This window comes from Streptomyces sp. NPDC039480 (genome assembly GCF_055597165.1).
This window is the reverse complement of record NZ_JBVITX010000002.1, coordinates 222620-276885: the sequence shown is the minus strand read 5'-3', so window position 1 is coordinate 276885 and position 54266 is coordinate 222620. Positions and strand designations below refer to the sequence as shown.

General features: G+C 70.3%; 64 protein-coding genes (2 of these 64 running past the window's edge). 11 read left to right on the top strand and 53 right to left on the bottom strand.

Translation table 11 applies throughout. The features are described 5' to 3' along the window. From ACZ56E_RS07290 to ACZ56E_RS07280, 3 genes are all read right to left on the bottom strand, one after another. Window positions 1–198, bottom strand: the start of a protein-coding gene (locus ACZ56E_RS07290) for a protein kinase (RefSeq protein WP_471212004.1). 2307 nt of this gene lie to the left of the window's left edge; the window shows 198 of its 2505 coding nt (coding positions 1–198); the start codon lies at window positions 196–198; its stop codon lies off the left edge, out of view. A 128-nt stretch (window positions 199–326) separates the two neighbouring features. Beyond that, entirely contained in the window at window positions 327–2426 is a 2100-nt protein-coding gene (locus tag ACZ56E_RS07285) for a serine/threonine-protein kinase (RefSeq protein ID WP_471212001.1), read from the bottom strand. A 364-nt stretch (window positions 2427–2790) separates the two neighbouring features. Next, entirely contained in the window at window positions 2791–4500 is a 1710-nt protein-coding gene (locus tag ACZ56E_RS07280; RefSeq protein WP_468604561.1) for a glycerol-3-phosphate dehydrogenase/oxidase, read from the bottom strand. Window positions 4501–4727: 227 nt separating this feature from the next. Between ACZ56E_RS07280 and ACZ56E_RS07275 the strand changes: the two genes are divergently transcribed. Beyond that, the gene (locus ACZ56E_RS07275; RefSeq protein WP_362993409.1) at window positions 4728–5981 is read left to right on the top strand and encodes a nucleotide sugar dehydrogenase; all 1254 of its coding nucleotides are present in this window, start codon (window positions 4728–4730) and stop codon (window positions 5979–5981) included. Window positions 5982–6033: 52 nt separating this feature from the next. On the opposite strand, the gene ACZ56E_RS07270 is transcribed toward ACZ56E_RS07275, so the two are convergent. The 4 genes from ACZ56E_RS07270 to ACZ56E_RS07255 form a co-directional block, all read right to left on the bottom strand. Then, window positions 6034–7158 carry a GuaB3 family IMP dehydrogenase-related protein gene (locus ACZ56E_RS07270; protein WP_362993411.1) on the bottom strand — a complete coding sequence of 375 codons (1125 nt, stop codon included), beginning with the start codon at window positions 7156–7158 and terminating at the stop codon, window positions 6034–6036. A 113-nt stretch (window positions 7159–7271) separates the two neighbouring features. After that, window positions 7272–8789: an IMP dehydrogenase gene (guaB, locus tag ACZ56E_RS07265; RefSeq protein ID WP_468604558.1), complete on the bottom strand. Its 1518-nt coding sequence runs from the start codon at window positions 8787–8789 to the stop codon at window positions 7272–7274. Window positions 8790–8928: 139 nt separating this feature from the next. Next, on the bottom strand, window positions 8929–9504 hold the full coding sequence (locus ACZ56E_RS07260) for a sigma-70 family RNA polymerase sigma factor (RefSeq protein ID WP_468604556.1): 576 nt from the start codon (window positions 9502–9504) through the stop codon (window positions 8929–8931). Between the two features lie 245 nt (window positions 9505–9749). After that, window positions 9750–10361 (bottom strand): response regulator transcription factor, encoded by a 612-nt coding sequence (locus tag ACZ56E_RS07255; protein ID WP_003948568.1) that lies wholly within the window; start codon window positions 10359–10361, stop codon window positions 9750–9752. A gap of 390 nt (window positions 10362–10751) precedes the next feature. Between ACZ56E_RS07255 and ACZ56E_RS07250 the strand changes: the two genes are divergently transcribed. Further along, a complete protein-coding gene (locus tag ACZ56E_RS07250; protein WP_471211998.1) occupies window positions 10752–11126 on the top strand; it encodes a WhiB family transcriptional regulator in 375 nt (124 codons plus the stop codon). 40 nt (window positions 11127–11166) lie between these two features. Here ACZ56E_RS07250 and ACZ56E_RS07245 read toward each other — a convergent pair whose 3' ends face one another. Further along, window positions 11167–12063, bottom strand: a complete 897-nt coding sequence (locus ACZ56E_RS07245; protein ID WP_468604552.1) for a LysR family transcriptional regulator — start codon at window positions 12061–12063, stop codon at window positions 11167–11169. Between the two features lie 81 nt (window positions 12064–12144). Between ACZ56E_RS07245 and ACZ56E_RS07240 the strand changes: the two genes are divergently transcribed. Continuing rightward, complete coding sequence (locus tag ACZ56E_RS07240) at window positions 12145–12825, top strand: MOSC domain-containing protein (protein ID WP_471211995.1); 681 nt, start codon at window positions 12145–12147, stop codon at window positions 12823–12825. Window positions 12826–12834: 9 nt separating this feature from the next. Next, complete coding sequence (locus ACZ56E_RS07235; RefSeq protein ID WP_471211992.1) at window positions 12835–13608, top strand: SDR family NAD(P)-dependent oxidoreductase; 774 nt, start codon at window positions 12835–12837, stop codon at window positions 13606–13608. A gap of 169 nt (window positions 13609–13777) precedes the next feature. On the opposite strand, the gene groL is transcribed toward ACZ56E_RS07235, so the two are convergent. The 3 genes from groL to ACZ56E_RS07220 all read right to left on the bottom strand — a co-directional run bounded on the left by groL (window position 13778) and on the right by ACZ56E_RS07220 (window position 17233). Next, entirely contained in the window at window positions 13778–15406 is a 1629-nt protein-coding gene (groL, locus tag ACZ56E_RS07230) for a chaperonin GroEL (protein WP_398300260.1), read from the bottom strand. 113 nt (window positions 15407–15519) lie between these two features. Then, window positions 15520–15828 (bottom strand): co-chaperone GroES, encoded by a 309-nt coding sequence (gene groES, locus ACZ56E_RS07225; RefSeq protein WP_006347174.1) that lies wholly within the window; start codon window positions 15826–15828, stop codon window positions 15520–15522. A 478-nt stretch (window positions 15829–16306) separates the two neighbouring features. After that, window positions 16307–17233, bottom strand: coding sequence for a polysaccharide deacetylase family protein (locus tag ACZ56E_RS07220; protein ID WP_471211988.1), 927 nt, complete (start codon window positions 17231–17233; stop codon window positions 16307–16309). Window positions 17234–17315: 82 nt separating this feature from the next. Between ACZ56E_RS07220 and ACZ56E_RS07215 the strand changes: the two genes are divergently transcribed. Then, complete coding sequence (locus ACZ56E_RS07215; RefSeq protein ID WP_471211985.1) at window positions 17316–18554, top strand: THUMP-like domain-containing protein; 1239 nt, start codon at window positions 17316–17318, stop codon at window positions 18552–18554. A gap of 26 nt (window positions 18555–18580) precedes the next feature. On the opposite strand, the gene ACZ56E_RS07210 is transcribed toward ACZ56E_RS07215, so the two are convergent. From ACZ56E_RS07210 to ACZ56E_RS07200, 3 genes are all read right to left on the bottom strand, one after another. After that, complete coding sequence (locus ACZ56E_RS07210) at window positions 18581–19852, bottom strand: RNA polymerase sigma factor (protein ID WP_471211982.1); 1272 nt, start codon at window positions 19850–19852, stop codon at window positions 18581–18583. Window positions 19853–19925: 73 nt separating this feature from the next. Next, window positions 19926–20279, bottom strand: a complete 354-nt coding sequence (locus ACZ56E_RS07205) for a YciI family protein (RefSeq protein ID WP_471211980.1) — start codon at window positions 20277–20279, stop codon at window positions 19926–19928. Between the two features lie 42 nt (window positions 20280–20321). After that, the gene (locus tag ACZ56E_RS07200) at window positions 20322–21842 is read right to left on the bottom strand and encodes an MFS transporter (RefSeq protein WP_471211978.1); all 1521 of its coding nucleotides are present in this window, start codon (window positions 21840–21842) and stop codon (window positions 20322–20324) included. Between the two features lie 382 nt (window positions 21843–22224). On the opposite strand from ACZ56E_RS07200, the gene ACZ56E_RS07195 reads away from it, so the two are divergent. Both ACZ56E_RS07195 and ACZ56E_RS07190 read left to right on the top strand, forming a co-directional pair. Next, window positions 22225–23775 (top strand): TetR/AcrR family transcriptional regulator, encoded by a 1551-nt coding sequence (locus ACZ56E_RS07195; protein WP_471211975.1) that lies wholly within the window; start codon window positions 22225–22227, stop codon window positions 23773–23775. Window positions 23776–23803: 28 nt separating this feature from the next. After that, a complete protein-coding gene (locus ACZ56E_RS07190; protein ID WP_471211973.1) occupies window positions 23804–24475 on the top strand; it encodes a class I SAM-dependent methyltransferase in 672 nt (223 codons plus the stop codon). Here the strand turns inward: ACZ56E_RS07190 and ACZ56E_RS07185 are convergent. Genes ACZ56E_RS07185 through tsaB form a run of 4 tightly spaced genes read right to left on the bottom strand, consistent with a single transcriptional unit; the run spans window position 24472 to window position 27008 of the window. Next, window positions 24472–24732, bottom strand: a complete 261-nt coding sequence (locus ACZ56E_RS07185) for a hypothetical protein (RefSeq protein ID WP_471211971.1) — start codon at window positions 24730–24732, stop codon at window positions 24472–24474. The two genes, ACZ56E_RS07190 and ACZ56E_RS07185, sit on opposite strands and share 4 nt — an antisense overlap. Beyond that, window positions 24729–25835 carry a tRNA (adenosine(37)-N6)-threonylcarbamoyltransferase complex transferase subunit TsaD gene (gene tsaD / locus ACZ56E_RS07180; RefSeq protein WP_471211970.1) on the bottom strand — a complete coding sequence of 369 codons (1107 nt, stop codon included), beginning with the start codon at window positions 25833–25835 and terminating at the stop codon, window positions 24729–24731. Before tsaD ends, ACZ56E_RS07185 begins: the two co-directional genes overlap by 4 nt. Then, the gene (gene rimI / locus ACZ56E_RS07175) at window positions 25828–26310 is read right to left on the bottom strand and encodes a ribosomal protein S18-alanine N-acetyltransferase (RefSeq protein ID WP_468605035.1); all 483 of its coding nucleotides are present in this window, start codon (window positions 26308–26310) and stop codon (window positions 25828–25830) included. The genes tsaD and rimI overlap by 8 nt, the downstream gene beginning before the upstream one ends. 41 nt (window positions 26311–26351) lie before the next feature. Continuing rightward, on the bottom strand, window positions 26352–27008 hold the full coding sequence (gene tsaB, locus ACZ56E_RS07170) for a tRNA (adenosine(37)-N6)-threonylcarbamoyltransferase complex dimerization subunit type 1 TsaB (protein WP_471211968.1): 657 nt from the start codon (window positions 27006–27008) through the stop codon (window positions 26352–26354). A 112-nt stretch (window positions 27009–27120) separates the two neighbouring features. Between tsaB and ACZ56E_RS07165 the strand changes: the two genes are divergently transcribed. After that, window positions 27121–27669: a hypothetical protein gene (locus ACZ56E_RS07165; RefSeq protein WP_471211965.1), complete on the top strand. Its 549-nt coding sequence runs from the start codon at window positions 27121–27123 to the stop codon at window positions 27667–27669. A 423-nt stretch (window positions 27670–28092) separates the two neighbouring features. Here the strand turns inward: ACZ56E_RS07165 and tsaE are convergent, their stop codons facing one another. The 5 genes from tsaE to ACZ56E_RS07140 all read right to left on the bottom strand — a co-directional run bounded on the left by tsaE (window position 28093) and on the right by ACZ56E_RS07140 (window position 33043). Continuing rightward, the gene (gene tsaE / locus ACZ56E_RS07160; RefSeq protein WP_468604525.1) at window positions 28093–28605 is read right to left on the bottom strand and encodes a tRNA (adenosine(37)-N6)-threonylcarbamoyltransferase complex ATPase subunit type 1 TsaE; all 513 of its coding nucleotides are present in this window, start codon (window positions 28603–28605) and stop codon (window positions 28093–28095) included. 116 nt (window positions 28606–28721) lie between these two features. Beyond that, window positions 28722–29930 carry an alpha/beta fold hydrolase gene (locus ACZ56E_RS07155; protein WP_468604523.1) on the bottom strand — a complete coding sequence of 403 codons (1209 nt, stop codon included), beginning with the start codon at window positions 29928–29930 and terminating at the stop codon, window positions 28722–28724. A 14-nt stretch (window positions 29931–29944) separates the two neighbouring features. Next, window positions 29945–31105, bottom strand: a complete 1161-nt coding sequence (gene alr / locus ACZ56E_RS07150; protein WP_471211962.1) for an alanine racemase — start codon at window positions 31103–31105, stop codon at window positions 29945–29947. Between the two features lie 96 nt (window positions 31106–31201). After that, entirely contained in the window at window positions 31202–32635 is a 1434-nt protein-coding gene (locus ACZ56E_RS07145; RefSeq protein ID WP_471211959.1) for an NAD(P)H-hydrate dehydratase, read from the bottom strand. A 39-nt stretch (window positions 32636–32674) separates the two neighbouring features. After that, on the bottom strand, window positions 32675–33043 hold the full coding sequence (locus tag ACZ56E_RS07140; RefSeq protein ID WP_398300225.1) for a holo-ACP synthase: 369 nt from the start codon (window positions 33041–33043) through the stop codon (window positions 32675–32677). A gap of 105 nt (window positions 33044–33148) precedes the next feature. Between ACZ56E_RS07140 and coaA the strand changes: the two genes are divergently transcribed. Then, window positions 33149–34147 (top strand): type I pantothenate kinase, encoded by a 999-nt coding sequence (coaA, locus tag ACZ56E_RS07135; protein ID WP_468604517.1) that lies wholly within the window; start codon window positions 33149–33151, stop codon window positions 34145–34147. 22 nt (window positions 34148–34169) lie between these two features. Next, window positions 34170–35117, top strand: coding sequence for a DUF389 domain-containing protein (locus tag ACZ56E_RS07130; protein ID WP_471211957.1), 948 nt, complete (start codon window positions 34170–34172; stop codon window positions 35115–35117). Here the strand turns inward: ACZ56E_RS07130 and glmM are convergent. The 4 genes from glmM to ACZ56E_RS07110 form a co-directional block, all read right to left on the bottom strand. Continuing rightward, entirely contained in the window at window positions 35114–36481 is a 1368-nt protein-coding gene (gene glmM, locus ACZ56E_RS07125) for a phosphoglucosamine mutase (RefSeq protein WP_468604513.1), read from the bottom strand. The genes ACZ56E_RS07130 and glmM overlap by 4 nt on opposite strands. Before the next feature lie 117 nt (window positions 36482–36598). Beyond that, complete coding sequence (rpsI, locus tag ACZ56E_RS07120; RefSeq protein WP_150185750.1) at window positions 36599–37120, bottom strand: 30S ribosomal protein S9; 522 nt, start codon at window positions 37118–37120, stop codon at window positions 36599–36601. Between the two features lie 42 nt (window positions 37121–37162). Continuing rightward, window positions 37163–37606, bottom strand: a complete 444-nt coding sequence (gene rplM, locus ACZ56E_RS07115) for a 50S ribosomal protein L13 (RefSeq protein ID WP_030782512.1) — start codon at window positions 37604–37606, stop codon at window positions 37163–37165. A gap of 244 nt (window positions 37607–37850) precedes the next feature. Continuing rightward, complete coding sequence (locus tag ACZ56E_RS07110) at window positions 37851–39077, bottom strand: glycosyltransferase family 87 protein (RefSeq protein ID WP_471211954.1); 1227 nt, start codon at window positions 39075–39077, stop codon at window positions 37851–37853. Window positions 39078–39151: 74 nt separating this feature from the next. Between ACZ56E_RS07110 and ACZ56E_RS07105 the strand changes: the two genes are divergently transcribed. Beyond that, window positions 39152–40018 (top strand): hypothetical protein, encoded by an 867-nt coding sequence (locus tag ACZ56E_RS07105; protein ID WP_471211952.1) that lies wholly within the window; start codon window positions 39152–39154, stop codon window positions 40016–40018. A gap of 15 nt (window positions 40019–40033) precedes the next feature. Here ACZ56E_RS07105 and truA read toward each other — a convergent pair whose 3' ends face one another. The 26 genes from truA to rpsS all read right to left on the bottom strand — a co-directional run. Further along, complete coding sequence (gene truA, locus ACZ56E_RS07100) at window positions 40034–40888, bottom strand: tRNA pseudouridine(38-40) synthase TruA (protein WP_471211950.1); 855 nt, start codon at window positions 40886–40888, stop codon at window positions 40034–40036. 92 nt (window positions 40889–40980) lie between these two features. Beyond that, window positions 40981–41469: a 50S ribosomal protein L17 gene (gene rplQ, locus ACZ56E_RS07095; RefSeq protein WP_398300211.1), complete on the bottom strand. Its 489-nt coding sequence runs from the start codon at window positions 41467–41469 to the stop codon at window positions 40981–40983. A gap of 84 nt (window positions 41470–41553) precedes the next feature. After that, a complete protein-coding gene (locus ACZ56E_RS07090; RefSeq protein WP_016645160.1) occupies window positions 41554–42576 on the bottom strand; it encodes a DNA-directed RNA polymerase subunit alpha in 1023 nt (340 codons plus the stop codon). A 118-nt stretch (window positions 42577–42694) separates the two neighbouring features. Further along, on the bottom strand, window positions 42695–43099 hold the full coding sequence (rpsK, locus tag ACZ56E_RS07085) for a 30S ribosomal protein S11 (protein WP_003948617.1): 405 nt from the start codon (window positions 43097–43099) through the stop codon (window positions 42695–42697). Between the two features lie 65 nt (window positions 43100–43164). After that, a complete protein-coding gene (rpsM, locus tag ACZ56E_RS07080) occupies window positions 43165–43545 on the bottom strand; it encodes a 30S ribosomal protein S13 (protein WP_030782528.1) in 381 nt (126 codons plus the stop codon). A 190-nt stretch (window positions 43546–43735) separates the two neighbouring features. Continuing rightward, window positions 43736–43849, bottom strand: coding sequence for a 50S ribosomal protein L36 (gene rpmJ / locus ACZ56E_RS07075; RefSeq protein ID WP_003948619.1), 114 nt, complete (start codon window positions 43847–43849; stop codon window positions 43736–43738). A 58-nt stretch (window positions 43850–43907) separates the two neighbouring features. Next, window positions 43908–44129, bottom strand: coding sequence for a translation initiation factor IF-1 (gene infA / locus ACZ56E_RS07070; protein WP_003948620.1), 222 nt, complete (start codon window positions 44127–44129; stop codon window positions 43908–43910). Between the two features lie 310 nt (window positions 44130–44439). Further along, a complete protein-coding gene (gene map / locus ACZ56E_RS07065) occupies window positions 44440–45276 on the bottom strand; it encodes a type I methionyl aminopeptidase (protein ID WP_468604503.1) in 837 nt (278 codons plus the stop codon). Between the two features lie 124 nt (window positions 45277–45400). Next, window positions 45401–46054, bottom strand: coding sequence for an adenylate kinase (locus ACZ56E_RS07060; protein ID WP_471211946.1), 654 nt, complete (start codon window positions 46052–46054; stop codon window positions 45401–45403). After that, window positions 46054–47367 carry a preprotein translocase subunit SecY gene (gene secY, locus ACZ56E_RS07055; RefSeq protein WP_468604501.1) on the bottom strand — a complete coding sequence of 438 codons (1314 nt, stop codon included), beginning with the start codon at window positions 47365–47367 and terminating at the stop codon, window positions 46054–46056. Before secY ends, ACZ56E_RS07060 begins: the two co-directional genes overlap by 1 nt. A gap of 224 nt (window positions 47368–47591) precedes the next feature. After that, window positions 47592–48047 (bottom strand): 50S ribosomal protein L15, encoded by a 456-nt coding sequence (gene rplO, locus ACZ56E_RS07050; RefSeq protein WP_062775150.1) that lies wholly within the window; start codon window positions 48045–48047, stop codon window positions 47592–47594. Between the two features lies 1 nt (window position 48048). Next, window positions 48049–48231 carry a 50S ribosomal protein L30 gene (gene rpmD / locus ACZ56E_RS07045; protein ID WP_005481207.1) on the bottom strand — a complete coding sequence of 61 codons (183 nt, stop codon included), beginning with the start codon at window positions 48229–48231 and terminating at the stop codon, window positions 48049–48051. Then, window positions 48231–48836, bottom strand: a complete 606-nt coding sequence (gene rpsE, locus ACZ56E_RS07040) for a 30S ribosomal protein S5 (RefSeq protein WP_055564834.1) — start codon at window positions 48834–48836, stop codon at window positions 48231–48233. Before rpsE ends, rpmD begins: the two co-directional genes overlap by 1 nt. A gap of 41 nt (window positions 48837–48877) precedes the next feature. Then, window positions 48878–49261, bottom strand: coding sequence for a 50S ribosomal protein L18 (gene rplR, locus ACZ56E_RS07035; RefSeq protein WP_398300201.1), 384 nt, complete (start codon window positions 49259–49261; stop codon window positions 48878–48880). 3 nt (window positions 49262–49264) lie between these two features. Then, complete coding sequence (rplF, locus tag ACZ56E_RS07030) at window positions 49265–49804, bottom strand: 50S ribosomal protein L6 (RefSeq protein WP_055527119.1); 540 nt, start codon at window positions 49802–49804, stop codon at window positions 49265–49267. A gap of 21 nt (window positions 49805–49825) precedes the next feature. Further along, window positions 49826–50224 (bottom strand): 30S ribosomal protein S8, encoded by a 399-nt coding sequence (rpsH, locus tag ACZ56E_RS07025; protein ID WP_018528360.1) that lies wholly within the window; start codon window positions 50222–50224, stop codon window positions 49826–49828. 221 nt (window positions 50225–50445) lie between these two features. Then, the gene (locus ACZ56E_RS07020) at window positions 50446–50631 is read right to left on the bottom strand and encodes a type Z 30S ribosomal protein S14 (protein WP_003956452.1); all 186 of its coding nucleotides are present in this window, start codon (window positions 50629–50631) and stop codon (window positions 50446–50448) included. 5 nt (window positions 50632–50636) lie between these two features. Beyond that, on the bottom strand, window positions 50637–51194 hold the full coding sequence (rplE, locus tag ACZ56E_RS07015) for a 50S ribosomal protein L5 (protein WP_362994433.1): 558 nt from the start codon (window positions 51192–51194) through the stop codon (window positions 50637–50639). After that, a complete protein-coding gene (gene rplX / locus ACZ56E_RS07010) occupies window positions 51194–51517 on the bottom strand; it encodes a 50S ribosomal protein L24 (RefSeq protein ID WP_016645174.1) in 324 nt (107 codons plus the stop codon). The genes rplE and rplX overlap by 1 nt, the downstream gene beginning before the upstream one ends. 2 nt (window positions 51518–51519) lie before the next feature. Further along, entirely contained in the window at window positions 51520–51888 is a 369-nt protein-coding gene (gene rplN, locus ACZ56E_RS07005; protein ID WP_003974257.1) for a 50S ribosomal protein L14, read from the bottom strand. A gap of 100 nt (window positions 51889–51988) precedes the next feature. After that, window positions 51989–52276: a 30S ribosomal protein S17 gene (gene rpsQ, locus ACZ56E_RS07000; protein ID WP_164321735.1), complete on the bottom strand. Its 288-nt coding sequence runs from the start codon at window positions 52274–52276 to the stop codon at window positions 51989–51991. Further along, a complete protein-coding gene (gene rpmC, locus ACZ56E_RS06995) occupies window positions 52276–52500 on the bottom strand; it encodes a 50S ribosomal protein L29 (RefSeq protein WP_006347226.1) in 225 nt (74 codons plus the stop codon). The genes rpsQ and rpmC overlap by 1 nt, the downstream gene beginning before the upstream one ends. Continuing rightward, the gene (gene rplP / locus ACZ56E_RS06990; RefSeq protein WP_055698227.1) at window positions 52500–52919 is read right to left on the bottom strand and encodes a 50S ribosomal protein L16; all 420 of its coding nucleotides are present in this window, start codon (window positions 52917–52919) and stop codon (window positions 52500–52502) included. Before rplP ends, rpmC begins: the two co-directional genes overlap by 1 nt. 5 nt (window positions 52920–52924) lie before the next feature. After that, window positions 52925–53758, bottom strand: coding sequence for a 30S ribosomal protein S3 (rpsC, locus tag ACZ56E_RS06985; RefSeq protein WP_055564829.1), 834 nt, complete (start codon window positions 53756–53758; stop codon window positions 52925–52927). Further along, window positions 53758–54105 carry a 50S ribosomal protein L22 gene (rplV, locus tag ACZ56E_RS06980; protein ID WP_004571827.1) on the bottom strand — a complete coding sequence of 116 codons (348 nt, stop codon included), beginning with the start codon at window positions 54103–54105 and terminating at the stop codon, window positions 53758–53760. The genes rpsC and rplV overlap by 1 nt, the downstream gene beginning before the upstream one ends. A gap of 41 nt (window positions 54106–54146) precedes the next feature. After that, window positions 54147–54266 carry the 3' portion of a 30S ribosomal protein S19 gene (gene rpsS, locus ACZ56E_RS06975; protein ID WP_125514475.1) on the bottom strand. The gene runs 162 nt beyond the window's last position, so only the last 120 of its 282 coding nucleotides appear in the window; its start codon lies beyond the right edge, outside the window; it ends in the stop codon at window positions 54147–54149.

Here is a 54266-nt window from a genome sequence, read left to right as displayed (position 1 = left end):
CACGAAGCCGTCGGGCAGGTCGGGCTCCTCGTCGAGCATCTCCGCGTCGACGATCTCGGGCAGCGGCACCTGCCTGACGAGCACTTCCTGCCCGCTGTACGTGTCGAAGGCGCGCGACTCGGCGAGTTCGTACTCGTCGGAAGGCGGCAGCGGCAGGCGGTAGCGGTCGGCGAGCACCCGACCCGCGTAGTCGTCCACGATGCCTTCCCCGTCCGCCCGGTGGTCAAATCCGTTCGTCTTGCGGCCCGTTGCGGCTGTGTACGGTCCGCAAGCACTCACGATACGTGCCGTGGGCGGACCGCAATGAGGGGATACGAGATCTCAGCTCAGGACTTCGGCTCGAACGTCCTTGTGAACGTCCGCCACGCGGTCCGCCGCTCGTCGCCGCCCCATTCGTCGGCCTTGGCGGTGTACATGATTCCGTAGCCGAGGCCGCTGTTGACGACGAAGCCGCGGTCGATGGACCGGTACTTGGTCCCGCCGTCCACGTAGGTGAATTCCCAGTCGGCGGTGTTCCAGCCGCGGAAGCCGACCTTCTCTATCCGGATCCGGTCGTACTGCGGCCGGACCATGAACTTCTCCTGGTTCGTCCAGTCCCTGACCGGGTTGTCCTTGGGTGCGGTGGTCCAGCCGACCAGCAGCTTCTGGCCGTTGGGCCCGCCGAACCGCGCGCCCGCCCGGCTCGTGGACTGGTACTTCCACCCCTTGGGGAGTCCGATCTTGAAGCCCTGGGCGTGCTTGTACGTCGACTCGGCGCCGTCCGCCGGCTTCTTGCCGTCGTCGTCGCCCTTGCTCGGGTCGGTGCCCTTGCCCTCGTCCGGGTCGGGGCTCTCTTCCTTGTCCTGGCCGTCGCCGGCCCCGGAGCCCTTGTCCGTTTCCTTGCCGGTGTCCTTGCCCGCGTCCTTGTCGGCATCGCCCTGGCCGTCGCCACCGGCGCTCGCGCCGCTGGACGCGGCCTTGTCGCCGCCCTTGCTGTCCTTGCCGGAGTCGCCCTCTCCCCCGCCGGACAGGGCGAAGGCGAGCACCGTACCGAGCACGGCGAGCAGGGCCACCACGGACACGATCACCAGCGTCCGGCGCGGCACCACATCGGTGAGCGACGCCTTGGGCGGCACCCGCGGCGGCACGCTCCGGCCGTTGGCAGGCGAACCGGCGGAGGCGGGCGCCGAGTAGGACGTGGCCGCCCCGGTGCCGCGCTCGGTGGCGCCCGGAGCGGTCGCGGCCGTCGTGGACGTCTTCCGCACCGACTGAAGGGCGCCCTTGAGCCGGTCGGCGACCTCCTCGGCCTTGCGCGCGGCTGTCCCCGTGGAACCACCGGCCCCGGCGGCCCCGGCACTCCCGGCAGCAGCGGGCGATCCGGCAGCGCCACCCGAAACACCGGCCGCGCCGACAGCACCGGCACCCGCGGCACCGGCGGCAGCCGCGGAACCCTTCGTGCTCCTCGCGGACTTCGTGAGCCGCGTGGACCTCGGCGTCTTAGGTGTCTTCGGCGCCCTCGGCGGCTCGTTCGGCGGCACGGGCGGCAGCGGCACCACCTTGGTCGCCTCCACCGGCTCCGGCACGGCCTTGGCCGCCGGCGCGTGGATGACGTCCATGAGGAGCGCCCGCGCGCCCGCGTCGTCGAGCCGCTGCTCCGGGTCCTTGGCGAGCAGGCCGTAAATGACCTTCTCCAACGGGCCCGCGTTCACCGGCTGTTCGACGTCCTCCGTCATCACCGCGGTGAGGGTCGCGATGGCCGACCCCTTGTCGTACGGGGGCACGCCCTCCACGGCCGCGTACAACAGGCCGCCCAGCGACCACAGGTCGGCCGCAGGACCCGGCTTGTGCCCGCGGGCGCGCTCCGGGGAGATGTAGGACGGAGCGCCGACGAGCATGCCGGTGGACGTGATCGACGGGTCGCCCTCGACCTGCGCGATGCCGAAGTCCGTCAGCACGACGCGCCCGTCCTCGGCGATCAGCACGTTCGACGGCTTCACGTCGCGGTGCAGGATGCCCTCGCGGTGCGCGGAGCGCAGCACGTCGAGGACGGCGAGGCCGACCTCGGCCGCCCGCCGCGGCGTGAGCGTGCCGTCCTCGCGGATCGCCTCCGCGAGCGACTTGCCCTCGACCAGTTCCATCACGATCCACGGCCGGTCGTCCTCGTCGACCACGTCGTAGACGGTCACGGCGCTGGTGTTGCGGATCCGCGCGATCGCCTTCGCCTCACGCAACGTACGCGTGATGAGCCGTCGCTTCTCCTCCTCGTCGATGCTGGAGGGGAAACGCAACTCCTTCACCGCGACCGTACGACCAAGGGTCTCGTCCTTGGCGCGCCAGACGGTGCCCATGCCGCCGCGGCCGAGCACCTCTCCCAGCCGGTACCGGCCGGCGAGGAGACGTTGGCTCTTGTCCCGACGGGCGTCACCCGTCTGCTCCGCGTCCGACATGCGTCCCCTCTGCTGCTACCGCTGCTACCCGAGCAACCCGCCCTGACAGAGCCTTCATTGTCCCTTACTCGGGGACCGGCCGGCGCCCAGGGTCCGACGACCCTTGTCCCGCCCCTCGTCCCGTCCCTCATGAGGGACAGCGCGCGAGGAGGTGTCGGCATGCCAACACAGCGTTGAATACCGGCCACACTCTTCCGCCACTGGCCATCCGAGGCAAGCCCCGGCTGTCCCGGTCACCCCGGGCGCACGCACCCTACGCCACCGGACCCCCGGGCGTGCACGGCGACGGTCGTCCTTCAACTCGCCATAAAACAGCTGGAAGTACCCACCTGGGAGAGAAGCAACCGCCGCCAGCCTCCAGCCCCTAGGAGAGCGGCACGATGTCCGGTGCCCCGAGCCGCGCCGCGTCCGCCGTCAGGTCGTCGGGCTGCCGCTGCGACTCACGCTCGGCCTCCACCCGCTTCTCGTAGTGCTGCACTTCCCGCTCGATCTGGTCCTTGTCCCAGCCGAGGACGGGGGCCATCAGCTCGGCGCACTCCCTGGCGCTGCGCGTGCCGCGGTCGAACGTCTCGATCGAGATGCGCGTCCGCCGCGTCAGGACGTCGTCGAGGTGGCGCGCGCCTTCGTGGGATGCGGCGTAGACCACCTCGGCGCGCAGGTAGTCGTCGGCGCCCGGCAGCGGTTTGCCCAGGTCCGGGTCCTTGGTGATGAGTTCGAGGACTTCCTCGGCCATCGAGCCGTACCGGTTCAACAGGTGCTCCACGCGCACCACATGAAGACCCGTCTGCGCGGCGATCCTCGCGCGAGCGTTCCACAGCGCCTTGTACCCCTCGGCGCCGACGAGGGGGATGTCCTCCGTGACGCAGTCGGCGACCCGCTGGTCGAGGCCGTGCACCGCCTCGTCGACGGCATCCTTGGCCATCACGCGGTACGTCGTGTACTTGCCGCCCGCGACGACCACCAGGCCCGGTGCCGGATGCGCGACCGTGTGCTCGCGGGACAGCTTGCTCGTGGCGTCCGACTCGCCGGCAAGCAGCGGGCGGAGCCCGGCGTACACCCCCTGGACGTCGTCCCGGGAGAGCGGCACGGCGAGCACCGAGTTCACATGCTCCAGGAGATAGTCGATGTCGGCGCTGGAGGCGGCCGGGTGTGCCTTGTCCAGGTCCCAGTCCGTGTCGGTCGTCCCGACGATCCAGTGCCGCCCCCACGGGATGACGAAGAGGACGCTCTTCTCGGTGCGCAGGATCAGCCCGGTCGAGGCGTTGATCCGGTCCTTGGGCACGACCAGGTGGATGCCCTTGGACGCCCTGACGTGGAACTGGCCGCGCTCGCCCACCATGGCCTGGGTGTCGTCCGTCCACACACCGGTCGCGTTGACGATCTGCTTGGCGCGGATCTCGTACTCCCCGCCGCCCTCGACGTCCTGCACGCGGGCGCCGACGACGCGCTCGCCCTCGCGCAGGAAGCCGGTGACCTTCGCGCGGTTGGCGACCTTCGCGCCGTACGCCGAAGCGGTGCGGACCAAGGTGGCCACGTAACGCGCGTCGTCCATCTGGGCGTCGTAGTACTGCATCGCGCCGACCAGCGCGTCCTTCTTCAGGCAGGGGGCGACGCGCAGGGCGTGGCGGCGCGTCAGGTGGCGGTGCATGGGGAGGCCGCGGCCGTGTCCGCGGGACATGGACATGGCGTCGTAGAGCGCGACGCCCGATCCGGCGTACACCCTCTCCCAGCCCTTGTGCTGCAAGGGGTAGAGGAACGGCACGGGCTTCACGAGGTGGGGGGCGAGGCGCTCCAGGAGCAGGCCGCGCTCCTTCAGGGCCTCGCGCACCAGCGCGAAGTCGAGCATCTCCAGATAGCGGAGCCCGCCGTGGATCAGCTTGCTCGACCGGCTCGACGTGCCGGAGGCCCAGTCCCGCGCCTCGACGAGGCCGGTGGACAGGCCGCGGGTCACCGCGTCGAGTGCCGTCCCCGCGCCGACCACGCCCGCGCCGACGACCAGGATGTCCAGCTCCCGTTCGGCCATTCCCGCAAGTGACTCGGCACGCTGCGCCGGCCCGAGTGTCGCTGTCCTCACCGCTGCCTCCCGTTGAGATCGGGTGTGGTCGGACTCACATCATGCCCAGATTTCTCCGTCGCCCGCTGAACACGAACCCAGCCTGTGGACAACACTCCGGAGCTCCACGCGGTGCAATACCGCAAATCGGTCATATTTACTCCTAGTCTGACATTGCGCTGCTCCGCTTTGTCCACAGGGCTTGCGCACTCGTCCCGGTCCGGCTATTGGGAGGACGGCCCACCGCCATGCCCGCAGATCTCGCTGTCATCGGCCTCGGCCACCTCGGCCTGCCCCTCGCCCAGGCCGCCGTTTCCGGCGGCATCGCCACCATCGGCTACGACCCGGTCCGCGCCGCCGACCTGGCCGGCGGCCGGCTGCCCTGCGACGGCGCCGAAGGCACCCTCACCGCCGCCGACGTCCGCCGGATGCTCTCGGGGGGCTTCCGGCCGACCGTCAACCCGGCCGAGCTCGGCCGGGTCCGCACCGCCGTCATCTGCGCGCCCACCCCACCGGCCGCGGACCGCTCACTGGACCTTGGCCAGGTGGCAGAGGCGGCCAGGGCGCTGGCCGCGCGCCTGCGGCCGCACACCACCGTGATCCTCGAATCCCCCGCCTACCCGGGGACCACCGAGGAATTCCTCCGCCCGATCCTCGAGTCGGGTTCCGGCCTGCGGGCGGGCCGCGACTTCCACCTCGCGTACTCCCCCGGCCGTCTCGACCCCGGCAACCGCACGCACGGCTACGCGGGCACCCCCAAGGTCATCGGCGGCCTCACCCCGGCCTGCACCGAATCGGCCGCCGCCTTCTACGGCCGGCTCACCGACAAGGTCGTCCGCGCCCGGGGCCCCCGCGAGGCGGAGACCGTCCACCTCCTGGAGACCAACTACCGGCACGTGAACATGGCCCTGGTCAACGAGATGGCGGTCCTCTGCCACGACCTCGGCATCGACCTGTGGGACGTCATCCGCTGCGCCGAGACCAAGCCCTTCGGCTTCCAGGCCTTCCGCCCCGGGCCCGGCGTCGGCGGCCACGGCGTCCCCCTGGACATCCCGAACCCCTCCCGCGGCGTCCGCCCCCTGCGCATGGTCGAGCTGGCCCAGCAGGTCAACGACCGCATGCCGCAGTACGTCATCCAGCGCTCGGCGACCCTGCTCAACGAACACGGCAAGTCGGCCCGCGGCGCCCGCGTCCTGCTCCTCGGCGTCACCTACAAGCCCGACCTCGCCGACCAGCAGGGCGCGCCCGCGCAGGAGGTGGCGACCCGCCTCATGGAGCTCGGCGCGGCGGTCAGCTACCACGACCCCTACGTGCCCAGCTGGAGCGTGCTCGGCCGCCCCGTCCCGCGCGCGGACTCCCTCTACGAAGCGGCCGCCGACGCCGACCTCACGATCCTGCTCCAGCACCACCGCACGTACGACCTGCAAGGTCTCGCGGTGAAGGCCCAGCTGCTCCTGGACACCAGGGGCGCCACTCCGGCGGGCGCCGCCCACCGGCTGTGACGACGAAAAGGGCCCCGGTACGAAGTACCGGGGCCCTTCCGAGAACGATCCGTCAGCGCTTGTGCTGCGAGTCCGCGACCGTCACCTCGACGCGCTGGAACTCCTTGAGCTCGCTGTAGCCCGTGGTCGCCATGGCGCGGCGCAGCGCTCCGAAGAAGTTCATCGAGCCGTCCGGGATGTGCGACGGTCCTGTGAGGATCTCCTCGGTGGTGCCGACCGTGCCCAGGTCGACCTTCTTGCCGCGCGGCACGTCCTCGTGGACGGCCTCCATGCCCCAGTGGTGGCCCTTGCCGGGCGCGTCCGTGGCGCGGGCCAGCGGGGAGCCCACCATCACGGAGTCGGCGCCGCACGCGATGGCCTTGGGCAGGTCGCCGGACCAGCCCACGCCGCCGTCGGCGATGACGTGCACGTACCGGCCGCCGGACTCGTCCATGTAGTCACGGCGGGCCGCGGCGACGTCCGCCACTGCGGTGGCCATCGGGACCTGGATGCCAAGGACGTTGCGCGTGGTGTGCGCGGCGCCGCCGCCGAAGCCGACCAGGACGCCCGCGGCGCCGGTGCGCATCAGGTGCAGGGCCGCGGTGTAGGTGGCGCAGCCGCCGACGATGACCGGGACGTCCAGCTCGTAGATGAACTGCTTCAGGTTCAGCGGCTCGGCGGCGCCGGAGACGTGCTCGGCGGAGACGGTGGTGCCGCGGATCACGAAGATGTCGACGCCGGCGTCCACGACGGCCTTGGAGAACTCGGCGGTGCGCTGCGGCGAGAGCGCGGCGGCGGTGACGACGCCCGCGTCGCGCACCTCCTTGATGCGCTGTCCGATCAGGTCGGCCTTGATCGGGGCCGCGTAGATCTCCTGGAGGCGGCGGGTCGCGGTCTCCGAGTCCAGCTCGGCGATCTCGTCGAGCAGCGGCTGCGGGTCCTCGTACCGCGTCCAGAGGCCTTCGAGGTTCAGGACGCCGAGGCCGCCCAGCTCACCGATGCGGATGGCGGTCTGCGGGGAGACCACCGAGTCCATGGGAGCGGCCAGGAAGGGCAGCTCGAAGCGGTAGGCGTCGATCTGCCACGCGATCGAGACCTCCTTCGGGTCGCGGGTGCGCCGGCTCGGTACGACGGCGATGTCGTCGAAGGCGTACGCGCGGCGGCCGCGCTTGCCGCGCCCGATCTCGATCTCAGTCACGTTGTGGGGCCTTTCCCTCTTGGTCTGCCTGTCCAGTATCCCCGACGCACACGGAAGGGGCGGTCCCGGTTGACCCGGGACCGCCCCTCACACGTGGGTGTGGAGCCGGCAGGCTACTTCGTACGGCTGTAGTTCGGCGCCTCGACCGTCATCTGGATGTCGTGCGGGTGGCTCTCCTTGAGGCCCGCGGACGTGATGCGGACGAAGCGGCCGTTGGCCTGCAGGTCGGGGACGGTGCGTCCGCCGACGTAGAACATCGACTGGCGCAGTCCGCCGACCAGCTGGTGGACAACGGCCGAGAGCGGGCCGCGGTAGGGGACCTGGCCCTCGATGCCCTCGGGCACCAGCTTCTCGTCGGAGGCGACGCCCTCCTGGAAGTACCGGTCCTTGGAGAAGGACTTGCGCTCGCCGCGGGTCTGCATCGCGCCCAGCGAGCCCATGCCGCGGTACGACTTGAACTGCTTGCCGTTGATGAACATCAGCTCACCCGGGGACTCCTCGCAGCCGGCGAGGAGCGAGCCCAGCATGACCGTGTCCGCGCCGGCGACGAGCGCCTTGGCGATGTCTCCGGAGTACTGCAGGCCGCCGTCGCCGATGACCGGGACACCGGCCTCCTTGGCGGCGAGCGACGCTTCGTAGATAGCCGTTACCTGCGGTACGCCGATACCGGCGACGACGCGCGTGGTGCAGATGGAGCCGGGGCCGACGCCGACCTTGATGCCGTCGACACCGGCGTCGATGAGCGCCTTGGCGCCGTCGCGGGTGGCGATGTTGCCGCCGATGACGTCCACGCGCGGGGCGTCCGACTTGATCTTGGCGACCATGTCGCCGACCAGCCGGGAGTGGCCGTGCGCGGTGTCGACGACGATGAAGTCGACGCCCGCGGCGACCAGGGCCTGGGCGCGCTCGAAGGCGTCGCCCGCGACACCGACGGCGGCGCCGACCAGCAGGCGGCCCTCGCCGTCCTTGGCGGCGTTCGGGTACTTCTCGGCCTTCACGAAGTCCTTGACCGTGATGAGGCCCTTGAGGATGCCCGCGTCGTCGACCAGCGGCAGCTTCTCGATCTTGTGGCGGCGCAGCAGCTCCATGGCGTCCACGCCGGAGATGCCGACCTTGCCGGTGACCAGCGGCATCGGCGTCATGACCTCGCGCACCTGGCGGCTGCGGTCGTTCTCGAAGGCCATGTCACGGTTGGTGACGATGCCGAGCAGCTTGCCGGCCGCGTCGGTGACCGGGACGCCGCTGATGCGGAACTTCGCGCAGATCGCGTCGGCCTCGCCGAGCGTCGCGTCCGGGTGCACCGTGATCGGGTCGGTGACCATGCCGGACTCGGAGCGCTTCACCAGGTCGACCTGGTTGGCCTGGTCGGCGATGGAGAGGTTGCGGTGCAGGACACCGACGCCGCCCTGGCGCGCCATGGCGATCGCCATGCGGGACTCGGTGACCTTGTCCATCGCCGCGGAGAGCAGCGGGACGTTCACCCTGACGTTCTTGGAGACGAGCGAGGAAGTGTCGATCTGGTCGGGCGCCATGTCCGACGCGCCCGGCAGCAGCAGCACGTCGTCGTAGGTCAGCCCGAGTGTCGCGAATTTCTCGGGCACCCCAGTCGAAGAACCGCCGTTTGCAGTCATGACACCTTCCCCAAATGGCCTTGATCGGTGCGGATGTCCATGCTAACGGGCTTCGAGGGTGTCTCATTCCACGATCAAGATCATCGCGGTTCTTTGTACGTTCGTACGGCGTCGCTCAGGCCTCGGCCGAGCGGTGTCCTCACTGCTCGGCGAGCGCCCGCAGACGGCTCAGCGCCCGGTGCTGCGCGACCCGCACCGCCCCCGGGGACATGCCCAGCATCTGTCCGGTCTCCTCGGCCGTGAGGCCGACGGCGATCCGCAGGAGCAGCAGCTCGCGCTGGTTGTCCGGAAGGTTGGCGAGGAGCTTCTTGGCCCACTCCGCGTCACTGCTGAGCAGCGCGCGCTCCTCCGGGCCGAGCGAGTCGTCGGGCCGCTCCGGCATCTCGTCGGAGGGCACCGCGGTGGATCCGGGGTGCCGCATCGCCGCGCGCTGAAGGTCGGCGACCTTGTGCGCCGCGATCGCGAAGACGAAGGCTTCGAAGGGGCGGCCCGTGTCCTTGTAGCGCGGCAGGGCGAGGAGGACGGCGACACAGACTTCCTGCGCCAGGTCCTCCACGAAGTGCCGAGCATCACCCGGAAGTCGGGACAGACGGGTGCGGCAGTAGCGCAGCGCGAGCGGGTGCACGTGTGCCAGCAGGTCGTGCGTGGCCTGCTCGTCGCCCTCCACAGCGCGAAGAACGAGGGCACCGATCACCGACGTCTTGTCATCGCGCATCGGTCCATGGTGCCTTGACGGCGACTGATCCGCGGCACCGCGTCCGTAGTTGTGCACTGAAGCGTTATGAGCAGGTGCGCCGGAACTCATCTCCTGCGCCCTCCCCTCCCGCTCGATCGACTCGTCCCCGAGGAACTCCACACCTCAAGGATGCGGCATCGGCGGCGAAACAAGCAGCCACGGGCGTCGGCCGCCCCGCCCACCGGGTGGCGGACGGGGATCGCCGTGCCCCCGTGGCGGTGCACTCAGCGGACCAGACCCCAGCGGAATCCGAGCGCCACGGCGTGTGCCCGGTCCGAGGCGCCGAGCTTCTTGAAGAGGCGCCTGGCGTGCGTCTTCACCGTGTCCTCGGAGAGGAAGAGCTCACGGCCGATCTCCGCGTTCGACCGGCCGTGGCTCATGCCTTCGAGGACCTGGATCTCGCGCGCGGTGAGGGTGGGCGCGGCGCCCATCTCGGCCGAACGCAGTCTGCGCGGGGCGAGCCGCCACGTCGGGTCGGCGAGCGCCTGGGTGACGGTCGCCCGCAGCTCGGCGCGCGAGGCGTCCTTGTGCAGATAGCCGCGGGCACCCGCGGCGACCGCGAGCGCGACCCCGTCCAGGTCCTCGGCGACGGTGAGCATGATGATGCGCGCACCGGGGTCGGCGGACAGCAGCCGCCGGACGGTCTCCACACCCCCGAGACCGGGCATGCGTACGTCCATCAGAATCAGGTCCGAGCGGTCGGCGCCCCAGCGGCGGAGGACTTCCTCGCCGTTGGCCGCAGTCGTCACACGCTCTACGCCGGGCACGGTCGCGACCGCGCGGCGGAGCGCCTCTCGGGCAAGCGGGGAGTCGTCGCAGACGAGGACCGATGTCATGACTGTCCTCCGCGGCTCTCACAGCTGCTGCGCGTCACCTTGAGCCTCCAGGCTGGTACTTATTCGTCACCTGTGCGGTTGACGCTCTCGGACACCTGCCCGAGCGCTTGTTTCTTCAACCGCCTCCGCACTCTCAACGACGGTCACCCGAAAGAGTTACGGGGCGGTCAGCCACCTTCGGCACTCTACGTGAGGGTGCGGACACAGCGGAGAGCGCGCGGGACACCCTCAACCTTTCATCACAACCTATGCCCCATTTAGCGCCTTTTCTTCCCTTTTCCTGGTGTCTATGGCTAGATTCGCAATGAGTCATATTTTCATCTCCTTAGACAGTAGATGTACGGTCATCGGCACCGTATCCGCGTCAGAACGGCACCAAGGGGACCAGCAATGGCAGATTTCTCCCGCCTTCCCGGACCGAACGCAGATCTCTGGGACTGGCAGCTCCTCGCGGCCTGCCGTGGGGTCGACAGCTCGCTCTTCTTCCACCCGGAGGGCGAGCGGGGAGCGGCGCGCAGCGCACGCGAGAACTCGGCCAAGGAGGTCTGCATGCGGTGCCCGGTGCGGGCGGAGTGCGCCGCGCACGCGCTCGCGGTGCGCGAGCCCTACGGCGTATGGGGCGGGCTGACCGAGGACGAGCGCGAAGAGCTCATGGGGCGGGCCCGCAACAGACTCGTCACGGCGGCCGCCTCGTCGAGCGGCGCCGTGTCACACAGCTCCGTGTCACACGGCTCCGTGTCACACAGTTCCGTGTCGCACGGCTGAAGGAACGTTTCTTCTCGGGGTGCCCCCGCAGGGGTGCCGATCAGCGGGCCGCGGCCCGCGCGAGGTGGTCCAGCGTGGCGGCGACGGCAGGCACCTGTGCCAGATCCGGCAGGGTGAGCGCGACGATCTCCCGCTGCACGGCAGGCTCCACCGTCACGGTGCGGGCGCCCTTGGGGCGCACCGACTCGATCGCGAGCTCGGGCAGCACCGCCACTCCCAGACCGGCCCCGACCAGGCCGATCACGGCCGGATAGTCGTCGGTCGCGAAATCGATCCGGGGCACGAAGCCCGCGCTCTCGCAGACCTCCACCAGTTGCCTGCGGCAGCGGGGGCAGCCCGCGATCCACGACTCGTCCGCGAACTCCCCGATGGTGACCGATTCCGCGTCGGCGAGCCGGTGCCCCTCCGGCACGAGGCCGACGAGCCGGTCCGCGAGCAGCGGCCGCACGACGAGGTCGCCCCACTCCTCCGCCGCCGTCGCCCCTTCGTACCGGAACGCCAGCGCGACGTCGCAGTCGCCCTCGCGCAGCATCTCCACGGAGCGCGGCGGCTCGGCCTCGACGAGCGACACGCGCGTGCCGGGATGTGCGGCACGCAAGGCCGCGAGGGCGCAGGGGACGAGGGTCGAGCTGCCGCTGGGGAAGGAGACGAGCCGGACCCGGCCCGCGCGCAGGCCCGCGATCGCGGCGACCTCCTCCTCCGCGGCGGTGAGCCCGGCGAGGATGCCCGCCGCGTGCCGGACGAGTGCCTCGCCCGCCTGCGTCAGGCGCATCTCACGGCCCGTGCGGATCAGCAGCGGCGTGCCGGCCGAGGATTCGAGCGCCTTCATCTGCTGGCTGACGGCGGGCTGGGTGCAGCCGAGCTCACGGGCCGCGGCCGAGAAGGAGCCGGTGGCGGCCACGGCGCGCAGAACACGGAGATGACGGGCCTCGATCATGGTTCGATCATAAGCGACGCTTGGACATGTCGCGAAATAGTACGTCGCGCCTTTGAGGGCGTCTCCCTTAGCCTGCCTGCCATGGAGCTTCTTTCTGTAAACGTGGGCCGCCGCAAGCCGTCCGAGTACACCGCCGCGCCCTCCGGTCTCACCGGGATCGACAAGCGTCCGGTTCCCGGACCCGTGCGGGTGGCCGCGCCGGGCGCGAAGGGGGTCGGCGGGAGCGGCGTCGACGGTGACGAGATCTCCGACCTGCGGCACCACGGAGGCAACGACCAGGCGGTGTACGCCTACGCGCGCGAGGACCTCGACACCTGGGAGGAGACGCTCGGGCGGGCCCTGCCCAACGGCTCCTTCGGCGAGAACCTCACGACGTCCGGGGTCGACGTGAACGGCGCGAAGATCGGCGAGCGCTGGCGGATAGGCGCCGATCTGGTGCTCGAGGTGACGAGCGGCCGCATTCCCTGCCGTACGTTCCAGGGCCACCTCGGCGAGAAGGGGTGGATCAAGCGGTTCACCGATGGGGGCGCCCCCGGCGCGTATCTGCGGGTGATCGAACCGGGTGAGATCCGGGCCGGGGACCGCATCGAGATCCTGCACCGGCCGGCGCACGAGGTCACCGTCGGCCTGCAGTACCGGGCCGTCACGACGGAGAAGGCGCTGCTGCCGCAGCTGCTCGCGGCGGGCGACGCGCTGCACCCCGGGACGGCCCAGCGGGCCCGCAAGTACATGGCGCAGCACGGGGTCACGCGATCTCACTAGCCTTGGTCCATGACTACGGCTCTGATTACGGGATCTACCGCCGGCATCGGCGCCGCCTTCGCGCGGCGTCTCGCGGGTGACGGGCACAACCTCGTGCTGGTGGCTCGCGACACCAAGCGGCTGCGCGAACAGGCGACCGAGCTGCACGACCGGCACGGCATCGAGGCGGAGGTGCTCACCGCCGACCTCGCGACGGACGCGGGCATCGAGGCGGTCGAGCAGCGGCTGTCGAACCGGAGGGACCCGGTCGACCTGCTGATCAACAACGCGGGGTTCGGCAACAAGGGGCGGTATCTGGAAGTCTCGATGGCCGACGAGCTGACCATGCTCAAGGTGCACTGCGAGGCGGTGCTGCGGCTGACGTCGGCCGCGACCGCCTCGATGCGGGACCGCGGCCGGGGCGGGGTCGTGAACGTCGCGTCGGTGGCGGCGTTCGTGCCGCGCGGGACGTACGGCGCGTCGAAGGCGTGGGTCGTGCAGTTCACGCAGGGCGCGGCGAAGGACCTGGCCGGGTCCGGGGTGCGGCTGATGGCGCTCTGCCCCGGCTTCGTCCGCACGGAGTTCCACCAGCGGGCCGGGATGGGCACGTCCAACATCCCCAACTGGATGTGGCTCGACGCGGACAAGCTGGTCGCGGCGGCGCTGGCCGACCTTGCCCGGGGCAAGACACTCTCCATCCCGGACCCGCGGTACAAGGCGCTGATGGGGGTGGTGAAGGTGACGCCACGGAATCTGCTCGGGGGCGTCACGTCCCGAACGGGCCGCAAGTACGGCCCGCAGTAGCGTCCCGGGGGCGCCCCGTTAGGGGCGCGGGGAACTGCGCGGCCGGCCACGAACAACCCGCACCCGGCGCGCAAAGCGCAACCGGGCAGAAGCGAAGCCGGAAGGGGCTGAGGCCCGGCTCCCGTATAGGGGAGCCGGGCCTCAGTCACCGTTCAAGCGAGCGCAGCGGTCAGTGGGAGTGACCGTGACCGTGGCTGTGACCGGCGTCGGCCTCTTCCTCGGCCGGCTTCTCGACGACCAGGGTCTCGGTCGTGAGGAGCAGCGAAGCGATCGACGCGGCGTTCTCCAGGGCGGAGCGGGTGACCTTGACCGGGTCGATGACGCCGGCCTTGACCAGGTCGCCGTACTCACCGGTCGCGGCGTTGAAGCCGAAGCCCTTCTCGAGCTCGGCGACCTTCGAGGTGATGACGTAGCCCTCGAGGCCGGCGTTCTCGGCGATCCAGCGCAGCGGCTCGACGGCGGCGCGGCGGACGACGGCGACACCGGTGGCCTCGTCGCCCTCCTTGCCGAGGTTGCCCTCGAGGACCTTGACGGCGTGCACCAGAGCGGAGCCACCACCGGAGACGATGCCCTCCTCGACCGCGGCGCGGGTCGCGGAGATGGCGTCCTCCAGACGGTGCTTCTTCTCCTTCAGCTCCACCTCGGTGGCGGCGCCGACCTTGATGACGCACACGCCGCCGGCCAGCTTCGCGAGGCGCTCCTGGAGCTTCTCGCGGTCCCAGTCGGAGTCCGTGGCCTCGATCTCGGCCTTGATCTGGGCGACGCGGGCGTCGGCGTCGGCCTTGTTGCCGCCGCCGTCGACGATCGTCGTGTCGTCCTTGGTGATGGTGACGCGGCGGGCGGTGCCGAGCACGTCCAGGCCGACCTGGTCGAGCTTGAGGCCGACCTCCTCGGCGATGACGGTGGCACCGGTGAGGGTGGCCATGTCGCCGAGCATCGCCTTGCGGCGGTCGCCGAAGCCGGGGGCCTTCACCGCGACGGCGTTGAAGGTGCCGCGGATCTTGTTCACGACCAGGGTCGACAGGGCCTCGCCCTCGACGTCCTCGGCGATGATCAGGAGCGGCTTCGAGGAGTTGGCCTGGATGACCTTCTCGAGCAGCGGCAGGAGGTCCTGGATCGACGAGATCTTGCCCTGGTGGATCAGGATGTACGGGTCGTCGAGGACGGCCTCCATACGCTCCTGGTCGGACACCATGTACGGCGACAGGTAGCCCTTGTCGAAGGCCATGCCCTCGGTGAAGTCGAGCTCCAGGCCGAAGGTGTTGGATTCCTCGACGGTGATGACACCGTCCTTGCCGACCTTGTCCATCGCCTCGGCGATGAGCTCGCCGACCTGCGGGTCCTGGGCCGACAGACCGGCGACGGCCGCGATGTCGGCCTTGTCGTCGATCGGGCGGGCGGTGGCGAGGAGCTCCTCGGAGACGGCCGCGACGGCGGCGTCGATGCCCTTCTTCAGGGCGGCCGGGGAGGCGCCGGCGGCGACGTTGCGCAGGCCTTCCTTGACCAGGGCCTGGGCGAGCACGGTGGCGGTGGTGGTGCCGTCACCCGCGATGTCGTTGGTCTTGGTCGCCACCTCCTTCACCAGCTGGGCGCCGAGGTTCTCGTACGGGTCGTCGACCTCTACCTCGCGGGCGATGGTGACGCCGTCGTTGGTGATGGTCGGGGCGCCGAACTTCTTGTCGATGACGACGTTGCGGCCGCGGGGGCCGATCGTCACCTTGACCGTGTCGGCAAGCTTGTTGACGCCGCGCTCAAGGGCGCGACGGGCGTCCTCGTCGAACTTCAGGATCTTCGCCATGGGAGCGATTCAGCCCTCTCGAAAACTCGGTTGTAACGAACTACGCCCCTCGCCGCCCGGCAACTAGCGGGGTGACCAGGGGCGCAGCTCGGAAAGCAAATCTGCTGGGTGAATTACTTCTCGACGATCGCGAGCACGTCGCGGGCCGAGAGGACGAGGTACTCGTCGCCGTTGTACTTCACCTCGGTGCCGCCGTACTTGCTGTACAGCACGACATCGCCGACCTTCACGTCGAGCGGCAGGCGCTCGCCGTTCTCGAAGCGGCCCGGGCCCACGGCGAGGACAGCACCCTCCTGGGGCTTCTCCTTCGCGGTGTCCGGAATGACCAGGCCGGAGGCCGTGGTCTGCTCGGCGTCGAGCGGCTGGACCACAATGCGGTCCTCAAGCGGCTTGATGGCAACCTTGGAGCTGGCGGTCGTCACGATCCGGTCTCCCCCTTCGGAGATCTCACGGGGTTAAGAGTCTGAGGTGTGGCGACCAGGTGGATCCGTCGTCGCGGGTGCCGGACCTGCCCGTCGCTGTTGGCACTCTCCAGTGGGGAGTGCCAGAAGCGAGACTAGGACGCGGGTTAGCACTCGGTCAAGCGGAGTGCCAATCGGCTGCGCGCCGGGCGTCAGCGGAGTGGGGTGTGAGGCACCCCTTCGGGGCAACGGGTCGCGGTTGTCTGGGGTTCCCTGTCGGCGACAGGTGGGCGCCTCGGTTCCTCGTGCTCGGCACAGCGGATGGGGCGCGGCTCACCCGTGGCTGTGGGCTTGCGCGAAGGGAGCTTCTCCGCTGCCTTTCTGCCCAGGCGCTCGATCGGGTCCACCGAGTCCGCGCAGCCTGTGAGGAGTGCGGGCGCGAGTGTTCCGTACAGGAGGGCCGCGGCGAGGATGCGGCGGCGCGCTCGCGCCCGCGGGGTCACAGGTAGTCCTCCAGCCTCGCCACCGCGTACCCCCTGGCGGTGACCGTCTTCATGACGCGGCGGACCATGTCGGGCATGGTGCCCTTCCAGTCCTCACGCCCCCGGAAGTGCGTGAGGATGATGTCGCCGGGGTGCAGGTCCTTGTCCCACTCGCGCCACTCCATGCGGTCGGCGAAGGCCTCCGAAGCCCAGAGGGGCACCGCCTTGATCCCGCAGGCCTTGGCGGCGCGCAGGGTGTCCTCGTTGTAGTTGCCGTACGGCGGGCGGAAGAGCTCGGGGCGTTTGCCGTAGCGCTTCTGGATGACGTCCTGCATGCCGCAGATCTCGCGGCGCTGCCCCTCGTACGAAAGTCCGGGCATGTAGCGGTGGTTGAGGGTGTGGTTGTTCAGGACGACACCGCGGGACTGCATCTTCTTGAAGTAGGCGTAGTCCTCCTTGACGAGGTAGTCGCTGAGGAACGCGGTGTACGGGATGCGCAGGTCGCTCATCATCCTCAGCAGCGCGGGGTCCTTCTCGGCGCCGTCGTCGATGGTCAGGAAGACGACCTTCTTCTTGGTGGGGATGGTCGTGAAGACCGGCGGCAGGCCCTTCTGCTCCGTGACCTCGAAGCCCTTGCGGGTGGTGAGCCGCGGCTTGGTCCTGGGCGGCGCGGGTGCCGCCAGCGGGGTCCTGGCCAGGCCCCAGCGCTTGGCCGCCGCGGCCCGTGCCACCTGGACCGCGGCGAGTTTCCTGGCGTAGGAGTCGAGGGCGCGGGCGGGTGGGGCGTTGAGCGGCTGCTGGCCGTGGGCCGGTGTCGCGCCGTCGGATCCGTCTCCGGAGACGCAGCCCGATGCGATCGCCGCGACGGACAGGGCGGCCACCAGGACACGCACCTGATTCTTCCGTCTTCTGGCGGATTCTTCCTTTTGTCGTACTAGTTGCATGGCGCCGGATCCTCGCAGCTCAAGGCCGTAGCGAGGGCCCGACACCGCCACCGGCCGCGCACCATCCACCGACTGGCCCACAATGGGGCAGGTGAACGACCCGAACACGCCGAGCGGCCACGAGACCGACCTCGGCGACCCCCTCGCCGCCTTCGCCGCCCTGCGCACCGACGAGGGCCTGGCCCTGCTCGACGAGGTGCGGGACGTCGAGCCCGCGCAGGAGCTCGCCGCCGCCACCCGGCTGCGCCGCACGCACCCGGCGCTCCTGGTCTCCGCCGCCATCGCGCAGGCACGGCTGCGCCGCCGGGCCGAAGCGAAGTTCGGCGCCGAGGACGCGGCCCGGATGTTCTTCACGCCGAACGGCGTCGAGCAGTCCACGCGCGCCTCCGTCGCCGCCCACCGCGCCACGAGCTTCCGGGACCTGGGCGTCCGTTCACTGGCCGACCTCTGCTGCGGCATCGGCGGCGACGCCATCGCTCTCGCGCGGGCCGGGATCTCCGTGCTCGCCGTCGACCGCGACCCCCTGACCTGCGCCGCGGCCCGCGCCAACGCCGAGGTCCTCGGTCTCGCCGACCTCATCGAGGTCCGGGAGGCGGATGTCACCGAGGTGGACACCTCCGCGTACGACGCCGTCTTCGTCGACCCGGCACGGCGGGGCGGGCGCGGCCGGATCTTCGACCCCGAGGCCTACTCCCCGCCCCTGTCCTGGGCGATCGGCGCCGCGCTCAAGGCCCCGCTCGCCGCGCTGAAGATCGCGCCCGGCATCCCGCACGAGGCGATCCCCGCCGAGGCCGGCGCCGAGTGGATCTCGGACGGCGGCGACGTGAAGGAGGCCGTGCTGTGGTTCGGCACGGACACCCCCGCCTCGCACCGCGCGACGCTCCTGCCAGGCGACGCCTCCCTGTGGACCACGCTCGCCGCGATGCTGCCGGACCCCGAGGTGCGTCCGGTCGGGCGTTACCTGTACGAGCCCGACGGCGCCGTCATCCGCGCCCACCTGGTCGCCGAGGTCGCCGCGCGGGTCGAGGGCGGGCTCATCGACGAGACCATTGCGTACGTCACTTCCGACGCCCGGCACGACACCCCGTACGCCACCGCGTACGAGATCACCGACCAGCTGCCCTTCAACGTGAAGAAGCTGAAGGCGCTGCTGCGGGAGCGCGGGGTCGGCATCCTCACCGTCAAGAAGCGCGGTTCCGCCGTCGAGCCGGAGGAGCTGCGGCGCAAGGTGAAGCCGCAGGGGAAGAACGCGGCGACCGTCTTCCTGACCCGCGTCGCGGGCGCCCCGACCATGCTGATCGGCCACCCGGTGGCCCGGTGACCCGGTGACCTGAGGGCCGTGGCGTCCTAACAGCCGGCCGCCCGTTCCAGCAGCAGCTCCCGCTCCCGCATGTTGCGGGCCAGCGACGCCGCGCGCTCGAACTCCGCGCGGGCCTCCGCCCGCCGGCCGAGCCGTGCCAGGAGGTCACCGCGCACGCTGGGCAGCAAGTGGTAGTCGCGCAGCGCGGACTCGGCGGCGAGCGCGTCGACCAGGACGAGGCCGGCCTCCGTGCCCTGGGCCATCGCGACCGCGACCGCCCGGTTCAGCTCGACCACCGGGGACGGGGCGCGGGCGGCGAGCAGGCCGTAGAGGACGGCGATCTGCTGCCAGTCGGTGTCCTCGTACGTGTGTGCGTGCGCGTGGCAGGCGGCGATCGCGGCCTGGAGGGCGTACGGGCCGAGGCCCCCGGCGGGCGATGCGGCCATGCTCTGCGCCCGCGCGAGCGCGGCGAAACCGCGCCGGACGAGGAGCTGGTTCCAGCGGGTGCGGTTCTGGTCCTTGAGCAGCACGGGCTCGCCCGACGGGCCCGTGCGCGCCGCCGTGCGCGAGGCCTGGAGCTCCAACAGTGCGGCCAAGCCGTGCACTTCGGACTCCTCGGGCATCAGGGCGGCGAGCACCCGGGCGAGACGCAGCGCGTCCTCGCACAGGGCGGGGCGCAGCAGGTTGTCCCCCGCCGTGGCGGCGTACCCCTCGTTGAAGATCAGGTAGATGACTTCGAGGACCGAGCCGAGGCGGGCTTCGCGGTCCGGGCCGTAGGGGACCTCGAAGTCGATGCCGCCGGCGGCGAGGGCGCGCTTGGCGCGGACGATCCGCTGCGCGACGGTCGACTCGGAGGCGAGGACGGCGCGGGCGATCTCCCCGGTGGTCAGGCCGCCGAGGAGGCGCAGCGTGAGCGCCACGCGGGACTCGGCGGAGAGCACCGGGTGGCAGGCCGTGAAGATGAGGCGCAGCAGGTCGTCGTCGATGGCGTCGGGGTCGGCGGTCTCGTCGACGTGGGGCGCCGTGGTCTCCAGGTCGCGGCCGACCTCCGCGAGCTTCTGGGCGTAGCGCTCACGGCGGCGCACCAAGTCGATGGCGCGGTGCCGGGCGGTGGCCATGAGCCAGGCGCCCGGGTTGTCGGGGACACCCTCCCCGGGCCACCGTTCGAGGGCCGCCACCAGGGCGTCCTGCGCCAGCTCCTCGGCGATGCCGACGTCCCGTACGATCCGCGTGACGCCGGCGATGATGCGCGGCGACTCCATGCGGAAGACGGTCTCGACGACCTGGCGGGGCTGCTCCGGCGGATGGCTCACGGCCATCCATCAGAGCATCCCCGCACGGGACCCGCAAAGGCGCGCGCCGGTCTTCGGCGGCTCTCGGAGCCTGTGGCTCTCAGCCCTCGATCTCCCGGACCTCCGCGGTGATCGTCCAGTGGTCGTCGTGGGTCTTGAGGAACCGTGTGGTCCACTCGACCGCCTCGGCCATGTCCTTGGCCTGGTAGATCAAGTAACCGCCGATGACCTCCTTGGTCTCGGTGAAGGGGCCGTCGGTGGTGGACAGTTCACCCTTGTCCCACGTCACGCGGGTGCCTTCGGAGGTCGGCTTCAGGCCCGCGGTGTCGAGCATCACCCCGGCCTTGGTGATCTCTTCGAGCAGTGCGCCCATGCGCTCCTGCAGCTCGGGGCTCGGGCCGCCCTCGGGGACGTTGTTCTCGTCGATGCGGATCAGCATCAGGTAGCGCGGCATGGTGGTCTCCCATCGGGTGGCGGCGGGGCTTCTCCTCGCCTCTCACCCTTGCGACGAACGGGAGACGCCCGTTTCGACATCGTCGCCGAGATTTTTCGAAGTTTCTTCGTGTGTGTCTGCGCCGGAGGGGGTTTCCGCAGGTCGCAGCGGTGCCGGGGTGGGTGTACGGCGTCCGTGGAGCACCGCCGTCGCGAGGGCGGCCGCCACGAGGAGGGCCGCCGACACGGCGAAGGCGGCCGCGTACCCGTCGGCGAGCGCGCCCGGGTCCCGCTCCGGGCCCGTGGTGTGCGCGGCGACCGTGACGAGGACCGCGAGGCCCAGCGAGCCGCCGAGCTGGCGCGAGCTGTTGAGCAGGCCGGCGGCCATGCCGGTCTCCGCGGGGTCGACGCCGCTGGTCGCCGCTGTGCCCAGCGGCACGAAGCACATGCCGATGCCGACGCTCGCGACGAGTGAGGGGCCGAGGACGGAGCTCAGGAACGTGCTGCCCGCCTCGACCGTCAGTGCGAACCAGCCGGATCCGGCGGCTCCGAGCAGCCCGCCCGTCACGAGCAGCGCCCGCTCGCCGAGACGCCCCACGGTCCTGGTCGCGACCGTCGACCCGGCCACTACGCCCGCGCAGAACGGCAGGAACGCGGCGCCGGCCGCCGTCGGCCCGTACCCCATCACCTGCTGGAGGTGGAGCGAGGTGAAGTAGAAGGCGGCGAACTGCCCGGAGGACATCAGCAGTGCGAAGACGTTCGCGGAGAGCACGGGGCGGTGTGCCGGGCCGAGCAGGCCGAGCCGCAGCAGGGGCTCCCGCTTGCGGGCCTCGACGGCGACGAAGGCCCCGAGCAGCGCGGCCGCCGTGCCGAGGGTGCCCAGCGTGACGCCTGAGCCCCACGCATACGTGTCCGTGCGCACGAGGCCGAGTACGAGCACCGTCATGCCCGCCGTGACGAGCAGGGCGCCCGTGACGTCGAGGCGGGGCGCGGGCCCGGTGCGGCGGTCGGCGGGTACGCCGTGGCGGGCGGCGAGGAGCGCGGCGAGCACGACGGGGACATTGACGAGCATCACGGAACGCCAGCCGACCCAATCCGTGAGCACACCCCCCGCCATGATCCCGACCGCGCCGCCGAGCGCGCCGGAGACGCCCCAGAGACCGAGCGCCCGGGACCGCACGGGCCCCGCCGCGTAGTTGACGGTGATCAGGGCGAGGGCGACGGGAGCGAGTGCCGCCGCGCCCGCGCCCTGGACCGCCCGCGCGGCGATGAGCTGCCCCGGCGCGAGGGCGAGCCCGCCCGCGAGGCTCGCCGCACCGAAGAGCGCGAAGCCCCAGAGAAGGGTCCGCCGCCGCCCGACCAGATCGGCGAGGCGCCCCCCGAGCATGAGCAGACCGCCGAAGGCGAGCGCATAGGCATTGACGACCCAGAGCAGCGAGTCCGGGGCGAAGCCGAGGTCGTCGCCCATATCGGGCAGAGCGATGTTGACGACAGACATGTCGAGGGAGACGAGGAACTGCACGGCAAGCAACACCGGCAGCAGCCAACGCCCTTGCGAAGCATTCGAGTTCACCTTGGTCACCATGCCAACGGACATTACTATACGCGTATAGAAACTCCGCAAGCCCTGCGCGGGCAGGAGGCCCGCCAGGCACGACAATGGGCGAGTGGCAACAGAGAGAAACCTGGACGGGACAGCGGGAGAGACGGGCGGGGGGCCGGTTGGCGAGACGGGCGACGCCCCCGGCGCCGGCCTGGGCGGCCGACGGAGAAGCGGGCCCAGCGGCGGGCCGGGCGGCCAACTGGGGGGCGAGCGGGACGGCCAGCCGGGAGGCGGGCTCAGCGGCACGCCGAGGGGTGAGAGGGGCGGCGGGACGGGAGGCGCGCCCAGCAGCGAGACGACCGGCCGACCGGGAGGCGCGCCCAGCAGCGTGCCGAGCGGCGAGACGGCCGGCGGACCCAGCGGCATGACGGCCGATGGGCCCAGCAGCAAGACGGGCAGCGAGGCAGTCGGGCCGAGCGGCGGGCCGGTCGGCGGGCCCAGCAGCGAGACGACCGGCCGACCGGGAGGCGCGCCCAGCAGCGGGCCGAGCGGCGAGACGGCCGGCGAACCCAGCGGCAAGACGACCGACGGGCCCAGCAGCAAGACGGGCAGCGAGGCAGTCGGGCCGAGCGGCGGGCCCAGCGACGAACCGAGCAGTGGGCCCAGCGGCGAGGCACGCGGCGAACCGAGCAGCAGGCCGGTCGGCGGACCCAACAGCAAGCCGGCCGGCCGGCCGGGCGGCACGCCCAGCGGTACGCCGAGGGGCGGCGAGGCAGTAGTCGGCGGGCCCAACGGCGAGACGGCCAGCCCGTCCGGCGACGAACCGAGCAGCGGATCGGGCAGCCAACCGAGCGGCAAGGGAGTCAGCGGGCCCAGCGGCAAGAGGGGCGGCGAGACGGCCGACGAACCGAGCAGCCAGACAGCCAGCGAGGCAATCGGCGAACCGAGCAGCGGGCCGGGCAGCGAGCCCGGCAGCGGGGTAGTCGGCGGAGCCAGCGGCGAGACGAGCAGCGGACCCAGCGACGAACCGAGCAGCAGGCCAGTCGGCGGGCCAAGCGGCAGGCTGGTCGGCAGGCCCAGCGGCGAGACGGCCGGCAAGGCAGGCCGCAGGCCGAGCGGCCGGGCAGGCGGCAGGCCCAGCGGCGAGGCAGACGGCCAGCCGGGAGGCGCGCCCAGCGGTGCGACGGGCGACGCAGCCAGCGGCGAGGCGAGCGGTGCAGCCGGTGACGAGGGAGGCGCGCCCAGCAGCGAGGCGGGCGGCTCAGGCGGCCGCGAGGGAGGCGGTGCGGCCGATGGTGCGCCCAGTGGTGGGGGGAAGAAGCGGCGGGTGGGGCGGCCTCGGCGGATTGGGGTGGAGACTGTCGTCGAGGCCGCTCGGCGGATTCTGGCCGCGGAGGGCGTCGCCGCCCTGAGCATGCGTCGGGTCGCCAAGGAGGTCGGGACGACTCCGATGGCGCTCTACCACCATGTGCGCGACAAGGACGAGCTCCTGATGCTCACGCTCTCCGGGACGGCCGCCGCGCTCCCCCGCCCCGACCTGCCCACCGACCCGCGCGCCCGCCTCCTCGCCGTCTCCCTCCACATGCACGGCACGCTGGCGCAGATGCCCTGGGTGGTGGAGGTGCTGAGTCTCGGGGACCTCACCGACAAGGGTGCTCTCTGGATGGTCGAGGAGATCGTCGGCGCGGGCATCGACTGCGGGCTCACCCCGGAGGATGCCGTCCGGGCGTACCGGACCATCTGGCACTGCGTCTACGGAGACCTCGTGTTCCGCCACGCGATGGCACGCCGCGCCGAGGACCCGGGCCGCAAGCGCCACTTCCCCGACATGCTCACGGACGTGGACCCCACCGAGCTCCCCCACCTCGCGGCACTCGCCGATCGCTGGCCCGAGCTGACCGAGGACTACGACGTGGCACAGCAACTGGACGCGGTGATCGACGGGTTGCTGGGCCGAGCGAAACGCCCCGGGTGACCGGAAAGGGTGTGCGACGCTCCCCCGCATGCCCTTCGACCACAACGACCACTACCACCGGCTGCTCCTGAGGAACCTGAGGAATCTACAGAGCTTGGGGGGTCTGTCGCCGGGAAGCCGTACCGCCCTCGACATCGGCTGCGGCACCGGCCGCTTCGCCCGCCGTCTCGCGGCCCACGGCTACGCGGTCGACGCGCTCGACCCCTCGGCGGAGGTCATCGCCGCAGCCGAAATGCTCGGCGGCGGCCCCCGCTTCCGGCAGGCGGACGTGACCGAGGAGGCGCTGCCCGAAGGCCACTACGACGCCATCACCTGCCTGGCGAGCCTGCACCACATGCCGTTCGCCACGGTCACGCGCCTGCGCGACGCCCTCGCCCCGGGCGGCACCCTGCTCGTCCTCGGCTGCTACGCCGGGACGACCTGGTGGGACCTCGCCGCGTCCCCCGCCAACGCGGTGGCCCGGGCGACGGTGTACGCGGCGGAGCGGCTGCGCGGCACGTACGAGCCGCCGCTCAAGGCCCCCGTACGGCAGCCCGACATGCGGCTTTCCGAGATCCGCGCCGAAGCCGCCCGCCTCCTGCCCGGCAGCAGCGTGCGCCAACTGCTCTTCTGGCGCTACCTGCTGACGTACCGAAAGCCGATGCACCGAAAGCCGATGCGCCGGAAGCCGATGCACCGAAAGCCCGTCGAGGAGGCCTAGCCCTCCTCCTCGACCGACTCGAAGCGCCACCGGTGCACCGCCCGCGTCACCAGGTCCTCGCCGGGCTCTGGCAGTTCGGGCAGTTCGGTGTCGAGCGTCGCGTCCCACCAGGTGATGACGAGCACCCGGTCCTGCGGCGCCCGGAACGTCTCGCGGCGGAGCGGGGTGCCGGCGAGCTCCTGGGCCCTCGCCCACGCGAGCAGTTCCGCTCCCCGCCCCTCGACAGCCCGGGCCTCCCACATCAGGGCGACGCTCACGAGTACAGGTTCTCCTTGCTGACCTCGTGCACGTGGTCGTGCGTATGCGTGTGGCCCGGCACGTGCGGCTCGGTCACCGGGAGCGACGAGTCCGCCGAGAGGTCCCAGGACGAGGCCGCCCGGTTGCGGGCCACCATCTCGGCGCCGAGGGCCGCGACCATCGCGCCGTTGTCCGTGCACAGCTTCGGGCGCGGCACGCGCAGCCGGATGCCGGCCTTCTCGCACCGCTCCTGCGCCAGCGCCCGCAGCCGCGAGTTGGCGGCCACGCCACCGCCGATCATGAGGTGGTCGACACCTTCGTCCTTGCAGGCCCGAACAGCCTTACGAGTCAGCACGTCGACGACGGCCTCCTGGAAGGACGCCGACACGTCCCGCACCGGCACCTCCTCGCCCGCGGCCCGCTTCGCCTCGATCCAGCGGGCGACGGACGTCTTCAGACCGGAGAAGGAGAAGTCGTAGGCCGGGTCGCGCGGGCCGGTCAGACCGCGCGGGAAGGCGATCGCCGCCGGGTCGCCCTCGCGGGCGTAGCGGTCGATGACGGGGCCGCCGGGGAAGCCGAGGTTCAGCACCCGCGCGATCTTGTCGAAGGCCTCGCCCGCCGCGTCGTCGATGGTCGAGCCGAGCGGCCGCACGTCCGAGGTGATGTCGGTGGACAGCAGCAGCGACGAGTGGCCGCCGGACACCAGGAGCGCCATCGTCGGCTCGGGCAGCGGCCCGTGCTCCAGCTGGTCCACACAGATGTGCGAGGCCAGGTGGTTGACGCCGTAGAGCGGCTTGCCGAGGGCGTACGCGTACGCCTTGGCGGCGGAGACGCCGACGAGCAGCGCGCCCGCGAGGCCGGGGCCCGCGGTCACCGCGATGCCGTCGAGGTCCTTCGCGCTCACGCCCGCTTCCTTCAGCGCGCGTTCGATGGTGGGCACCATCGCTTCGAGGTGGGCGCGGGAGGCCACTTCGGGCACGACGCCGCCGAAGCGCGCGTGCTCGTCGACGCTGGAGGCGACGGCGTCCGCGAGCAGCGTGGTGCCGCGGACGATGCCGACGCCGGTCTCGTCGCAGGAGGTCTCGATGCCGAGGACGAGGGGTTCGTCGCGCGAGTCAGCCATGAATCTCGGTTCCTTGTACGCCTGATACGGGGGTGGAGGGATCGGTGCGGCGCATGACCAGGGCGTCCACGTTGCCGGGCTGGTAGTAGCCGCGCCGGAAGCCGATGGGCTCGAAGCCGAAGCGCTCGTACAGCTTCTGCGCCCGGGTGTTGTCGACCCGCACTTCCAGCATCACTTCGGAGCACTCGAAGGCGGTCGCGGCCTGGAGCAGGTCGGTGAGGAGCCGGGCGCCGAGCCCGGTGCCCCAGTGGTCGCGGGCGACGGCGATGGTCTGGACGTCGGCGAGGTCTCCCGACGCGGCGAGCCCCGCGTAACCGACGAGGCGGTCGCCGTCCATGGCGACCACGTAGCGGCGGGTGGCGAGGGGTCCGCGCGCGTGGGCGAGCTCGGACCAGAACATCCCGCGCGACCAGGCGTCGTCCGGGAAGAGCTCCTTCTCCAGGACGAACACCGCGTCGATGTCCCACCAGCGCATCTCACGCAGCGCGGCGGACTCGGTCACCTGCGTCGCCGGGGTCACTTGGGGGTGACCACCTTGTAGTTCTTGGGCACCTGCGCGTCGGGCCTGCGCAGGTACAGCGGCCGCGGCTCCAGGAGCTCCTCGCCCGCGGCCAGCTTCTCGGCGGCCAGCGACGCGAGGGCACCCGCCGACACGTGCTCGGGGGCGCGCGCGTCGGGGAACGTGTCGGGGTAGAGGAGCGCGCCCGCGCCGACGGCGGGCAGGCCCTCGACCTCGGCGGCGATGTCGGCGGGCCGGTCGACGGCGGCGTCACTCGCACGAGTGCGTACGTCGTCGTAGCGGGCCCAGTAGACCTCCTTGCGCCGGGCGTCGGTGGCCACCACGAAGGGGCCGCTTTCGATCCCGGAGGCGTACGCGAGGCCGTCCAGCGTGCACACGCCGTGCACGGGGACGCCGAGCGCGAGGCCGAACGTGTCGGCGGTCATCAGGCCGACGCGGAGGCCGGTGTAGGGGCCGGGGCCGACACCGACGACGATGCCGGTCACGGCGTCGAGGCCGAGGCCTGCGTCGGCGAGCACGCGGTCGACGGCCGGAAGGAGCAGTTCTCCATGGCGCCGGGCGTCGACCTGGCTCGACTCCGCGATGACGGAGGAGCCGTCGTGGAGGGCGACGGTGACGGCGGGCGTTGCGGTATCCAGAGCGAGCAAGAGCACGCGAACAGCCTACGGCTCCGACGCCCGGCGCACGGCCGACCCGGGATGCGGGGCGCCTGCTGCTACCGTCACTCCGTAGCCGTACGCAGTACGAAGAGGTGGGTGGCGCAAGGTGTCAAGGAGCAGCTCGGGATTCGTGGCCGGGCTCACCGCCGCTGCGCTCGCCGCGGTCGGCTTCCTCGCCTACCAGGCCTCGGCCAACGCCCCCGACAGCATGGGCAAGCCCGACGCGTCCCCCTCGGCCTCGGCCTCCCGCTCCCCCAAGGACAAGAAGAACCCCGCGGTGCTGCCCGCGCAGTCCGGCACCGGCGAGCGGGTCGTGTACTCCCTGGAGGACGACCGGGTCTGGCTCGTCGAGGCGTCCGGCAAGGTGAAGCTCACCTTCGAGGTGACCCCGGGCACGGTCGACCCGGCCCCGGGCACGTACGCCGTCACCTCCCGCACCGGTCGTGTCACCGGTACGGACGGCGTGCCGATCGAGCACGTCGTGATCTTCACGAGCAGCCAGGGCGTCGCGGTCGGCTTCAGCGCGGCCGTCGACGGCTCGACGCCGAAGCCGGACCCGTCGAAGAAGACGGGCGGCATCCGCGAGTCGCGTGCCCACGGCAACGCGATGTGGGAGTTCGCGCTGCGCGAGAAGAAGGTCGTCGTCGTTCCCTGATCAGCCGCTGACGGTGATCGGCGGGGCTCGCGATCAGTGAGCCGGACGCCGCCGTTCCGCGCGGACGCCCCCGACCGGTTCCGGGTCGCGCGGAGGCGTGGAGACGGCGCTCGCGGCGGCGCACGACGCGAGCAGGTCGCTCATCGAGGGATTCGACAGGTGCGAGGGGTGCACGCCGGCCGCTGGTCCCGGCAGCCTGGTCCCGCGCGGCTGAGCGTGTGCGTCATGTTCTGAAGCCGACATGGATGCCTCCTGGGGGCTCCGGGGCAGACGAAGTTAGGTAGACCTAACTAGCTCCGGTATCCATGTGACCACGCCCGACGCACGCAGCGCAACATTTTGCCGACGTCTTGTCGGAACGTTCGGTCGAACGTACGAGAAAGCCCCGGGCGACAGGCCCGGGGCTGAGGGGTTCAGTGGGGGTCAGGCGCCCAGGGACGCCAGGTCCGCGTCCGCCCACCGCCCGCCGAGTCCGGTGAGCGTCACCTCGCGCCCGTCGTCCGTCGTGTCGCCCACCGCACGGTCGATCACGACGTGCAGCCGGTCCTCCGACAGCTCCTCCACCTTGCCGTCGCCCCACTCCACGACGATCACCGATTCGGGCAGGGAGACGTCGAGGTCCAGGTCCTCCATCTCGTCGAGCCCGCCGCCCAGGCGGTACGCGTCGACGTGCACCAGCGCGGGACCCTCGCCGAGCGGCGGGTGCACGCGGGCGATGACGAAGGTCGGGGAGGTGACGGCGCCGCGCACGCCGAGGCCCTCACCGAGGCCGCGGGTCAGCGTGGTCTTGCCGGCGCCGAGCTCGCCGGTGAGCATGACGAGGTCGCCGGGGCGCAGGAGTTTGGCCAGGCGGCGACCCAACTCGCCCATCTGTTCGGGGGAGTTGACGGAGATCTTGAGAGTGGCGGCGGGGGCCTGGTGGTGCGGTGCTTCCATACCGCCCACGGTAGCGGCTGGAACCCATCCCGCTCAGCCGCCGTCGGCACCGGGACCGCCCCTCCTCCGCGCTCAGCCGCCGTCCGCCGGGCCCGCCCCCGGAACCGGCCGCGCGCTCAGCCCCCGTCGGCCAGGCCCGCCTCCGGAACCGCCCCCGCCCGCACCAGCAGATCCGCGAGGCGGTCCATGACCACCTCCGGGTGCTCCAGCATGACCAGGTGCCCGGCGTCCGGGACGAGGACCAGCTCGGCGTCCGGCAGCCGCTGCGCGATCGCCTCGCTGTGCTCGCTCGGCGTGACCAGGTCCTTGTCCCCGGCGAGCACGAGCACCGGCAGCTCGGCGAAGTGCTTGAGCGCCTCCGCCTTGTCGTGCTCGGCGAACGCCGGATAGAACTCCGCGACCACGTCGATCGGCGTCGACTCGATCATCCGCTCGGCGAACCGCGCGATGGCCGGGTCCACGTCCCTGCGCGAGAACGAATAGCGCTTGATGACCCCCGCGAACAGATCCGCGGTGGCCCGCCGCCCCCGCTCCACGAGCTCGGCCTGCGACCCCATCGCCCGCAGCAGTCCGGGCAGCACCCGCCGCACCGCGTTCATCCCGGCCACCGGTAGCCCGAAGTTCACCTGACCGAGCTGCCCCGACGACGTACCGACCAGGGCGACACCCACCACGCGCTCGCGGATCAGCTCCGGGAACTGGTCGGCGAACGCCATGGTCGTCATGCCGCCCATGGAGTGCCCGACGAGGACGAGCGGCCCCTCGGGCGCCGCCGCGTCGATGACGGCCTTCAGGTCGCGGCCGAGCTGGTCGATGGAGACCGGCACGCCGTGCTCGAGCTGGTCGACGCCGCGCCCCGACCTGGCGTGGCTGCGCTGGTCCCAGTAGACGGCGCGGACGACGCCGCGCAGGGCGGCCCGCTGGAAGTGCCAGGAGTCCTGGTTCAGGCAGTAGCCGTGGCTGAAGACGACGGTGACGGGCGCGGGCGCCCGGCGGCCGAAGAGCCTGCGCCGCCGCGGGTCCTCGCCGCCGTCGTCCTCGACCTCCTCGACCTCGTACGAAAGCTCCGTGCCGTCGTCCGCGTACGCCGTGCCGGGCATGCCGCGCAGCGAGCCGTACGGCCCCGCAGCGTCGAGCGCGAGGCGTGCCTTCTTGCGCATGCCGCGGCCCACGGTCAGGCGCTCTATGGCCACACCGGCCGCCGCGCCCGCGGCGATCACGCCTATCGCGGCGCCCGCCACCCCGGCCCGGCGCCAGTTCCCGGCCGCGGCGGCGACCTCCGTCACCGCTTCCGCCGCGGCCGCCCCCGTGCTGCTCTCGCTCACGTGCCGCTCCTCGTTCAGTTCCCGGTGTCGTCAGGCCGCTCGTTCAGGAGGACGCGCGGGACGCGCGATCCGATGCGGGTGACGATCTCGTACGCGATGGTGCCGGCGGCCTGCGCCCAGTCCTCGGCGGTCGGCTCGCCCCGGTCGCCGGGCCCGAACAGCACCGCCTCCGCGCCCACTTCGGGCTCGTCCCCGCCGAGGTCCACCACGAACTGGTCCATCGCGATCCGGCCCGCGGCCGTCCGCAGCTTCCCGCCGACGAGCACCGGGCCCGTGCCGGAGGCGTGCCGCGGGATTCCGTCGCCGTAACCCGCGGGGACGAGGCCGAGGGTCGTCTCGCCGGGGGTGACGTAGTGATGGCCGTAGCTCACGCCGTGGCCGGCCGGGGCGTGCTTCACATGGGCGAGCGAGGCGGAGAGCGTCATGACGGGCCGCAGCCCGAAGTCCTCGGGGGTGCCGACCTCGGGGCTCGGCGAGATGCCGTACATCGCGATGCCGGGCCGGACGAGATCGAAGTGCGTCTCCGGAAGCGTCAGCGTCCCCGGCGAGTTGGCGATGTGCCGCACCTCGGGCCGTATTCCCATCTCCTCGGCCTGCGCCACCATCTCGCGGAAGACCGTGAGCTGGCCGGCGATCGACGGGTGCCCCGGCTCGTCGGCGCACGCGAAGTGCGACCAGAGGCCGGTGACCCGGACCAGCCCCTCGGCCTCGGCGCGCAGGGCCTGCTCGACGAGCTCGGGCCAGTCGGCCGGCATGCAGCCGTTCCGCCCGAGGCCCGTGTCGGCCTTCAGCTGGATACGGGCGGTCCGCCCCGCCGCACGGGCGGCGGCCGTCACCTCGTCCAGCGCCCACAGGGCGCTCACCGACATGTCCAGGTCGGCCTCGACGCCCTCGTGCCACGGGCCGCCCGGCGTCCACAGCCAGCACATGATCCGCCCCGGCAGGCCCGCGGCACGCAGCGCGAGGGCCTCCTCGGGCGTCGCGGTGCCGATCCAGGTGGCGCCCGCCTGGCGGGCTGCCTTGGCGCAGGGCACCATTCCGTGGCCGTACGCGTCGGCCTTCACCACGGCCATGAACGCGGCGCCCGGCGCGTGGGCGCGCAGCGCGCGCACGTTGGCGCGGAGGGCGGCGAGGTCGATCTCGGCGCGGACGCGGAAAGGGGCTGTCTCGTTCATCGCGGACAAGTGTCTCAGAGCCCGCCGACAGCCCCCGCTGCCACCGGTTGGGAACGCCTCGCACCAGCAGGCCCGCCCCACCCTGGAGCGGCGCGGCTACGCCCTCCTGACCTCCCGCCACACGGCGGGGACCGCCTCGGCCACGTCCTGCGCCGACACCGGAGCGCCGTCCGCCGCGTGCCGCCCGGCGAGGCCGTGCAGATACGCGCCGACGGACCCCGCGTCCCGCGCGTCGAGCCCCGCCGCCAGCAGGGACCCGGCGAGCCCGGACAGCACATCGCCGCTGCCCGCGGTGGCGAGCCAGGCCGTCCCGGTCGGATTGACCCGCACGGCCCCTGTCGCCGAGGCGACCAAGGTCGTGGACCCCTTCAACAGCACCGTCGCCCCGTACCGCCGCGCCAGCTCCCGTACGGCGGAGAGCCGCCCCGCCTCGACCTCCTCGCGGGCGACACCGAGCAGGGCGGCGGCCTCCCCCGCGTGCGGCGTGAGCAGCGTGGGAGCAGCGCGCTCCCGCACCTCCCGCTCCCCGGCGAGCCGCAGCCCGTCGGCGTCGATCAGCACCGGCACGTCGGCGGCCAGGACCTCCCCCAGCCGCTCCCCGTCGTCCCCGAGCCCGGGCCCCACGACCCACGCCTGCACGCGCCCGGCCTTCGACGGCGGCCCGGTGGACACCAGGGTCTCGGGGAACCGCGCGATGACGGCGTCGGCCGCCGGCCCCACGTACCGCACGGCACCCGCGCCCCCGCGCAACGCCCCCGCCACGGCGAGCACCGCGGCCCCCGGATACCGGGCGGACCCGGCGACGATCCCCACCACACCCCGCCGGTACTTGTCGCTCTCCCCGCCGGGCACGGGCAGCAGCCGGGCGACATCCGCGAACTGGAGAGCCTCCAACTCCGCCTCGTCCACGCCCAGTCCGAGCCCGATGTCCACGAGCCGCACGGCACCGGCGTACTCCCGTCCGGGATCGACCAGCAGCCCCGGCTTGTACGCCCCGAAGGTCACCGTCACATCGGCCCGCACCGCATCCCCGCGCACCTCGCCGGTATCGGCGTCCACCCCGCTGGGCACATCGACGGCGACGACCAGCGCGTCCCCGGCGGCCGCGACGAGCGCCGCGGCACGCTCCCGCAGCCCGCCCCGCCCGCCGATCCCCACGATCCCGTCGACCACGAGCCGCGCCCCGCGCACCAGCCCCTCGGCCCGCGGGTCGTCCGCCCCCACCGCCGAGCCACCGGCCCCGCGCAGAGCGGCGAGCCCACCGGCATGGGCCCGCTCCGGAGCGAGCAGCACGGCACTGACCCCGGCTCCCCGCCGCGCCAGCCTGGCCCCGGCGTACAGGGCGTCGCCGCCGTTGTCCCCGCTGCCCACCAGCAGCGTGACTCTCGTCCCGTACACCTTGCCGAGCAGCTGCGCGCACTCGGCGGCGAGCCCCGCCGCCGCACGCTGCATCAGTACACCTTCGGGCCCCCGCGCCATGACCACGCGCTCGCCCGCCCGGACCCTCTCCACGCCATACGCAGTACGCATCCCCCCAGTCTCCCCCGCGCGGAGCCTTTGGGGCCTGTCCTAGCCCTCCGCCACCACCACCGCGGAGGCGACCCCCGCGTCATGGCTGAGCGACACGTGCCACGACCGGACCCCCAGCGCGGAAGCCCGCTCGGCCACCGTCCCGCGCACCCGCACCCGCGGCTGTCCGCTCTCCTCCACATACACCTCGGCGTCCGTCCACCGGAGCCCGGCCGGCGCCCCCAGCGCCTTCGCCAGCGCCTCCTTCGCCGCGAACCGCGCCGCCAGCGAAGCGATCCCCCGCCGCTCGCCGCCCGGCAGCAGCAACTCGCTCTCCACGAACAGCCGATCGGCCATCCCGGGCGTCCGCTCCAGCGCCGCCCCGAACCGCTCGATCTCCGCCACGTCAATGCCAACCCCGATAATCACCGGCTCAGCCTGACACAGCTCCCCGGCCCCCCGGCGCGGCCCGGGTGACGTACCCCACCCCCCACCCACCACCCCATCCCGTTCAACCAGCCGTAACAATGGACCGTGATCTCTTCGGTCTCTGTGCCCCCGACGGCACCGCGGAGCGCCCACCGGCACAGGCCGGAGGCGACTCCCTACCTCGACCTCACCCGCACCGAGTGGAGCGCGCTTCGCGAGAAGACGCCCCTCCCCCTCACCGCGGAGGAGCTGGAACGGCTCCGCGGCCTCGGCGACGTCATCGACCTGGACGAGGTCCGTGACATCTACCTCCCGCTCTCCCGCCTCCTGAACCTCTACGTGGGCGCGACGGACGGCCTGCGCGGCGCCCTCAACACGTTCCTGGGCGAGAAGGGGTCCCAGTCCGGCACCCCCTTCGTCATAGGAGTCGCCGGTTCCGTCGCGGTCGGCAAGTCCACCGTCGCCCGCCTCCTCCAGGCCCTGCTCTCCCGCTGGCCGGAGCACCCCCGCGTGGAGCGGGTCACGACGGACGGCTTCCTGCTGCCCACCAAGGAGCTGGAGGCCCGCGGCCTGATGTCCCGCAAGGGCTTCCCGGAGTCGTACGACCGGCGCGCCCTCACCCGTTTCGTCGCGGACATCAAGGCCGGCAAGGACGAGGTGACGGCCCCCGTCTACTCGCACCTGATCTACGACATCGTGCCGGACCGGCGCCTCACGGTCCGCCGCCCGGACATCCTCATCGTCGAGGGCCTGAACGTGCTTCAGCCCGCGCTTCCCGGCAAGGACGGCCGCACCCGCGTGGGCCTCGCGGACTACTTCGACTTCAGCGTGTACGTCGACGCCCGCGCCGACGACATCGAGCGCTGGTACCTGAACCGCTTCAAGAAGCTGCGCCAGACGGCGTTCCAGGACCCGTCCTCGTACTTCCGCAAGTACACCCAGGTGTCGGAGGAGGAGGCCCTCGAGTACGCCCGCACGACCTGGCGCACGATCAACAAGCTCAACCTCGTCGAGAACGTGGCACCGACCCGCAGCCGCGCCACGCTCGTCGTCCGCAAGGGCCCGGACCACAAGGTCCAGCGCCTGAGCCTGCGCAAGCTCTGAGAAGCCCCGCTAACCTGCGCACATGCTGCACCTGCGCCTGATCACACCCCCGGACAGAACCGACGACGTGGTCCACCTGATCGAGCGAACGGTCGGCACCACCCACCTCGCGGTACTCACGGGCGCCGCCCGCAACCCGGCGGGCGACGTCGTCATGTGCGACGTGGCCCGTGAGGCGGGCGACGAGCTGATCGGCGGTCTGCGCGCGCTCGGCATCGACGAGTCGGGGTCGATCGCCGTGGAGAACATCGACCTGTCGCTCTCGCGGCGCGCGGACAGGGCGGAGGACGACGCGCCGGGCGAGGCGGCCGACGCGGTCCTCTGGGAGCAGCTGGCCGACGCGACCCACGAGGAGTCGACACTCTCGGCCACGTACGTCACGTTCATCACGCTCGCCACGATGATCGCGGCCTGCGGCGTGGTCCTCGACAACGCGATCCTGATCGTGGGCGCGATGGCGGTGGGCCCGGAGTTCGGCCCGCTGGCCGGGGTCTGCACGGCCGTCGCCCAGCGCACGCCCCGTCTCGCCCTGCGCTCCCTGGTCGCCCTGCTCGTGGGCTTCGCGGCGGCGATGGTGGTGACGGTGGGGTTCAGCTACTTCATGGACGCGATGGACCTGTTCACGCACGACGCGCTGGAGTCGGAGCGCCCGAACACGAACTTCATCTACCGCCCCGACTGGTTCTCGTTCGTGGTCGCGGTGCTCGCGGGCGCGGCGGGCATGCTCTCGCTCACCTCGGCGAAGTCGGGCGCCCTGGTCGGCGTGGCGATCTCCGTCACGACGGTCCCCGCGGCGGCGAACGCGGCGGTCGCCTTCAGCTACGCCGAGTACAAGCAGGCGTGGGGCTCCACCGAGCAGCTTCTCCTGAACCTGCTCGGCATCGTCCTCGCCGGCACGCTCACGCTGCTGATCCAGAAATCCCTCTGGGCCGTACAGCGCGAGCGCACCGCGAAGTCACCGCAGGCCTAGCCGAGCGCCGACTTCACCACGTCGGCGAGCCGTCCCGCGACGGACCGGGCCTGCTCGATGTCGGCGGCCTCCACCATGACCCGCACCAGCGGCTCGGTGCCGGAGGGGCGCAGCAGCACCCGTCCCGTGGAGCCCAGCTCGCGCTCGGCCTCGGTGACGGCGGTGGAGAGCTCCGCGGAGGTCTTCACGCGCGACTTGTCGACGTCCGGCACATTGATCAGGACCTGCGGGAGCCGCTCCATGACGCTCGCCAGGTCCGCGAGGGACCGGCCCGTCTCGGCGACCCGGGCCGCGAGCAGCAGCCCGGTCAGCGTGCCGTCGCCGGTGGTGGCGTGGTCCAGGACGATGACGTGTCCCGACTGCTCGCCGCCGAGGGCGAAGCCGTGCTCCTTCATCGCCTCCAGGACATACCGGTCGCCGACGGCGGTCTGCACCAGGGAGAGCCCCTGGCCCTCCATGGCGAGCTTGAAGCCGAGGTTGGACATGACCGTGGCGACAACGGTGTCGTGACGCAGCGTGCCGTGCTCCCGCATGGCGAGGGCCAGCACGGCGAGGATCTGGTCGCCGTCGACCTCGGCACCCGTGTGGTCCACGGCGAGGCAGCGGTCGGCGTCCCCGTCGTGCGCGACGCCGAAGTCGGCCTTGTGCTCGACGACGGCGGCCTTGAGCAGGTCGAGGTGGGTGGATCCGCACCCGTCGTTGATGTTCAGGCCGTCGGGCTGGGCGCCGATCGTGATGACCTCGGCACCGGCGCGGGCGAAGGCCTCGGGCGAGACGCGGGCGGCGGCGCCGTGCGCCTCGTCGAGGACGATCTTCAGTCCGTCGAGGCGGTTGGGGAGGACGCCGATGAGGTGGGCGACGTACTGGTCGAGTCCCTGGTCGTACGCCTTGACGCGGCCGACGGCGGCGCCGGTGGGCCGCTGCCGGGGGGCGCCGGTGCGGCTCACGAACTGCTGGTCGTACTCGGCCTCGATGCGGTCCTCCAGCTCGTCGGCGAGCTTGTGGCCGCCGCGGGCGAAGAACTTGATGCCGTTGTCGGGCATGGCGTTGTGGCTGGCGGAGAGCATCACGCCGAGGTCGGCGCCCAGCGCACCGGTGAGATGCGCCACCGCGGGGGTGGGCAGCACACCGACGCGCAGGACGTCCACACCCGCGCTCGCGAGGCCCGCGACCACGGCGGCCTCCAGGAACTCCCCGGACGCGCGCGGGTCACGCCCGACCACCGCCACCGGGCGATGGCCTTCAAAGGTGCCCGCCTCGGCCAGTACGTGCGCCGCCGCCACGGAGAGTCCGAGCGCGAGCTCGGCCGTCAGATCCGCGTTGGCGACACCGCGCACGCCGTCCGTGCCGAAGAGTCGTCCCACTGCTGTCCTCCGAACGTTCCAGAAAAACGAATTGCCTCAGGGGTTCCTGAATAGACGAACGCCCCGGCAGCACGGTGAGTGCCGCCGGGGCGAACGAGAAGTACGAGCAGGCAGCGATTAGCGCTTGCTGTACTGCGGAGCCTTGCGGGCCTTCTTGAGACCGGCCTTCTTGCGCTCGACCGCACGGTCGTCACGCTTCAGGTAACCGGCCTTCTTGAGGGCGCCGCGGTTGTTCTCGACGTCGGCCTCGTTCAGCGCACGGGCGACACCGAGACGGAGCGCACCGGCCTGACCGGAGACGCCGCCACCCGAGATGCGGGCGATGACGTCGTAGCGGCCGTCGAGCTCGAGCACCTTGAAGGGCTCGTTGACTTCCTGCTGGTGGACCTTGTTCGGGAAGTAGTCCTCGAGCGTGCGCCCGTTGACCTTCCACTTGCCGGTGCCCGGGACGATCCGGACGCGGGCGATGGCGTTCTTGCGACGGCCCAGGCCGGCGGCCGGCTGGGGGTCGCCGAAGCGCGCGGCGTTCGACTCCGAGGTGTACTCGCCCTCGACGGGCGCCTCGGACTCGGTGGTGTACTGCTCTACGTCGACACCCTCGGTCTCTTCGACCGGCTGCTCAACGGTGGTCTCGGCCACGATTCTCCTCAGATTTCTTTACGTCTTAGGGGGTGGCCGGAACTACTGCGCGACCTGGGTGATCTCGAACGGGACCGGCTGCTGAGCGCCGTGCGGGTGCTGGTCGCCCGCGTAGACCTTCAGCTTCGAGAGCATCTGACGGCCCAGGGTGTTCTTGGGGAGCATGCCCTTGACGGCCTTCTCGACAGCCTTCTCGGGGCTCTTCTCGAGGAGCTCGTCGTAACGGACGGAACGCAGACCACCCGGGTAACCGGAGTGGCGGTACGCCATCTTCTGGGTCTTCTTGTTGCCGGAGAGGTGCACCTTCTCCGCGTTGATGATGATGACGAAGTCACCGGTGTCAACGTGGGGGGCGTAGATCGGCTTGTGCTTGCCACGCAGGAGGGTGGCAGCGGTGGTCGCCAGACGACCGAGGACGATGTCCCGGGCGTCGATGACGTGCCACTGGCGGGTCACATCGCCGGGCTTGGGGCTGTACGTACGCACTTAGTAGCCTTCGCTTCTTCAGTGGATGGGGTCCAGACACACGGCACCCAGGAAGCGATCATGCAGCTGGGGCTCACAATGCCGGGGACGCTGCCCGTATGCGAGCCACTGGTAACTGCTCCAGGGAACCTACGTAAGGGCCCTTTCGCGTGAGATCGAGGACACCAATACGTATCAATCCCCGAGAGTACCCGCGCCGCCCCGTACCGGTCAAAACGCGGCTCTGAAGACCGGCACCGGCGACTCACACACCACGGACAGGTCTGCACTCATCAGGGTAACGGCCCGCCCGCCCCACCCCGCACCGACCGCACAGCGCCCCCGCCGTACACGCCCATGCCCCCGCCACACACGCCCACCCGACCGAGCCCGCGAGCAGGCACAGCGTCACCGCGTCCTTGAAGGCCCGCCGCGTCCCCGGTTCGAGCCACGGCCACGCGAAGCCCGGCACCTGCGGCACCAGCGCCACCCAGAACCACGGGCTCCGCGCCGCCGCCCCCGGCGTCAGCACCCCCGCGAGCAGCAGCGGAACCACGACGAGGAGGTAGTGGTCGTACGACGGACGGGAGACGAGAAAGGCCGAGAGCATCAGCATCACGGCGCATTCCACCGCCCTCGCCGGCCCCTCGTCCCCCCGTCGCCACCGCCGCCAGGCACACCACACCCCGGCCGTCGCCGCACACACGGCCAGCAGCGTGGCGCCCGACTGCGGCACCCCGACCCGCGCGAGCACCGCGGACGGCGACGCCTCATAGAGACGTACGAAGGTGTCCTCTCCCCGCAGCAGGAAGGGCAGCGTCCGCGTGAAGAACCCGGCGGGGTCCGGCATGACGAGCGCGGCGGCCGCCGACACCAGGGCGGGCACGCCCACCGCGACCCCCAGCGCCCGCCACCGGCGTGCCAGGACGAAGAGCAGCACGACGGGCGCGAGCAGCGGCTTCACGGCGACGGCGGCGCCCACGACGAGCCCGGCCGCGACCCACCGGCCGCGGCACACGAGCAGCAGGGCGAGCGGCAGCGCGGCGACGGAGCCCACCGTCCAGTTGCCGAGCTGGACGAGGTGCCCGAAGGGCGCGAAGCCGAGCGCGAGCCCGAGCAGGCCGTACGCCGCGAACCGGCTGCGCCACGGCACCCCGTGCACGCGCAGGGCGCACGCCCACCCGACGACGAGCCCGGCGGTCACCCCCGCGGGCACCAGGAACCGCACGACGTCCACGGGCAGCAGCGCCTGCGGCACCGCCGCGAGCACGGCACCCGGGAGATAGAGGAAGTGCGGGTCGGCGTAGGGCGACCGGCCGTCCAGCCACGCCTCGGCGGCCCGCACCACGATGTCGTTGTCCATGCCGCCGTCCGGCACCCGCAGCCCCACCCGGACCACCGCGGCGACGAGCACCACCCCGAGCACCCACCGGACGTGCCACTCGGCCGGCCGCAACAACCACCCACTAACCGCCGTTTTGCCCGTGTTCATACGCCTCAGGCTAGGGCTCGGAGCCCACGCAACCCCCGCTCAACATCCCTGAAAGCACGTCTAAGATGCGCCCCATGAGCTTTGGGCAAGGGGGACCTCAGTGGGGTCCGGGCGGAACGGGCGGACCCGGTGGCGGACCCGCGCCCGACTGGGCGGCGCTCGCCGAGGCCGCCGAGGCGCGCACCCGCCGCCGGAAGTGGCTGATGATCGGCGGCGGCGCGCTCGCCACGGTCGGCATCGCGGCCGCCGTGGCCATCACGGTCGTCTCCGCGAACAGCGACGAACCCTCCGCGTCGAACAAACCCGCGAGCGAACTGCCGACGGCCGCGGACATCCCCGGCGCGAGCACCGACTCAGGCCCGACCTTCGACGCGACCACCCCGCCGCCCCCGCCGGACCCCAAGGACTTCATCTCCAGCGCCAGGAAGGACAAGGCGCCCCTCACTCCCGAGGGCCTCTTCCCCGGCAAGTCCCTGCGGGCGGGCGAGCGCGTCTACAAGAAGGGCCCGACCAGCTCCACCACCAACTGCGCGTCCGTCACCCAGCCCGCCCTCGGCTCCGTCCTCACCAAGCACGACTGCACGCGCCTGATCCGCGCCAGCTACCTGAGGAACGGCATCGCGGTCACGGTCGGCGTCGCCGTCTTCGACACCGCAGCCGACGCCAAGAAGGTCAAGGACCAGGTGAAGAGCGGCCTCGTCGACTCCCTGTCCGGCAAGGGCGTGCCCGGCTTCTGCCGCACGGGCGTGTGCCGCGGCACCTACAACGCCTACGGCCGCTACGCCTACTTCACCACCACGGGCTACACCAGCGGCAAGAACGTGACGACGTCGGACCGCAAGGCCTACGCCGTCGGCGACGACCTGGCCCGCTTCGCCTTCCACCGCATCAACCAGCGGGGCGAGGCCCAGGCGTCGGCCGCGGCCAACGCCCCGCAGTAGCGCCCGGCCCGGGGCTCAGCAGCAGCCGGCCCCGGGCAGCGTCCGCTTGTTGCGCGCTTCCTTGTTGCGCGCGGCGAGCAGCTCGTCCGCGGGATAGCCGACCTCTTCGAGCGTGAGCCCGTGCGGCCGCACGACGTGCACGGCGGAGTCCCGCACACCCGCCGCGAGCACCTTCCCCGGCCACTCCACGGGCCGGTGCCCGTCCCCCACGAACAGCATCGCGCCGACGAGCGAGCGCACCATGTTGTGGCAGAACGCGTCGGCCCGCACGGTCGCTTCGAGGACCCCGTCGGGCCGCCGCTCCCACCGCAGCTCCTGCAGTGTGCGAATGGTCGTGGCACCCTCACGCCGCTTGCAGTAGGCGGCGAAGTCGTGCTCGCCGATGAGCCGCTCGGCGGCGGCGTTCATGGCGTCGAGGTCCAACTCCCAGTCGTGCCACAGCACATGGCCACGCAGCAGCGGGTCGACACCGCCGGGGTGGTCGGTGACGCGGTAGGCGTAGCGCCGCCACACCGCGGAGAACCGCGCGTTGAACCCGGCGGGCGCCTCGGCGACCTTCCACACCCGCACGTCGTGCGGCAGCCGCCCGGCGAGCCGCCGCAGCAGCTTGTCGCGGTGCTCGTCCCACACGGCCTCGGGCAGGTCCACGTGCGCCACCTGGCCCCGCGCGTGCACCCCGCTGTCGGTCCGGCCCGCGACCGTCAGCTCGTACGTCTCCTGGGACCGCGTCACGGTCCGCAGCGCGGCCTCGATCTCCCCCTGGACGGTCCGCTGCCCCTGGCGCTGCTTGGCCCAGCCGGAGAAGTCCTTCCCGTCGTACGAAAGGTCGAGACGCACCCGTACGAACCCGGGCTCCACTTCATCACTCACACCAACAATCCTCTCAGCACCAGCTCAGCACCAGGTACACGCGAAAGCGGGCCCGCCCCGAAGGGCGGACCCGCTCACAGCAAGGCAGAGCCTCAGGCGTCCTTCGACTCCTCGGCGGCCTCGTCACCCTTGGTCGTGTCGACCTTGGGCTCCGAAACCTCGGCGTCCTTGGCGGCGCGCTTGGTCGCGGCCTCGGCCTCACCGGTGGCCTCCTGGGCCACGGTCAGGGCCTCCACCAGCTCGATGATCGCCATGGGCGCGTTGTCGCCACGACGGTTACCGATCTTGGTGATACGGGTGTAGCCACCCGGGCGGTTCTCGTAGCGCGGGCCGATCTCCGTGAAGAGCGTGTGCACGATGCTCTTGTCGGTGATGACGGACAGCACCTGGCGGCGGTTGTGAAGGTCACCCTTCTTCGCCTTGGTGACCAGACGCTCCGCGTACGGACGCAGACGACGGGCCTTGGCCTCGGTCGTCGTGATCCGGCCGTGCTCGAAGAGCTGCTTGGCGAGGTTCGCCAGCAGAAGCTTCTCGTGCGCGGCGCTGCCGCCCAGACGGGCACCCTTGGTGGGCTTCGGCATGGTGTTTCTCCTTCATCGCTGCACCGGCCGTATCAGGTACCGGTGTCAGTGCCCGGGGGGCGGCTGCCCCGCGGGAAGTTTTCTCTAGTACTGCTCGGTCTCGACGAAGCCGGCATCGGCGTCGTCGTCGGCGCCAAAGGCGTCGGCCGCAGCGGTCGGGTCGAAGCCGGGAGGCGAGTCCTTCAGCGCGAGACCCATACCGTTGAGCTTCATCTTGACCTCGTCGATCGACTTCGCACCGAAGTTGCGAATGTCGAGCAGGTCCGCCTCGGAGCGGGCCACGAGCTCGCCCACCGAGTGGATGCCCTCGCGCTTGAGGCAGTTGTACGACCGAACGGTGAGCTCCAGCTCCTCGATCGGCAGCGCCAGGTCGGCGGCCAGGGCGGCGTCCGTCGGCGACGGGCCCATGTCGATGCCCTCGGCGTCGATGTTGAGCTCGCGGGCCAGACCGAACAGCTCGACCAGGGTCTTACCGGCCGACGCCATGGCGTCGCGCGGACGCATGGCCTGCTTGGTCTCGACGTCGACGATCAGCTTGTCGAAGTCGGTGCGCTGCTCGACACGCGTGGCCTCGACCTTGTACGTGACCTTCAGAACCGGCGAGTAGATCGAGTCGACCGGGATACGACCGATCTCCTGGCCGACCTGCTTGTTCTGGACGGCGGAGACGTAGCCGCGACCGCGCTCGACGGTCAGCTCCATCTCCAGCTTGCCCTTGCCGTTGAGCGTGGCGAGGACGAGGTCGGGGTTGTGCACCTCGACACCGGCCGGGGGCGCGATGTCGGCGGCGGTGACCAGACCGGGACCCTGCTTGCGCAGGTACATCACGACAGGCTCATCGTGCTCGGACGACACGACGAGCTGCTTGATGTTGAGGATGAGGTCGGTGACGTCTTCCTTGACACCCGGCACGGTGGTGAACTCGTGCAGGACACCGTCGATACGGATCGACGTGACCGCCGCACCCGGGATCGAGGAGAGAAGGGTCCGGCGGAGCGAGTTGCCGAGGGTGTAGCCGAAGCCCGGCTCCAGCGGCTCGATGACGAACCGCGAGCGGAACTCGTCGACGACCTCTTCGGTCAGCGACGGGCGCTGTGCAATAAGCATGAAGGAATCCTTCAGTCAGGGGCACCCACTATTTGATGCCCTGAAATCACTACAAGGGTACGGGCGGCACGCCTCCGAAGAGCCGTACCGCCCGAACTCTCAGATCAAGCAGCCTGCGTCAGACGCGGCGGCGCTTGGGCGGACGGCAGCCGTTGTGCGGCGTGGGCGTCACGTCCTGGATCGAGCCGACCTCGAGGCCGGTCGCCTGGAGCGAACGGATGGCGGTCTCACGACCGGAACCCGGGCCCTTGACGAACACGTCGACCTTGCGCATGCCGTGCTCCTGCGCGCGACGGGCAGCCGACTCGGCGGCCATCTGCGCGGCGAACGGCGTGGACTTGCGCGAGCCCTTGAAACCGACGTGGCCGGCGGAGGCCCACGAGATCACATTGCCGGTCGGGTCCGTGATGGACACGATCGTGTTGTTGAACGTGCTCTTGATGTGAGCGTGCCCGTGGGCGACGTTCTTCTTTTCCTTGCGGCGCACCTTCTTGGCAGCGCCCTGACGACCCTTGGGGGGCATCTATAACTCCTACGGGAGGTGGTCGGTCCTGCAGCGTCAGCTGTCGATAGACCGCTGAGCGAGGACTACTTCTTGCCCGGCTTCTTCTTACCGGCGATGGCGCGACGCGGGCCCTTGCGGGTGCGGGCGTTCGTGCTGGTGCGCTGACCGCGGACGGGCAGGCCACGACGGTGGCGCAGACCCTGGTAGCAGCCGATCTCGACCTTGCGACGGATGTCGGCCTGGATCTCGCGACGCAGGTCACCCTCGGTCTTGATGTTCGCGTCCACGTACTCGCGGATCTTGACGAGGTCTTCCTCGGTCAGGTCGCGAACGCGGGTGTTGCGGTCCACCTCGGTGGCGTCCAGCGTCTGCTGGGCCAGCGTGCGGCCGATGCCGAACACGTAGGTGAGGGCGACCTCGATGCGCTTTTCGCGCGGGAGGTCAACGCCTTCAACGCGTGCCATTCATGGCTCCTGTTGATTCTTCGGAGGTCTTCAGCAGAACCACTCCCAGCGGCCGTATGAGGTACCTACTGGGTCCCCGGCCTCCGACCGAGGGTGTCGCCCTCCATTACCTGAATGGAACTGAAGAGGGACGGGTCCTGCGTATCTACTTACTTGCGTCGCGCGAAAATCTGCGAACTGCAGTCGTGCGTCAGCCCTGGCGCTGCTTGTGGCGCGGGTTGTCGCAGATGATCATGACCCGGCCGTGACGGCGGATCACCCTGCACTTGTCGCAGATCTTCTTGACGCTCGGCTTGACCTTCATTGGGTGAGGTTCTCCGGGTCAGTGCCACCACCCCGCGCGAGCGGGATGCGGGCAAGATCTACTTGTACCGGTAGACGATCCGGCCACGCGTCAGGTCGTACGGAGACAGCTCCACCACGACCCGGTCGTCAGGGAGGATGCGGATGTAGTGCATACGCATCTTGCCGCTGATGTGTGCCAGGACCTGGTGGCCGTTCTGGAGCTCCACCTTGAACATGGCGTTCGGAAGAGACTCGACGACAGTGCCTTCGATCTCGATGGCACCTTGCTTCTTGGCCACGCTTCGCCCTTCGAATCGACTACCTTGATCGACTTCATGCTCCGTATGCAGACACACGGATGCACGAGAGCCGACGCGTCAGTCTACGTCAGTGCACTCGGAAAGACGAATCGAGAAAGTCTGCCCCATGCCGTAGATCCTTAAGCAACCGGCTCGCCCACCGGCGCCGCATGCCGCACCGCACTGCCGTGGGCACACGCGCCCAATGCCGCACTGCTGTGGGCACGCGTTCCGCGGGGCGGCACGGGTGGGCACAGCCCACGGCGCCGCCCCGCGAGAACCACGGCTCTCGCCCCGGCGCAGCCGGACCTCAGCCCAGCGGATCCGGGGCCGGAGTCACCCCGTACGCCGCGAGGCGCTCGCGGCCGCAGTCCGGGGCCGTCAGGACGAGGGGGCCCTCCTCCGTGAGGGCGATGGAGTGCTCCCAGTGCGAGGACCACGTGCCGTCCGTCGTGATGACGGTCCAGTCGTCCTCCAGGACCTCCGTGCGCGGAGTGCCCAGCGACACCATGGGCTCGATGGCCAGGCAGAAGCCGGGCACCAGCTTGGGGCCCTTGCCGCGGCGGCGCTCGACGTAGTTCAGGAGGTGGGGGTCCATGTGCATCTCGGTGCCGATGCCGTGCCCGCCGTAGTCCTCGACGATCCCGTACTTCCCGCCGCCCGGCTTCGGCTGCCGGCGGATGTACGTCTCGATGGCACGCGAGATGTCGACGAGCCGGTTGCCCTGCTTCATGGCCGCGATACCGGCCCACATCGACTCCTCGGTCACCCGGGAGAGCTCGACCAGCTCCGGAGCGTGACCGGTACCCACGAACGCGGTGTAGGCCGCGTCACCGTGCCAGCCGTCGACGATCGCGCCGGCGTCGATGGAGATGATGTCGCCGTCCTTGAGGACGGTCTTGTCGTCCGGGATGCCGTGCACGACGACCTCGTTGACCGAGGTGCAGATCGTCGCGGGGAAGCCGCCGTACCCCAGGAAGTTGGACTTCGCGCCGTGCTCGGCGATCACCTTGCGCGCGACGTCGTCGAGATCCTTCGTGGTGGCGCCGGGCACCGCGGCCTCACGGGTCGCGGCGTGAATCGCGGCGACGACAAGGCCCGCCTCACGCATCTTCGCGATCTGCTCGGGGGTCTTGATCTGCACCATGGGGCTTCCGCTCTCCGTCATCCGTCCGACAACCGGCTACGTACGAACCGTCTACGTACACAACAGTACGGCCGCGGTCCCCCGAAGGGCACCGCGGCCGAAACAGCGTACTGGTTACTACTGGCTACTTGTCGCCCTTGAGCGCATCCATCGCGCGCGTGGTGACCTCGTCCACCTTGCCGAGCGCGGAGATCGTCACGACCAGACCCTGGGTCCGGTAGTAGTCGATGATCGGCTCGGTCTGCGTGTGGTAGACCTCGAGGCGCTTGCGGACGGTGTCCTCGCTGTCGTCCTCGCGCTGGTACAGCTCGCCGCCGCAGACGTCACAGACGCCCTCCTGCTTCGGCTTGCTGTACGTCACGTGGAAGACGTGGCTGGAGTCCTTGCGGCAGATGCGCCGACCGGCGATCCGCTTGACGACCTCGTCCTCCGGGACCTCCAGGTCCAGGACGGCGTCGAGCTTCACGTCATCGGCCTTGAGCGCCACGTCCAGCGCCTCCGCCTGCGACACGTTGCGCGGGAACCCGTCGAGCAGGAAGCCGTTCTCGGCGTCCGGCTGCGCCATCCGGTCCTTCGCCATGCCGATGGTCACCTCGTCGGGCACGAGGTTCCCGGCGTCCATGTACGCCTTCGCCTGCTTGCCCAGCTCCGTGCCCTGGCTGATGTTGGCGCGGAAGAGGTCGCCCGTGGAGATGTGCGGGATCGACAGGTTCTTGGCGAGGAACGCGGCCTGCGTTCCCTTGCCCGCACCGGGCGGCCCGACGAGGACGATACGCATCAGCGGAGGAACCCTTCGTAATTGCGCTGCTGGAGCTGGCTCTCGATCTGCTTCACGGTTTCCAGACCCACACCCACGATGATGAGGATGCTCGTCCCGCCGAACGGGAAGTTCTGGTTTGCCCCGAAGCCCACCAACGCCATCGTCGGCACAAGAGCGATCAGACCCAGATACAGCGAACCCGGCCAGGTGATCCGGTTGAGTACGTAGCTCAGATACTCAGCGGTCGGACGGCCAGCCCGGATGCCCGGGATGAAGCCACCATACTTCTTCATGTTGTCGGCGACTTCCTCGGGGTTGAAGGAGATCGCGACGTAGAAGAAGGCGAAGAAGACGATCAGGATGAAGTACGTGGCGATGTAAATCGGATGGTCACCCTTGGTCAGGTTCGCCTCGATCCACGTCTTCCATCCCGAAGTGCCGCCCGCGAACTGGGCGACCAGCGCCGGAATGTAGAGCAGTGACGAGGCGAAGATCACAGGGATGATGCCCGCCTGGTTGACCTTCAGCGGGATGTACGTCGACGTCCCCCCGTAGGACCGGCGGCCGATCATGCGCTTCGCGTACTGGACCGGGATGCGCCGCTGCGCCTGCTCGACGAAGACCACCAGGCCGACCATGACGAGACCGACCGCGATGACCGTGCCGAACTCGATCCAGCCGTCGGCCAGGTCGCCCTGCTCCTTGATGGCCCACAGGGCGGCCGGGAAGGTCGCGGCGATCGAGATGAACATCAGGATCGACATGCCGTTGCCGATGCCGCGGTCGGTGATGAGCTCACCGAGCCACATCACACAGGCCGTACCGGCGGTCATCGTGATGACCATGGTGATCGTGACGAAGATCGACTGGTCGGGAACGATCTCACTGGCGACGGGGCAGCCCTGGAAAAGGGTGCCGGTGCGGGCGGTGGCCACCAGGCCGGTGCCCTGAAGAATCGCGAGCGCGATGGTCAGATAGCGCGTGTACTGCGTGATCTTCGCTGTGCCGGCCTGGCCCTCCTTCTTGAGGGCCTCGAGTCGCGGGATCACCACGGTCAACAGCTGCAGAATGATGCTCGCCGTGATGTACGGCATGATGCCGAGCGCGAAGATCGTGATCTGCAGCAGCGCGCCACCGCTGAACATGTTGACGAGACCGAACAGGCCCTGGTTCGCATTGGCGTTGTCAATGCAGGCCTGGACGTTCTTGTAGTCGACACCGGGGATCGGCACATGCGTACCCACCCGGTAGATCACGATGATGCCGAGCGTGAAGAGCAGCTTCTTGCGCAGGTCGGGCGTCTTGAACGCCCGGGCGAACGCGGTGAGCACGGTGCCTCCTGCGACCCCCGCGCGCGTGCGCCAGAGGTGATGGTCTGAGGATCGACGAATACATATCAGTCAAGAAAACCGTGCGGGCAGACCGCACGGAGCTTAGACAGTGCACGCCACCTTACCGGCGACCGTGCCCCCCTTGGAACGACCAACCGGGGATGCCCCTTTTGTGGGGCATCCCCGGCTGGGAATCGCTCATGTCATCGACACGTCCGAATGAATCAGACGAGCTCGGTGACGGTACCGCCCGCGGCGGTGATCTTCTCCTTGGCGGAGCCGGAGACGGCGTCGACCGTCACCTGCAGCGCCACGGTGAGCTCACCCTGGCCGAGCACCTTGACGAGGCTGTTCTTGCGAACGGCACCCTTGGCGACGAGACCCTCGACGGTGACCTCGCCACCCTCCGGGTACAGCGCGCTCAGCTTGTCGAGGTTCACGACCTGGAACTCGGTCTTGAACGGGTTCTTGAAGCCCTTGAGCTTCGGGAGACGCATGTGGAGGGGCATCTGGCCACCCTCGAAGCGCTCCGGAACCTGGTAACGGGCCTTGGTGCCCTTGGTACCACGACCAGCGGTCTTACCCTTGGACGCCTCACCACGACCCACACGGGTCTTGGCGGTCTTGGCGCCCGGGGCGGGCCGGAGGTTGTGGACCTTCAGCGGGTTCTGCTCCGCCATGTCAGTCGACCTCCTCAACCGTCACGAGGTGGCGGACGGTGTGCACCATTCCGCGGAACTCGGGGCGGTCCTCCTTGACGACCTGCGTGTTGATGCCCTTGAGACCAAGGGAACGCAGGGTGTCGCGGTGGTTCTGCTTGCTGCCGATGTACGACTTCGTCTGCGTGATCTTGAGCTGTGCCATTACGCACCCGCTCCCGCACGCGCACGAAGCAGAGCCGCGGGGGCGACGTCCTCGAGGGGCAGACCACGGCGAGCCGCGATCTCCTCGGGACGCTGCAGGCCCTTGAGGGCCGCCACGGTCGCGTGCACGATGTTGATCGCGTTGTCGGAGCCCAGGGACTTCGACAGGATGTCGTGAACGCCGGCGCACTCGAGCACCGCACGCACCGGGCCACCGGCGATAACACCGGTACCGGGGGAAGCAGGCTTCAGCAGGACGACGCCCGCGGCCTTCTCGCCCTGGATGGGGTGCGGGATGGTGCCCTGGATACGGGGGACCTTGAAGAAGTGCTTCTTGGCCTCCTCAACACCCTTGGCGATGGCGGCCGGCACCTCCTTGGCCTTGCCGTAACCGACACCCACGGTGCCGTCACCGTCGCCCACTACGACGAGCGCAGTGAAGCTGAAGCGACGACCACCCTTGACAACCTTGGCGACGCGGTTGATCGCGACAACGCGCTCAACGTACGCGGTCTTCTCGGCGGCGGCGTTGCCACCGTCGCGACCCTTCCGGTCCCGCCGCTCGCCGCCACCGGCACCGCCACCGCGGCGCTGGGGTCCAGCCATTGGAATTACCTCTCTCTGTTTCCGCTAGCTACGGAACCGACTCAGAACTTGAGTCCGGCTTCGCGGGCGGCGTCCGCCAGGGCGGCGATGCGCCCGGCGTACTGGTTACCACCACGGTCGAACACGACAGTCTCGACACCGGCGGCCTTGGCGCGCTCGGCGACCAGGGCGCCGACCGACTTGGCCTGCGCGGACTTGTCGCCCTCGGCGCCGCGGATCGTGGTGTCCAGGGTCGAGGCCGACGCAAGGGTGTGACCCTTGATGTCGTCGATGACCTGGGCCACGATGTGGCGGTTGGAGCGCGTCACGACCAGGCGCGGACGCTCAGCCGTACCCGAGATGTGCTTACGGATGCGGATGTGACGACGCTTGATGGCAGCACGCTTGTAAGCGTCGCCCTTAGCAATCTTGACACCGTATGCCATGGCTTACTTACCCGCCTTTCCGACCTTGCGGCGGATGACTTCGCCTTCGTACTTGACGCCCTTGGCCTTGTACGGGTCGGGCTTGCGCAGCTTGCGGATGTTGGCCGCAACCTCGCCGACCTTCTGCTTGTCGATGCCCTCGACCGAGAACTTGGTCGCCGATTCGACCTTGAAGGAGATGCCCTCGGGCGCCTCGATCAGGATCGGGTGGCTGTAGCCGAGCGAGAACTCCAGGTTGGAGCCCTTCGCCAGGACGCGGTAACCGACACCGCTGATTTCGAGCTTCTTCACGTAACCCTGGGTCACGCCGGTGATCATGTTCGCCACCAGCGTGCGGGACAGGCCGTGGAGGGCCTTGTTCTGACGCTCGTCGTTCGGGCGGGTGACGTTCAGAACGCCGTCCTCACCCTTAGCGATCTCGATCGGCGCGACGATGGTGTGGCTCAGGGTGCCCTTGGGACCCTTGACCGCGACCGTCTGGCCGTCGATGGTGACGTCCACGCCGGCGGGAACCGTGATGGGGAGCTTGCCAATACGCGACATTAGCTATTCCTCCGTTCCCGACTACCAGACGTAGGCGAGGACTTCCCCACCTACGCCCTTCTTGCCTGCCTGCTGGCCGGTCAGGAGACCGTGCGACGTGGAGATGATCGCCACGCCGAGGCCGCCGAGGACCTTCGGCAGGTTGGTGGACTTCGCGTAAACCCGGAGACCGGGCTTGGAGATCCGCTTGATGCCCGCGATGGAGCGCTCACGGTTCGGGCCGAACTTCAGCTCGAGAACGAGGTTCTTGCCAACCTCGGCGTCCTCGACCTTCCAGCCCGTGATGAAGCCCTCCTGCTGGAGGATCTCCGCGATGTGAGACTTGATCTTGCTGTGCGGCATCGCCACGGTGTCGTGGTACGCCGAGTTCGCGTTACGCAGACGAGTCAGCATGTCCGCGATCGGATCAGTCATGGTCATGAATTGGCCTTCGGCCTCTCTCGCCGGGGTTTCCTATCTGCGCCATCCCTCTCCCCACTCAGAGGCAGGACGGGTGCGGCGCGGGGACCTACGGCGTAGTAAGTCGGTCAGGGCGGCAGACGCCCAACCCTCCTAGCCTAAGCCATCTGGAGGAGGGCGGCTGCCAGCCCTTTACTTACCGAGAGATCCAGGAGTCCCAAAAACCTTCGAAAAGGTGGGGACTACCAGGAGCTCTTGGTCACGCCCGGGAGCTCGCCACGGTGAGCCATCTCACGAAGGCACACGCGGCAGAGGCCGAACTTGCGGTAGACGGAGTGCGGGCGGCCGCAGCGCTGGCAGCGGGTGTACGCACGCACACCGAACTTGGGCTTACGAGCAGCCTTGGCAATCAGAGCCTTCTTCGCCATCTCGCTTACGCCTCCTTGAACGGGAAGCCGAGGTGACGAAGGAGCGCACGGCCCTCAGCGTCGTTGGTCGCCGTGGTGACCACGGTGATGTCCATACCCCGGACGCGGTCGATCTTGTCCTGGTCGATCTCGTGGAACATGACCTGCTCCGTGAGACCGAAGGTGTAGTTGCCACGGCCGTCGAACTGCTTGGGGGACAGACCACGGAAGTCGCGGATGCGCGGCAGCGCGAGCGACAGGGTGCGGTCCAGGAACTCCCACATGCGGTCGCCACGGAGCGTGACGTGGCAGCCGATCGGCTGGCCCTCGCGCAGCTTGAACTGCGCGATGGACTTCCGGGCCTTCGTCACGGCCGGCTTCTGGCCGGTGATCGTGGTGAGGTCGCGGATGGCGCCGTCGATCAGCTTCGAGTCACGGGCGGCGTCGCCGACACCCATGTTGACCACGATCTTGACCAGGCCGGGGATCTGCATGACGTTCTCGTACGAGAACTCCTCACGCAGCTTGTCCTTGATCTCGTCGCGGTACTTCGTCTTGAGACGCGGAGTGGTGGTGGTCGTCATCAGATGTCCTCACCCGTCCGCTTGGCAACGCGGATCTTGTTGCCCTCGTCGTCGAAGCGGTAACCGACGCGCGTGACGACCTTGTTGCCGTCCTTCTCCACGACCAGCTGGACGTTGGAGACGTGGACGGGGGCCTCGGTGGTCACGATGCCGCCGGCCTGCGAGCCGCTGGCGGTCGGGCCGGCCTTCGTGTGCTTCTTGACCCGGTTGACACCCTCGACCAGGACACGCTCGTCGCGCGGGTAAGCGGCAATGACCTTGCCCTGCTTGCCCTTGTCCTTACCGGTGATGACCTGAACCAGGTCGCCCTTCTTGATCTTCATGCTTACAGCACCTCCGGCGCGAGCGAGATGATCTTCATGAACTTCTTCTCGCGCAGCTCACGGCCCACCGGGCCGAAGATACGGGTGCCGCGAGGGTCGCCGTCGTTCTTCAGAATGACGGCGGCGTTCTCGTCGAAGCGGATGTACGAGCCGTCCGGACGGCGGCGCTCCTTGACGGTGCGAACGATGACCGCCTTGACGACGTCACCCTTCTTCACGTTGCCACCGGGGATCGCGTCCTTGACGGTGGCGACGATGACGTCACCGATGCCCGCGTAGCGGCGACCCGAGCCACCGAGAACACGGATGGTGAGAATTTCCTTCGCACCCGTGTTGTCGGCGACGCGCAGTCGCGACTCCTGCTGGATCACGTCTATCTCCTGTTTGTCTGCCGGTTCCCCCGGGGCAGTTCGGTGAACTGCCCCGGGAGCCTGGCGGAACGAACTCCGAGGGGGGTGCCCCTCAGAGGGATTACTTGGCCTTCTCGAGGATCTCGACGATGCGCCAGCGCTTGGTGGCGGACAGCGGACGCGTCTCCATCAGGAGGACGCGGTCGCCGACGCCGGCAGCGTTCTGCTCGTCGTGCGCCTTGAGCTTGTTGGTACGGCGGATGACCTTGCCGTACAGCGCGTGCTTGACGCGGTCCTCGACGGCGACGACGACGGTCTTGTCCATCTTGTCGCTGACGACAAGGCCCTCACGGGTCTTGCGGAAGCCGCGCGCGGCCTTCGTCTCTTCAGTCACGTTGCTCTCGCTCATCAGGCGCTCTCCACCGTCTCGATGCCCAGCTCGCGCTCACGCATCAGGGTGTAGATCCGCGCGATGTCCTTACGGACGGCCTTGAGCCGACCGTGGTTCTCGAGCTGGCCCGTCGCCGCCTGGAAGCGGAGGTTGAACAGCTCTTCCTTGGCCTCGCGAAGCTTGTTGACAAGCTCCTCGTTGCCCAGCTCGCGCAGCTCGGACGCCTTGGTACCGGCCGACATCACGACTCACCTGCCTCGCGCCGGACGATGCGGCACTTCATCGGAAGCTTGTGAGCAGCGCGGGTGAGCGCCTCACGAGCAATCTTCTCGTTCGGGTACGACAGCTCGAACATGACGCGTCCGGGCTTGACGTTGGCGACCCACCACTCCGGCGAACCCTTACCGGAACCCATGCGGGTCTCGGCAGGCTTCTTGGTGAGGGGGCGGTCCGGGTAGATGTTGATCCAGACCTTGCCGCCACGCTTGATGTGACGCGTCATCGCGATACGAGCTGCCTCGATCTGACGGTTCGTCACGTACGCCGGGGTCAGCGCCTGGATGCCGTACTCGCCGAACGCAACCTGCGTGCCACCCTTGGACATACCGCTGCGCTTCGGGTGGTGCTGCTTGCGGTGCTTGACCCTACGGGGGATCAGCATTTCGGTCAGGCCTCCGTTCCGGTGCTCTCAGCAGCCGGAGCAGCGGCGGGCGCCTCGGCCTTGGGGGCCTCGGCGGCCGGAGCCGACTGCTGCGGCTTGCGGCCGCGACCGCCACGCTCGCCACCGCGGCCACCACGGGCCGGGCGGTCGTTGCCACCACGGGCCGGGCGGTTGCCGGCGCGGGCAGCGGCGTTCTCGGCGCGGACCTCGGCGATGTTCTTGACGTCGCCCTTGTAGATCCAGACCTTCACGCCGATACGGCCGAAGGTCGTCTTGGCCTCGAAGAAGCCGTAGTCGACGTTGGCGCGGAGCGTGTGCAGGGGCACGCGGCCCTCGCGGTAGAACTCCGAGCGCGACATCTCGGCGCCGCCGAGACGGCCACCACACTGGATCTTGATGCCCTTGGCGCCCGCCTTCATCGCCGACTGCATGCTCTTACGCATGGCGCGACGGAAGGAGACGCGGGAGGACAGCTGCTCCGCCACGGCCTGGGCCACGAGCTGAGCGTCGACCTCGGGGTTCTTGACCTCGAGGATGTTCAGCTGGACCTGCTTGCCCGTGAGCTTCTCGAGGTCACCGCGGATGCGGTCGGCCTCGGCGCCACGGCGGCCGATGACGATGCCGGGACGAGCGGTGTGGATGTCCACACGCACGCGGTCACGGGTGCGCTCGATCTCAACCTTCGAGATGCCGGCGCGCTCCATGCCGGACGTCATCATCCGACGGATGGCGACGTCTTCCTTGACGTAGTCCTTGTACAGCTTGTCGGCGTACCAACGCGACTTGAAGTCGGTCGTGACACCGAGCCGGAACCCGTGCGGGTTTACCTTCTGGCCCATTACCGGGTTCCTTCCTTGCTGCTGACGACCACGGTGATGTGGCTGGTCCGCTTACGGATCCGGTAGGCACGGCCCTGAGCACGCGGACGGAACCGCTTCAGGGTCGGGCCCTCATCCACGTACGCCTCGCTGATGACCAGCGAAGAGGCGTCGGTGTGGTCGTAGTTGTGCGCGGCGTTGGCAATGGCGCTGTCCAGCACCTTGCCGACCGGCACGCTCGCGGCCTGCGGGGCGAAACGCAGGACCGCCTGAGCCTCCGTGGCATCCATGCCACGGATGAGGTCCACCACGCGGCGGGCCTTCATGGGCGTGACGCGGATGTACCGCGCCTGGGCCCTGGCTTCCATGGTTGTCCCTTCGGTGTTAGTCATAGTCGTTCCACCCCGCGTTAGCGGCGCTTCGACTTCCGGTCGTCCTTGACGTGGCCGCGGAAGGTGCGAGTCGGCGAGAACTCGCCGAGCTTGTGGCCGACCATCGACTCGGTGACGAACACCGGGATGTGGGTCTT

Bases quoted from the DNA above. Each gene is read 5' to 3' on its own strand.
- rpsM (WP_030782528.1), bottom strand. From the start codon at position 43,545: ATGGCACGCGTTGAAGGCGTTGACCTCCCGCGCGAAAAGCGCATCGAG.
- ACZ56E_RS07200 (WP_471211978.1), bottom strand. From the start codon at position 21,842: ATGGTGACCAAGGTGAACTCGAATGCTTCGCAAGGGCGTTGGCTGCTG.
- ACZ56E_RS07090 (WP_016645160.1), bottom strand. From the start codon at position 42,576: ATGCTTATTGCACAGCGCCCGTCGCTGACCGAAGAGGTCGTCGACGAG.
- ACZ56E_RS07105 (WP_471211952.1), top strand. From the start codon at position 39,152: ATGAGCTTTGGGCAAGGGGGACCTCAGTGGGGTCCGGGCGGAACGGGC.
- ACZ56E_RS07220 (WP_471211988.1), bottom strand. From the start codon at position 17,233: ATGCAACTAGTACGACAAAAGGAAGAATCCGCCAGAAGACGGAAGAAT.
- tsaD (WP_471211970.1), bottom strand. From the start codon at position 25,835: ATGGCTGACTCGCGCGACGAACCCCTCGTCCTCGGCATCGAGACCTCC.
- ACZ56E_RS07250 (WP_471211998.1), top strand. From the start codon at position 10,752: ATGGCAGATTTCTCCCGCCTTCCCGGACCGAACGCAGATCTCTGGGAC.
- ACZ56E_RS07260 (WP_468604556.1), bottom strand. From the start codon at position 9,504: ATGCGCGATGACAAGACGTCGGTGATCGGTGCCCTCGTTCTTCGCGCT.
- rplE (WP_362994433.1), bottom strand. From the start codon at position 51,194: ATGACGACCACCACCACTCCGCGTCTCAAGACGAAGTACCGCGACGAG.
- rplV (WP_004571827.1), bottom strand. From the start codon at position 54,105: ATGGAAGCCAGGGCCCAGGCGCGGTACATCCGCGTCACGCCCATGAAG.
- rpsH (WP_018528360.1), bottom strand. From the start codon at position 50,224: ATGACCATGACTGATCCGATCGCGGACATGCTGACTCGTCTGCGTAAC.
- ACZ56E_RS07235 (WP_471211992.1), top strand. From the start codon at position 12,835: ATGACTACGGCTCTGATTACGGGATCTACCGCCGGCATCGGCGCCGCC.
- guaB (WP_468604558.1), bottom strand. From the start codon at position 8,789: ATGACTGCAAACGGCGGTTCTTCGACTGGGGTGCCCGAGAAATTCGCG.
- ACZ56E_RS07195 (WP_471211975.1), top strand. From the start codon at position 22,225: ATGACGGCCGATGGGCCCAGCAGCAAGACGGGCAGCGAGGCAGTCGGG.
- rpsK (WP_003948617.1), bottom strand. From the start codon at position 43,099: ATGCCCCCCAAGGGTCGTCAGGGCGCTGCCAAGAAGGTGCGCCGCAAG.
- rplQ (WP_398300211.1), bottom strand. From the start codon at position 41,469: ATGCCGAAGCCCACCAAGGGTGCCCGTCTGGGCGGCAGCGCCGCGCAC.
- ACZ56E_RS07110 (WP_471211954.1), bottom strand. From the start codon at position 39,077: ATGAACACGGGCAAAACGGCGGTTAGTGGGTGGTTGTTGCGGCCGGCC.
- rplP (WP_055698227.1), bottom strand. From the start codon at position 52,919: ATGCTGATCCCCCGTAGGGTCAAGCACCGCAAGCAGCACCACCCGAAG.
- rplF (WP_055527119.1), bottom strand. From the start codon at position 49,804: ATGTCGCGTATTGGCAAGCTCCCCATCACGGTTCCCGCCGGCGTGGAC.
- ACZ56E_RS07060 (WP_471211946.1), bottom strand. From the start codon at position 46,054: ATGCGTATCGTCCTCGTCGGGCCGCCCGGTGCGGGCAAGGGAACGCAG.
- rplX (WP_016645174.1), bottom strand. From the start codon at position 51,517: ATGAAGATCAAGAAGGGCGACCTGGTTCAGGTCATCACCGGTAAGGAC.
- alr (WP_471211962.1), bottom strand. From the start codon at position 31,105: ATGAACGAGACAGCCCCTTTCCGCGTCCGCGCCGAGATCGACCTCGCC.
- ACZ56E_RS07255 (WP_003948568.1), bottom strand. From the start codon at position 10,361: ATGACATCGGTCCTCGTCTGCGACGACTCCCCGCTTGCCCGAGAGGCG.
- rpmJ (WP_003948619.1), bottom strand. From the start codon at position 43,849: ATGAAGGTCAAGCCGAGCGTCAAGAAGATCTGCGACAAGTGCAGGGTG.
- groL (WP_398300260.1), bottom strand. From the start codon at position 15,406: ATGGCGAAGATCCTGAAGTTCGACGAGGACGCCCGTCGCGCCCTTGAG.
- ACZ56E_RS07275 (WP_362993409.1), top strand. From the start codon at position 4,728: ATGCCCGCAGATCTCGCTGTCATCGGCCTCGGCCACCTCGGCCTGCCC.
- rpsE (WP_055564834.1), bottom strand. From the start codon at position 48,836: ATGGCTGGACCCCAGCGCCGCGGTGGCGGTGCCGGTGGCGGCGAGCGG.
- map (WP_468604503.1), bottom strand. From the start codon at position 45,276: ATGGTGCAGATCAAGACCCCCGAGCAGATCGCGAAGATGCGTGAGGCG.
- ACZ56E_RS07145 (WP_471211959.1), bottom strand. From the start codon at position 32,635: ATGCGTACTGCGTATGGCGTGGAGAGGGTCCGGGCGGGCGAGCGCGTG.
- ACZ56E_RS07285 (WP_471212001.1), bottom strand. From the start codon at position 2,426: ATGTCGGACGCGGAGCAGACGGGTGACGCCCGTCGGGACAAGAGCCAA.
- rpsQ (WP_164321735.1), bottom strand. From the start codon at position 52,276: ATGAGCGAGAGCAACGTGACTGAAGAGACGAAGGCCGCGCGCGGCTTC.
- ACZ56E_RS07215 (WP_471211985.1), top strand. From the start codon at position 17,316: ATGGGGCAGGTGAACGACCCGAACACGCCGAGCGGCCACGAGACCGAC.
- ACZ56E_RS07190 (WP_471211973.1), top strand. From the start codon at position 23,804: ATGCCCTTCGACCACAACGACCACTACCACCGGCTGCTCCTGAGGAAC.
- ACZ56E_RS07130 (WP_471211957.1), top strand. From the start codon at position 34,170: ATGCTGCACCTGCGCCTGATCACACCCCCGGACAGAACCGACGACGTG.
- ACZ56E_RS07020 (WP_003956452.1), bottom strand. From the start codon at position 50,631: ATGGCGAAGAAGGCTCTGATTGCCAAGGCTGCTCGTAAGCCCAAGTTC.
- ACZ56E_RS07240 (WP_471211995.1), top strand. From the start codon at position 12,145: ATGGAGCTTCTTTCTGTAAACGTGGGCCGCCGCAAGCCGTCCGAGTAC.
- rpmD (WP_005481207.1), bottom strand. From the start codon at position 48,231: ATGGCACAGCTCAAGATCACGCAGACGAAGTCGTACATCGGCAGCAAG.
- tsaE (WP_468604525.1), bottom strand. From the start codon at position 28,605: ATGGAAGCACCGCACCACCAGGCCCCCGCCGCCACTCTCAAGATCTCC.
- rimI (WP_468605035.1), bottom strand. From the start codon at position 26,310: ATGCGCTGGTGGGACATCGACGCGGTGTTCGTCCTGGAGAAGGAGCTC.
- rpmC (WP_006347226.1), bottom strand. From the start codon at position 52,500: ATGTCGGCCGGTACCAAGGCGTCCGAGCTGCGCGAGCTGGGCAACGAG.
- rplR (WP_398300201.1), bottom strand. From the start codon at position 49,261: ATGGCATACGGTGTCAAGATTGCTAAGGGCGACGCTTACAAGCGTGCT.
- rpsC (WP_055564829.1), bottom strand. From the start codon at position 53,758: ATGGGCCAGAAGGTAAACCCGCACGGGTTCCGGCTCGGTGTCACGACC.
- ACZ56E_RS07245 (WP_468604552.1), bottom strand. From the start codon at position 12,063: ATGATCGAGGCCCGTCATCTCCGTGTTCTGCGCGCCGTGGCCGCCACC.
- rplO (WP_062775150.1), bottom strand. From the start codon at position 48,047: ATGGCGGAGCAGAACCCGCTGAAGGTCCACAACCTCCGGCCCGCCCCG.
- ACZ56E_RS07205 (WP_471211980.1), bottom strand. From the start codon at position 20,279: ATGCCGCGCTACCTGATGCTGATCCGCATCGACGAGAACAACGTCCCC.
- ACZ56E_RS07210 (WP_471211982.1), bottom strand. From the start codon at position 19,852: ATGGCCGTGAGCCATCCGCCGGAGCAGCCCCGCCAGGTCGTCGAGACC.